The 57,671-nt window shown below is 32.2% G+C and carries 58 protein-coding genes and 2 tRNA genes (1 of these 60 running past the window's edge); 44 read left to right on the plus strand and 16 right to left on the minus strand.

Annotation, left to right across the window (positions count from 1 at the left end):
* On the plus strand, positions 1–403 hold a 403-nt coding region (locus tag ACUUYC_RS21610; RefSeq protein ID WP_474269315.1), incomplete at its 5' end, for a T9SS type B sorting domain-containing protein.
* Positions 404–742: 339 nt separating this feature from the next.
* On the opposite strand, the gene ACUUYC_RS21615 is transcribed toward ACUUYC_RS21610, so the two are convergent.
* Both ACUUYC_RS21615 and ACUUYC_RS21620 read right to left on the minus strand, forming a co-directional pair.
* Positions 743–2,263: an OmpP1/FadL family transporter gene (locus ACUUYC_RS21615; RefSeq protein WP_474269317.1), complete on the minus strand. Its 1,521-nt coding sequence runs from the start codon at positions 2,261–2,263 to the stop codon at positions 743–745.
* 50 nt (positions 2,264–2,313) lie between these two features.
* Positions 2,314–3,321 (minus strand): hypothetical protein, encoded by a 1,008-nt coding sequence (locus ACUUYC_RS21620; RefSeq protein ID WP_474269319.1) that lies wholly within the window; start codon positions 3,319–3,321, stop codon positions 2,314–2,316.
* 100 nt (positions 3,322–3,421) lie between these two features.
* Between ACUUYC_RS21620 and proS the strand changes: the two genes are divergently transcribed.
* The 4 genes from proS (at position 3,422) to rpsT (ending at position 5,485) form a co-directional block, all read left to right on the plus strand.
* Positions 3,422–4,900: a proline--tRNA ligase gene (proS, locus tag ACUUYC_RS21625; protein WP_474269321.1), complete on the plus strand. Its 1,479-nt coding sequence runs from the start codon at positions 3,422–3,424 to the stop codon at positions 4,898–4,900.
* Between the two features lie 77 nt (positions 4,901–4,977).
* Positions 4,978–5,049: transfer RNA gene (locus ACUUYC_RS21630), tRNA-Glu, on the plus strand.
* Between the two features lie 73 nt (positions 5,050–5,122).
* Positions 5,123–5,194, plus strand: a tRNA-Glu gene (locus tag ACUUYC_RS21635).
* Positions 5,195–5,233: 39 nt separating this feature from the next.
* Positions 5,234–5,485, plus strand: coding sequence for a 30S ribosomal protein S20 (gene rpsT, locus ACUUYC_RS21640; protein ID WP_474269322.1), 252 nt, complete (start codon positions 5,234–5,236; stop codon positions 5,483–5,485).
* Between the two features lie 143 nt (positions 5,486–5,628).
* Here the strand turns inward: rpsT and rho are convergent, their stop codons facing one another.
* The gene (rho, locus tag ACUUYC_RS21645; RefSeq protein ID WP_474269324.1) at positions 5,629–7,380 is read right to left on the minus strand and encodes a transcription termination factor Rho; all 1,752 of its coding nucleotides are present in this window, start codon (positions 7,378–7,380) and stop codon (positions 5,629–5,631) included.
* Positions 7,381–7,561: 181 nt separating this feature from the next.
* On the opposite strand from rho, the gene ACUUYC_RS21650 reads away from it, so the two are divergent.
* The 5 genes from ACUUYC_RS21650 to ACUUYC_RS21670 all read left to right on the plus strand — a co-directional run bounded on the left by ACUUYC_RS21650 (position 7,562) and on the right by ACUUYC_RS21670 (position 11,559).
* Positions 7,562–7,972, plus strand: coding sequence for a DUF4293 domain-containing protein (locus ACUUYC_RS21650; protein ID WP_474269326.1), 411 nt, complete (start codon positions 7,562–7,564; stop codon positions 7,970–7,972).
* A gap of 273 nt (positions 7,973–8,245) precedes the next feature.
* Positions 8,246–9,100 carry a hypothetical protein gene (locus ACUUYC_RS21655; RefSeq protein ID WP_474269328.1) on the plus strand — a complete coding sequence of 285 codons (855 nt, stop codon included), beginning with the start codon at positions 8,246–8,248 and terminating at the stop codon, positions 9,098–9,100.
* A 236-nt stretch (positions 9,101–9,336) separates the two neighbouring features.
* Positions 9,337–10,197 (plus strand): DUF2589 domain-containing protein, encoded by an 861-nt coding sequence (locus tag ACUUYC_RS21660; protein ID WP_474269330.1) that lies wholly within the window; start codon positions 9,337–9,339, stop codon positions 10,195–10,197.
* A gap of 21 nt (positions 10,198–10,218) precedes the next feature.
* Positions 10,219–10,983: a hypothetical protein gene (locus ACUUYC_RS21665; RefSeq protein ID WP_474269332.1), complete on the plus strand. Its 765-nt coding sequence runs from the start codon at positions 10,219–10,221 to the stop codon at positions 10,981–10,983.
* Between the two features lie 30 nt (positions 10,984–11,013).
* On the plus strand, positions 11,014–11,559 hold the full coding sequence (locus ACUUYC_RS21670) for a hypothetical protein (protein ID WP_474269334.1): 546 nt from the start codon (positions 11,014–11,016) through the stop codon (positions 11,557–11,559).
* Positions 11,560–11,570: 11 nt separating this feature from the next.
* Here the strand turns inward: ACUUYC_RS21670 and ACUUYC_RS21675 are convergent, their stop codons facing one another.
* Both ACUUYC_RS21675 and ACUUYC_RS21680 read right to left on the minus strand, forming a co-directional pair.
* Positions 11,571–12,767: an ankyrin repeat domain-containing protein gene (locus tag ACUUYC_RS21675; RefSeq protein WP_474269336.1), complete on the minus strand. Its 1,197-nt coding sequence runs from the start codon at positions 12,765–12,767 to the stop codon at positions 11,571–11,573.
* A gap of 38 nt (positions 12,768–12,805) precedes the next feature.
* On the minus strand, positions 12,806–13,303 hold the full coding sequence (locus ACUUYC_RS21680) for a metallophosphoesterase family protein (RefSeq protein ID WP_474269338.1): 498 nt from the start codon (positions 13,301–13,303) through the stop codon (positions 12,806–12,808).
* A 184-nt stretch (positions 13,304–13,487) separates the two neighbouring features.
* Between ACUUYC_RS21680 and truA the strand changes: the two genes are divergently transcribed.
* Positions 13,488–14,240 (plus strand): tRNA pseudouridine(38-40) synthase TruA, encoded by a 753-nt coding sequence (gene truA / locus ACUUYC_RS21685; RefSeq protein ID WP_474269340.1) that lies wholly within the window; start codon positions 13,488–13,490, stop codon positions 14,238–14,240.
* Positions 14,233–16,002 (plus strand): ABC transporter ATP-binding protein, encoded by a 1,770-nt coding sequence (locus tag ACUUYC_RS21690; RefSeq protein ID WP_474269342.1) that lies wholly within the window; start codon positions 14,233–14,235, stop codon positions 16,000–16,002. The genes truA and ACUUYC_RS21690 overlap by 8 nt, the downstream gene beginning before the upstream one ends.
* Here ACUUYC_RS21690 and ACUUYC_RS21695 read toward each other — a convergent pair whose 3' ends face one another.
* Together ACUUYC_RS21695 and cdaA are read right to left on the minus strand one after the other, a co-directional pair.
* A complete protein-coding gene (locus ACUUYC_RS21695) occupies positions 16,003–16,827 on the minus strand; it encodes a DUF3667 domain-containing protein (RefSeq protein ID WP_474269344.1) in 825 nt (274 codons plus the stop codon). It abuts the gene before it with no gap.
* A 93-nt stretch (positions 16,828–16,920) separates the two neighbouring features.
* The gene (gene cdaA / locus ACUUYC_RS21700) at positions 16,921–17,703 is read right to left on the minus strand and encodes a diadenylate cyclase CdaA (protein ID WP_474269346.1); all 783 of its coding nucleotides are present in this window, start codon (positions 17,701–17,703) and stop codon (positions 16,921–16,923) included.
* Between the two features lie 170 nt (positions 17,704–17,873).
* On the opposite strand from cdaA, the gene ACUUYC_RS21705 reads away from it, so the two are divergent.
* A complete protein-coding gene (locus ACUUYC_RS21705; protein WP_474269348.1) occupies positions 17,874–18,032 on the plus strand; it encodes a hypothetical protein in 159 nt (52 codons plus the stop codon).
* A gap of 100 nt (positions 18,033–18,132) precedes the next feature.
* Here the strand turns inward: ACUUYC_RS21705 and folP are convergent, their stop codons facing one another.
* Positions 18,133–18,960, minus strand: coding sequence for a dihydropteroate synthase (folP, locus tag ACUUYC_RS21710; protein WP_474269350.1), 828 nt, complete (start codon positions 18,958–18,960; stop codon positions 18,133–18,135).
* 150 nt (positions 18,961–19,110) lie between these two features.
* On the opposite strand from folP, the gene ACUUYC_RS21715 reads away from it, so the two are divergent.
* The 12 genes from ACUUYC_RS21715 to ACUUYC_RS21770 all read left to right on the plus strand — a co-directional run bounded on the left by ACUUYC_RS21715 (position 19,111) and on the right by ACUUYC_RS21770 (position 31,237).
* Positions 19,111–20,313, plus strand: coding sequence for a BT_3928 family protein (locus tag ACUUYC_RS21715; RefSeq protein ID WP_474269352.1), 1,203 nt, complete (start codon positions 19,111–19,113; stop codon positions 20,311–20,313).
* Between the two features lie 10 nt (positions 20,314–20,323).
* The gene (locus ACUUYC_RS21720) at positions 20,324–21,400 is read left to right on the plus strand and encodes an ABC transporter permease (protein ID WP_474269353.1); all 1,077 of its coding nucleotides are present in this window, start codon (positions 20,324–20,326) and stop codon (positions 21,398–21,400) included.
* Between the two features lie 17 nt (positions 21,401–21,417).
* Complete coding sequence (locus tag ACUUYC_RS21725) at positions 21,418–25,149, plus strand: DUF7619 domain-containing protein (protein WP_474269355.1); 3,732 nt, start codon at positions 21,418–21,420, stop codon at positions 25,147–25,149.
* A gap of 4 nt (positions 25,150–25,153) precedes the next feature.
* A complete protein-coding gene (locus ACUUYC_RS21730) occupies positions 25,154–25,864 on the plus strand; it encodes a hypothetical protein (RefSeq protein WP_474269356.1) in 711 nt (236 codons plus the stop codon).
* A gap of 21 nt (positions 25,865–25,885) precedes the next feature.
* The gene (locus tag ACUUYC_RS21735; protein ID WP_474269358.1) at positions 25,886–26,449 is read left to right on the plus strand and encodes a L,D-transpeptidase family protein; all 564 of its coding nucleotides are present in this window, start codon (positions 25,886–25,888) and stop codon (positions 26,447–26,449) included.
* Positions 26,449–26,940 carry a TlpA family protein disulfide reductase gene (locus tag ACUUYC_RS21740; protein ID WP_474269359.1) on the plus strand — a complete coding sequence of 164 codons (492 nt, stop codon included), beginning with the start codon at positions 26,449–26,451 and terminating at the stop codon, positions 26,938–26,940. Before ACUUYC_RS21735 ends, ACUUYC_RS21740 begins: the two co-directional genes overlap by 1 nt.
* Positions 26,941–26,951: 11 nt before the next feature.
* Positions 26,952–27,701 carry a triose-phosphate isomerase gene (tpiA, locus tag ACUUYC_RS21745; protein ID WP_474269361.1) on the plus strand — a complete coding sequence of 250 codons (750 nt, stop codon included), beginning with the start codon at positions 26,952–26,954 and terminating at the stop codon, positions 27,699–27,701.
* The gene (gene prmA, locus ACUUYC_RS21750) at positions 27,701–28,540 is read left to right on the plus strand and encodes a 50S ribosomal protein L11 methyltransferase (protein ID WP_474269362.1); all 840 of its coding nucleotides are present in this window, start codon (positions 27,701–27,703) and stop codon (positions 28,538–28,540) included. Before tpiA ends, prmA begins: the two co-directional genes overlap by 1 nt.
* Positions 28,541–28,550: 10 nt before the next feature.
* Positions 28,551–28,826 carry an ATP-dependent Clp protease adaptor ClpS gene (locus ACUUYC_RS21755; RefSeq protein ID WP_474269364.1) on the plus strand — a complete coding sequence of 92 codons (276 nt, stop codon included), beginning with the start codon at positions 28,551–28,553 and terminating at the stop codon, positions 28,824–28,826.
* A 223-nt stretch (positions 28,827–29,049) separates the two neighbouring features.
* Entirely contained in the window at positions 29,050–29,886 is an 837-nt protein-coding gene (locus ACUUYC_RS21760; RefSeq protein ID WP_474269366.1) for a M57 family metalloprotease, read from the plus strand.
* Between the two features lie 194 nt (positions 29,887–30,080).
* Positions 30,081–30,923 carry a helix-turn-helix domain-containing protein gene (locus ACUUYC_RS21765; RefSeq protein ID WP_474269368.1) on the plus strand — a complete coding sequence of 281 codons (843 nt, stop codon included), beginning with the start codon at positions 30,081–30,083 and terminating at the stop codon, positions 30,921–30,923.
* Between the two features lie 80 nt (positions 30,924–31,003).
* On the plus strand, positions 31,004–31,237 hold the full coding sequence (locus tag ACUUYC_RS21770; RefSeq protein ID WP_474269370.1) for a hexameric tyrosine-coordinated heme protein: 234 nt from the start codon (positions 31,004–31,006) through the stop codon (positions 31,235–31,237).
* 59 nt (positions 31,238–31,296) lie between these two features.
* Here ACUUYC_RS21770 and ACUUYC_RS21775 read toward each other — a convergent pair whose 3' ends face one another.
* The 5 genes from ACUUYC_RS21775 to ACUUYC_RS21795 form a co-directional block, all read right to left on the minus strand.
* Positions 31,297–32,175 (minus strand): helix-turn-helix domain-containing protein, encoded by an 879-nt coding sequence (locus tag ACUUYC_RS21775; RefSeq protein WP_474269372.1) that lies wholly within the window; start codon positions 32,173–32,175, stop codon positions 31,297–31,299.
* 52 nt (positions 32,176–32,227) lie between these two features.
* Positions 32,228–33,271, minus strand: coding sequence for a flavin monoamine oxidase family protein (locus tag ACUUYC_RS21780; RefSeq protein WP_474269373.1), 1,044 nt, complete (start codon positions 33,269–33,271; stop codon positions 32,228–32,230).
* Positions 33,271–33,567 carry a carboxymuconolactone decarboxylase family protein gene (locus ACUUYC_RS21785; RefSeq protein WP_474269375.1) on the minus strand — a complete coding sequence of 99 codons (297 nt, stop codon included), beginning with the start codon at positions 33,565–33,567 and terminating at the stop codon, positions 33,271–33,273. Before ACUUYC_RS21785 ends, ACUUYC_RS21780 begins: the two co-directional genes overlap by 1 nt.
* Before the next feature lie 80 nt (positions 33,568–33,647).
* Complete coding sequence (locus ACUUYC_RS21790) at positions 33,648–34,397, minus strand: SDR family NAD(P)-dependent oxidoreductase (protein ID WP_474269376.1); 750 nt, start codon at positions 34,395–34,397, stop codon at positions 33,648–33,650.
* A gap of 180 nt (positions 34,398–34,577) precedes the next feature.
* A complete protein-coding gene (locus tag ACUUYC_RS21795) occupies positions 34,578–35,987 on the minus strand; it encodes an MBL fold metallo-hydrolase (protein ID WP_474269378.1) in 1,410 nt (469 codons plus the stop codon).
* 218 nt (positions 35,988–36,205) lie between these two features.
* On the opposite strand from ACUUYC_RS21795, the gene ACUUYC_RS21800 reads away from it, so the two are divergent.
* A complete protein-coding gene (locus tag ACUUYC_RS21800) occupies positions 36,206–36,871 on the plus strand; it encodes a TerB family tellurite resistance protein (RefSeq protein ID WP_474269380.1) in 666 nt (221 codons plus the stop codon).
* A 1,108-nt stretch (positions 36,872–37,979) separates the two neighbouring features.
* Here ACUUYC_RS21800 and ACUUYC_RS21805 read toward each other — a convergent pair.
* Complete coding sequence (locus ACUUYC_RS21805; protein WP_474269382.1) at positions 37,980–38,486, minus strand: endonuclease V; 507 nt, start codon at positions 38,484–38,486, stop codon at positions 37,980–37,982.
* Between the two features lie 78 nt (positions 38,487–38,564).
* Positions 38,565–39,893, minus strand: a complete 1,329-nt coding sequence (locus tag ACUUYC_RS21810) for an alkaline phosphatase D family protein (RefSeq protein ID WP_474269383.1) — start codon at positions 39,891–39,893, stop codon at positions 38,565–38,567.
* A 285-nt stretch (positions 39,894–40,178) separates the two neighbouring features.
* Here ACUUYC_RS21810 and ACUUYC_RS21815 point away from each other — a divergent pair, with 285 nt between their 5' ends.
* The 9 genes from ACUUYC_RS21815 (at position 40,179) to argH (ending at position 49,204) form a co-directional block, all read left to right on the plus strand.
* Entirely contained in the window at positions 40,179–40,538 is a 360-nt protein-coding gene (locus ACUUYC_RS21815; RefSeq protein WP_474269385.1) for a lipocalin-like domain-containing protein, read from the plus strand.
* 553 nt (positions 40,539–41,091) lie between these two features.
* On the plus strand, positions 41,092–41,709 hold the full coding sequence (locus ACUUYC_RS21820) for a GNAT family N-acetyltransferase (RefSeq protein WP_474269386.1): 618 nt from the start codon (positions 41,092–41,094) through the stop codon (positions 41,707–41,709).
* The gene (locus tag ACUUYC_RS21825) at positions 41,706–42,902 is read left to right on the plus strand and encodes an argininosuccinate synthase (RefSeq protein WP_474269388.1); all 1,197 of its coding nucleotides are present in this window, start codon (positions 41,706–41,708) and stop codon (positions 42,900–42,902) included. Before ACUUYC_RS21820 ends, ACUUYC_RS21825 begins: the two co-directional genes overlap by 4 nt.
* Entirely contained in the window at positions 42,899–43,876 is a 978-nt protein-coding gene (gene argC / locus ACUUYC_RS21830) for an N-acetyl-gamma-glutamyl-phosphate reductase (RefSeq protein WP_474269390.1), read from the plus strand. The genes ACUUYC_RS21825 and argC overlap by 4 nt, the downstream gene beginning before the upstream one ends.
* A 12-nt stretch (positions 43,877–43,888) precedes the next feature.
* On the plus strand, positions 43,889–45,016 hold the full coding sequence (locus tag ACUUYC_RS21835; RefSeq protein ID WP_474269391.1) for an aspartate aminotransferase family protein: 1,128 nt from the start codon (positions 43,889–43,891) through the stop codon (positions 45,014–45,016).
* A 46-nt stretch (positions 45,017–45,062) separates the two neighbouring features.
* A complete protein-coding gene (locus tag ACUUYC_RS21840) occupies positions 45,063–45,998 on the plus strand; it encodes a Rossmann-fold NAD(P)-binding domain-containing protein (protein WP_474269393.1) in 936 nt (311 codons plus the stop codon).
* A 2-nt stretch (positions 45,999–46,000) separates the two neighbouring features.
* Positions 46,001–46,777 (plus strand): acetylglutamate kinase, encoded by a 777-nt coding sequence (gene argB / locus ACUUYC_RS21845; protein ID WP_474269394.1) that lies wholly within the window; start codon positions 46,001–46,003, stop codon positions 46,775–46,777.
* A complete protein-coding gene (locus ACUUYC_RS21850; RefSeq protein WP_474269396.1) occupies positions 46,774–47,841 on the plus strand; it encodes a M20 family metallo-hydrolase in 1,068 nt (355 codons plus the stop codon). Before argB ends, ACUUYC_RS21850 begins: the two co-directional genes overlap by 4 nt.
* 88 nt (positions 47,842–47,929) lie before the next feature.
* A complete protein-coding gene (argH, locus tag ACUUYC_RS21855; protein WP_474269397.1) occupies positions 47,930–49,204 on the plus strand; it encodes an argininosuccinate lyase in 1,275 nt (424 codons plus the stop codon).
* A 107-nt stretch (positions 49,205–49,311) separates the two neighbouring features.
* Here the strand turns inward: argH and ACUUYC_RS21860 are convergent, their stop codons facing one another.
* Positions 49,312–50,013, minus strand: a complete 702-nt coding sequence (locus tag ACUUYC_RS21860; protein WP_474269399.1) for a hypothetical protein — start codon at positions 50,011–50,013, stop codon at positions 49,312–49,314.
* 344 nt (positions 50,014–50,357) lie between these two features.
* On the opposite strand from ACUUYC_RS21860, the gene ACUUYC_RS21865 reads away from it, so the two are divergent.
* The 9 genes from ACUUYC_RS21865 to ACUUYC_RS21905 form a co-directional block, all read left to right on the plus strand.
* Positions 50,358–50,771 carry a hypothetical protein gene (locus tag ACUUYC_RS21865; protein WP_474269401.1) on the plus strand — a complete coding sequence of 138 codons (414 nt, stop codon included), beginning with the start codon at positions 50,358–50,360 and terminating at the stop codon, positions 50,769–50,771.
* A gap of 60 nt (positions 50,772–50,831) precedes the next feature.
* A complete protein-coding gene (locus ACUUYC_RS21870; protein WP_474269402.1) occupies positions 50,832–52,505 on the plus strand; it encodes a tetratricopeptide repeat-containing sensor histidine kinase in 1,674 nt (557 codons plus the stop codon).
* A 5-nt stretch (positions 52,506–52,510) separates the two neighbouring features.
* A complete protein-coding gene (locus ACUUYC_RS21875) occupies positions 52,511–53,251 on the plus strand; it encodes a LytR/AlgR family response regulator transcription factor (protein WP_474269403.1) in 741 nt (246 codons plus the stop codon).
* 225 nt (positions 53,252–53,476) lie between these two features.
* Complete coding sequence (locus ACUUYC_RS21880) at positions 53,477–54,061, plus strand: toxin-antitoxin system YwqK family antitoxin (RefSeq protein ID WP_474269405.1); 585 nt, start codon at positions 53,477–53,479, stop codon at positions 54,059–54,061.
* Positions 54,045–55,274, plus strand: coding sequence for a hypothetical protein (locus tag ACUUYC_RS21885; RefSeq protein ID WP_474269407.1), 1,230 nt, complete (start codon positions 54,045–54,047; stop codon positions 55,272–55,274). The genes ACUUYC_RS21880 and ACUUYC_RS21885 overlap by 17 nt, the downstream gene beginning before the upstream one ends.
* A complete protein-coding gene (locus tag ACUUYC_RS21890) occupies positions 55,252–55,617 on the plus strand; it encodes a type II secretion system protein (RefSeq protein ID WP_474269408.1) in 366 nt (121 codons plus the stop codon). The genes ACUUYC_RS21885 and ACUUYC_RS21890 overlap by 23 nt, the downstream gene beginning before the upstream one ends.
* Positions 55,610–56,086 (plus strand): hypothetical protein, encoded by a 477-nt coding sequence (locus ACUUYC_RS21895; RefSeq protein WP_474269409.1) that lies wholly within the window; start codon positions 55,610–55,612, stop codon positions 56,084–56,086. The genes ACUUYC_RS21890 and ACUUYC_RS21895 overlap by 8 nt, the downstream gene beginning before the upstream one ends.
* Positions 56,070–57,194, plus strand: a complete 1,125-nt coding sequence (locus tag ACUUYC_RS21900; protein ID WP_474269411.1) for a type II secretion system F family protein — start codon at positions 56,070–56,072, stop codon at positions 57,192–57,194. Before ACUUYC_RS21895 ends, ACUUYC_RS21900 begins: the two co-directional genes overlap by 17 nt.
* A 143-nt stretch (positions 57,195–57,337) precedes the next feature.
* On the plus strand, positions 57,338–57,671 hold the 5' portion of the coding sequence (locus tag ACUUYC_RS21905; protein WP_474269413.1) for a type IV pilin protein. 95 nt of this gene lie beyond the right edge of the window; the window shows 334 of its 429 coding nt (coding positions 1–334); the start codon lies at positions 57,338–57,340; its stop codon lies off the right edge, out of view.

Genomic DNA, 57,671 nt, shown 5'->3' on the forward strand with positions numbered 1-57,671 from the left:
TTATGAGTATCAATTAGATGATGGAGCTTGGCAAACTGATGGAATATTCACGGATCTGCAATCAGGACAGCATACTATTACGGTAAGAGATACCAATGGATGTGGAGAGATTGTTAAGACCTTTGGATTGATAGACTTTATGCAGTTCTTTACACCAAATGGAGATGAGTATAACCCAACATGGAATATCATTGGACTGCAGAATCAACCAGCGGCGAAGATTTACATCTTTGACAGGTATGGAAAGCTCTTAAAACAGATTAGTCCTGCAGGACCAGGATGGGATGGAACTTTCAATGGAAACATTATGCCATCAGCTGATTATTGGTTTAGAGTCGAATATGTAGATCCATTTGATGGAACTCCAAAAGAGTTTATCAATCATTTTACACTTAAGAGATAATTTACACTGAAATAAAAAAAAGAAAAAACCGAAGGAATACTACCTTCGGTTTTTTTAGATATTTATAAGATTTTTAATATCAATCAAGTAATGATATAGTCGTTGATTTAAATTTAAAATAATTCAAGGGTGTGTAATGACTTTTAAATTATAATAAAAAAGAAATTGTATAGTGTTTGACCAAATGTAAAGCTAGGAAAATAACTTATTAAAGAAAGAACTTTCTGAATTAATTAAAATATAAAATCAAAAGGAAGAGTATAATATAAAAAAAAGCCTCATTAACAAATGAGGCCTTTTTTTATATGTATTTCCAAATCAATTAAGATTATATGTTCTTTATAATTTAAAAGAAAGTGATAACGTAAGATTTGTGTTGATGTTATTGATGGCAACAGCGTCAACTAAACCAGCTTGAAAAAGTTGTGAGTTGTTTGTTTGCTCACTTCTATCATAAGCCAAATCTAATGATATACTTCCAAAGTTGTACCCTAATCCTAAAGAATAGCCATCTAAATCACCAACAGTAGTGCCGTTTTTGTATGGACTTTCTTGGAATCTGTATCCGCCACGTAAGCTGATTTTTTTTATTCTATATTCCCCACCAATTCTATAAGTAGCTGCAGCTTGTAAGTTATCTCTAATACTATTATTAGCTACAAAGAAATCATTATCAGGACGTAATTTTGCATTCGCAAAATCTTGTACAGAATAATCAAAACTAATTAATCCTTTCTTTCCAAATATGTATGCTAAACTTCCTGTAACGATTGCTGGAGTTGTAATTTGATGTTCTCTATATGCATTTACTACATTTGGAAAAATATCTCTTCTTAAAATATCATCTGTATTACTTGGGTCTCTAAAATCTGTACTTAACCCTTGGATTAATTCGTCGTTTAAAGTGTACCAAGTAGGGGACTGATAAGAAGCTCCAATACGAAGATTTTTTGCTTTGTAAATAGCTCCAACTTGAAAAGAAATACCAGAACCGTATGTGTATAGTTCATTAGAAAATTCTGCGTATTGTAATCCAGAATCAACATCTACAGGCGTTTCAATCAAAACTCTACGTTCTCTATAGTCAACATCATGTGAGTTTACATTCAAACCAAAATACCAGTTATTTCTATATTGCGTACCAATATTAAATGTATATTTTCTATTAAACCCTGAAGTTTGTATAGTGTATTCATGATCTGCTCCAGCTGCATAATTTGCATTTGGACTATATGATGTATTTGCATTACTTGTATCATCAGGGTTAATCGCAAAACCTTCATACCCTAAGAAAGCTTGCTGTGCTGCAAAACCAAAATCTTCTCCTAAAATTAAATAGGTATCTGTATCGGTTTCTCCGGGTAATTGCGCAATATTTCCTAATTGTTGCCCATTTGCATAAAAATTGAAGTAATCTCCAATTCCTCTTGATGTGTTTCGTCCAGATGCGAAATAATTATTGTAATAATTGTCATTGTTCTGTACATTGACACCTAATGTGATTTTATTCCAACTACTATCTCCTAAATCTTTGAAGACAAAAACAATTCCAGCTTGATTTAAATCGAATTCAGATTCATTTCTACTTGCAGAAGTTCCGAAATAAGAAGTTTTATTATTATTATCGTAATTGCTTAATGTTACAGCTGTTTCGCTATTTGTGAAAACGGCAGATCCTGCGGCATTGATTGTAAATGCAGAGAAATCTCCTCCTAAAGCTCCGAAAGCTCCACTCATAGCTCTAAAACGGGCTGTTCCATTGACATTTTCCGTTGAAAAACGAACTACGTCATTTATATTTTGGGCGCTACCTATGTGCATAGATAATACACCTATGAATAGCATGAATACTTTTTTCATATTTTTTTTTTTGATTCTTATTTCTTAAAAGATATACGAGAATGTTTGGTTTAACCTCTTCCTCCGCGGCCTCTACTAGATCTTCCGCTACTACTAGATCTTCCTCCTCTAGATGATGATGATCTGACAGAATTACTTCTTGTTGAACGGTTATTACTTCTAACAGAATTACTTCTTGTTGTACCTCTTGTTGTAGATCTCGTATTAGACCTTACTTGTCTGGTGTTTCTAGTAACTCTAGTATTATTTCTTGTTCTAGTATTTTGAGTAGATCTGATTGTTCGTGTGTTAGATCGAGTTGCACGAACATTATTAGCTCTCCTTGAAGAACGTGAAGCATTATATCTTCTAGTATTACTATTTCCTCTTCTTGAATATGCAGTATTAGAACTTCTACCTGCTAAATCAGGGTTTCCGTAGTAATTTCCTCTTCTTCCTCTATTGTAAGCTACGTATGGGCTTCCATATCTATATCTATTAAAGTATGGATGTCCATATCCGTAAAATCCTCCATAACCAAAGTATGGGTTGTAGAATCCAGGACTCCAAAAACCAGGATATGGTGGGTAAGGAGACCAAAATGCTCCTCCAAAACCAAGTCCCCAATTGTTGCCCCAACGGTTATAACCCCATCCGTTATTAAAGCCCCATCCTCCGAAGCCCCAACCTCCATAACCAACAGAGCTTGAGTATATGTTAACAACGATATTATCAGCTACGTCTCCCCATGGAGAATAACTTTCTGAATAACCGATAGCTTCTGTGTCTGTGTCTGAATCAAGATTTTCTTGACTAGAGTAGGAGTCAACATCAGTGAAGATATCTCCATAGCGATCATCTGCTTCTAAAGATTTTTGTTCAAAATAATTTTGATATGCGCCATTCTTGTTTACAGTGGCAACTTCTGTAGTTTGTTTACGTTCTTTATTAGACCCGTAAATACCATCATCATCATACGATGCTTGCTGATAAGTACCACATGATGTTAATGTTAAAAATGTTATGGCTAGTATATGTATAGCTCTTATGTTGTTTTTTAAATAGTAAATAACTCGCATATCTCCTAAAATTAATTGTTGAACAATGCAAAAATAGTTAGTTTTGTCGAAACTATTTTTTATTTAACATATTCACAATATTTGTGCCAAACTACACAGAATGAGCAAGAAATTAACGAAGCGAAGTGACGATTACTCAAAATGGTATAACGAATTGGTTGTAAAGGCTGATTTAGCTGAGAATTCAGCAGTAAGAGGTTGCATGGTAATAAAGCCATATGGCTATGCAATTTGGGAAAAAATGCAAGCTCAATTAGATAAAATGTTCAAAGAAACTGGACATGAAAATGCTTATTTTCCATTATTTGTGCCGAAAAGCCTCTTTGAAGCAGAAGAAAAGAACGCCGAAGGCTTTGCAAAAGAGTGCGCAGTAGTGACACATTATAGACTTAAAAGTGATCCGGATAATGAAGGGAAACTAATTATTGATCCAAATGCAAAACTGGAGGAGGAGCTTATTGTTCGTCCTACGAGTGAGGCAATTATTTGGAACACTTATAAAAACTGGATTCAATCTTACAGAGATTTACCAATCTTAATCAATCAATGGGCAAATGTTGTTCGTTGGGAAATGCGTACACGTTTATTTTTAAGAACAGCCGAATTTTTATGGCAAGAAGGTCATACAGCACACGCAACTAAAGGTGAAGCTGTCACAGAATCATTATTAATGCAAAAAGTATATGCTGAATTTGCTGAAGATTTTATGGCAATGCCAGTTATAAAAGGCGCAAAAACCGAAAGTGAACGTTTTGCTGGTGCACTTGAAACATATACAATAGAAGCGCTAATGCAAGATGGAAAAGCATTACAAGCTGGAACATCTCACTTTTTAGGGCAAAACTTCGCTGAAGCTTTTGATGTAAAATATGTAAACAAAGAAGGGAAACAAGAATTAGTTTGGGCAACTTCTTGGGGAGTTTCTACACGATTAATGGGTGGTTTAATTATGACACACAGTGATGATGCAGGATTAGTATTACCTCCAAAACTAGCGCCAATACAAGTTGTTTTTGTTCCTATCTATAGAAATGAAGAACAATTTGAAGCTATTGCCGAAAAAGTGAATGAAATAGCTGATCAATTAAAAGAAAAAGGAGTTTCGGTAAAATTTGATAAAAGAGATACGTTAAGACCTGGTGCTAAATTTGCTGAATGGGAATTAAAAGGGGTTCCATTACGAATTGCTTTGGGTGCAAGAGATTTAGAAAACGGAACCTTAGAAATAGCTAGAAGAGATACTTTTGAAAAGCAATCTGTTGCTCAAAAAGATGCTGTAGAAACAGTTTTAAGCCTTTTAGAGACTATTCAAGTAGAATTATTTAACAAGGCAAAAAACTATCGATCTGAGTTTACTACGAGCGTAGATACCTTTGAAGAATTTAAGCAAGTCATTGATACTAAGGGTGGTTTCGTATCTGCACATTGGGATGGGACAGCTGAAACAGAAAACAAAATAAAAGAGCTTACAAAAGCAACAATAAGATGTATTCCATTAGATGCTTTGGAAGAAGAAGGAAAATGTGTATATTCGGGTCAGAATTCGACTAAAAGAGTTTTATTTGCTAAAGCATATTAAAAAAAAGAAAAAAACTTTTAAAAATAGTTGGAGCATATAAAAATAGTTGTATTTTTGCATCCGCTAACAGAAATAATGGCCCGTTCGTCTAGGGGTTAGGACGCCAGGTTTTCATCCTGGTAACAGGGGTTCGAATCCCCTACGGGCTACTAATTTTTTCTGTAAGTTTTATTTGCAAATGTTAATAATTAAATTAAATTTGCATCCTCATTGAGAAATGAAGGCCCGTTCGTCTAGGGGTTAGGACGCCAGGTTTTCATCCTGGTAACAGGGGTTCGAATCCCCTACGGGCTACTAAACATTAAGTTTAAAAAAGATTAATTAAGAAGAGAGATGGCAAATCACAAGTCAGCATTAAAAAGAATCAGAAGTAACGAGACTAAGCGTCTAAGAAATAGATATCAGCATAAAACTACTCGTAATGCAATTAAGAAATTAAAAGGTATTACAGATAAGAAAGAAGCTGAAACTTTATATACTAATGTAGCTTCTATGATTGATAAATTAGCAAAGCGTAATATTATTCATAATAATAAAGCAGCTAATTTAAAATCGAAACTTGCAAAGCACGTAAGCGCATTATAGTATAATACGTTTATTAGATATACAATAACTCCAACTAAGTTGGAGTTTTTTTTATGCCTTCGTTTTACCTAAAAGCTAAAAATAAAAAAGCTGCTTACAAATTGTAAGCAGCTTTTTTATTTTTATAATCTTCTTAATTTCTTCTATGCATTCATAGAAATTAAGAATTCTTCGTTATTTCTAGTTTGCTTAATACGTTGATTAATGAATTCCATTGCTTCTACAGGATTCATATCTGCAAGATACTTACGCAATACCCACATACGTTGTATAGTAGTTTCGTCAAGTAATAAATCATCTCTACGTGTACTTGAAGAAGTAAGGTCGATAGCAGGGAAAATTCTTCTATTAGAAATCTTACGATCCAATTGAAGTTCCATATTACCAGTTCCTTTAAACTCTTCAAAAATTACTTCATCCATCTTAGATCCAGTTTCAGTCAATGCAGTTGCAATAATTGATAAAGATCCGCCGCCTTCAATATTTCTGGCAGCTCCAAAGAAACGTTTTGGTTTGTGAAGTGCATTTGCATCAACACCACCACTTAATATTTTACCAGATGCAGGTTGTACAGTATTATATGCTCTGGCAAGTCTTGTAATAGAATCTAATAAAATTACTACATCATGACCGCATTCTACTAAGCGTTTTGCTTTTTCCAATACGATATTCGCAACTTTTACGTGATCTGTAGCTTCTTTATCAAAAGTTGAAGCAATTACTTCTCCTTTTACATTACGTTGCATGTCGGTAACTTCTTCCGGACGTTCATCAATTAATAAAACAATTTGATACACTTCAGGATGATTTGCAGCAATTGCATTCGCAACATCTTTTAATAACATGGTTTTACCAGTCTTTGGTTGCGAAACAATCATACCTCTTTGTCCTTTCCCGATAGGAGAGAATAAATCCATAATTCGTGTAGAAATTGTACTTTGACGCTCTGCCAAATTAAATTTCTCATCTGGAAATAATGGTGTTAAGTGTTCAAAAGCAACACGATCTCTCACAACTTGAGGATCCTGTCCATTAATTTTACTTACTTTAATTAATGGGAAATATTTTTCTCCTTCTTTTGGAGGTCTTACAATTCCTAAAACAGTATCTCCAGTTTTTAATCCGAATAAACGAATTTGAGATTGTGATACATAAATATCATCAGGAGACGATAAGTAGTTATAATCAGATGATCTTAAAAAACCATAGCCATCTTGCATGATATCTAAAACACCTTCACTTTCAATAATTCCATCGAATTCAAAATCAGGCTCACGGTAACGATTACGCTGATCTTTATTTCCGTTATTCTTGTTAGAAGAATGATCTTTCTTATTATTATGTTTAGAATGATCTTTCTTATTAGTATGTTTTTGATTGTTGTTATGTTGCTGCTTGTTATTATTGTTGTTATCTGATTTAGTATCATTTCCAGACTTCTTCGAATCATCTTTCTTATTATGAGTGTGAGAAGGTGTATTTTTTTGATTCTTATCAGATTGTTTACGAGCAGGCTTATTTTGTTTTGGAGCCTGTTGTGATTGTGTGTTAGACTTTTCAGGAGTCTTTAATTCTGGTTTGTTTTGCTGAGGAGGAGATTGTTTAGGAGAAGCCTGTTGTGGAGGAGTAGAAGTAGAAGGTTGTTGTTTCTTTTCTGTTCGCTGATTAGGTTCTCTTTTTATTCGCTTTCGTTGTTTCGGTGCAGCGTCTTCAGCAGTTTTTGATTCAGATTTTGTGATTGGTGCTACCGATTCAGGATTGCTTGCTTGAAGATCTAATATCTTGTAAATTAAATCTAATTTCTTTAAAGTTCTATATTTAGGAACAGATAAAGTTTTGGCGATTTCCTGTAATTCGGGGAGCTTTTTGCTCTTTAATTCTGAAATTTCTAACATTTATATGGCTGTAATGAATTATTGTTTGAAAAAATTGAGTGATAAAGTACTCGTATGAAGTGTGTAAATCTATTAGTAACAATAGATTATGAATTGTCTATGCAATAATACAAATTTATTTTAATAAACAAAATAGTATTTTATGAAAAGAACTATTATTTTTGTGAACCAATTATAAGATATGATCCAAAGAATACAAAGCATTTACATGTTATTAGTTGCCGCAATAAGTGGCGGACTAACATTTGTGTTTAGTTTGTATACAATGGCAAATAAAACTATTGTGTTTGCAAAAGACGATCCTATATTCATAGGTTTGTTTATAGCTTCGGCTGTATTAGCATTGATCACTATCTTTTTATTTAAAAATAGAAAATTACAATTTGTGTTGAATCGTTTCAACAACATATTTAATCTTATTTTATTAGGAGTATTTGTATATCGAATGCTAAATTTATCTGGAGAGATGGAAATCTCTGAGAAAGGTATTGGGATCATTCTTCCTATTATTTCTATCGTTTTATTAGTGCTCGCAAACCGAGCAATAAAGAAGGACGAAGATCTCGTAAAATCTGTAGATCGATTGCGATAAACCTAACATCTTAGTAATATTAGTGCGTTAAAAACTCCAAAGTCAAAAGCTTTGGAGTTTTTTTATTAGTATAATTCAATTTTGAAAAGTCTGAAAAGTGTTTTTTATATTTAAGTTGAATCAATTCTGCAAAAAAAACAAACCCTCAGTCTTTTCAATCTAAAATTAGTAAACAAGTAAAAATACGGGATTCTTAAAATCAAGAAAATTACGTTAAAAAACACGATGATTCAATTGTAAGTTTACGGAATAACAAACTAAAAAACTTTAATTATGGAACTTACAGCATCAATTTATGGAGGTGGACCTTTTTACCCAGGAGAAAACTCAGCATTACCAAGACTTAAAGAAACAGGATTTACAACAGTGGTCTGTTGGGCACTTCATGTACGTCCAAATGGAGATATAGCATATAATGATACACTTATTGTTACTAACGGACAGTACGTTGGAGATGAATCATGGGGCGGAATGTTAGAAGAAGTAAAAGAAGGCGGAAGCGTTAATAGAATATTATTTTCAATTGGTGGATGGCAAACGAATGACTTTTATCATATTATGAGTTTACTAAATACATATGGTGACGGTCCTTCAAGCATTTTATATAAAAACTTTGAAGCATTACTTCGTGAGATTCCTGCAATTGATGGAATTGATTATGATGATGAAGGAAACTATAATATCAATACCATTGTAAGACTTAGTCGTATGTTAGCAGGTATTGGATATAAAGAAATTACATTTTGTCCATATTCTAATTCATCATTTTGGATCAATTGTTTGGTATCAATAGAACAAATGAATCCAGGGTTAGTTACAGCATTCAACTTACAATGTTATGCTGGTGGAGCATCCAATATAGGAAATGTGAAAAAGGATTGGATCAATCCTTTACAAATAGCTATGGGACCAAATTTTGATGCGGCTGGTTTTGTTGATCCAGGTTTATGGTGTAAGCATGGTGATGAATGTTCACAGGGAATGACTCCAAAACAAATTCAAAGTCAATTCGCAAAATGGAAAAAGGATAAAATTCAAGGTGGATTTATCTGGTTATATGATGATATTGAAAAATGTGGGAACGATCCAGAAGCATATTCAGATGCTATATTGAGTGGATTAAGCTAAAAGAAATAAAAAATACTACATATTGAATGATTCAAACCTCAGTTTTAAACTGAGGTTTGTTGTTTTTAGAGATTTCCACTAAAAATTAAATAGTGTTTTCCCTGTGTTATTCTAGTTTTCTTCCTTGTATTCTTCTCTTACAATAATAGCAATTTTGCCCTGTACAATTTCGAAACTGAACAGGCGAATACCGAAAAGCCTTTAGAATAGAGTAGGTGAAACAGAAACACAATATTATGAGTTTATCAAAATATAACCCAGGACAAGAACTGGCAAGTATTGATTTTGAATCTATGATTGGTGGACCGTTAATCTCGGTAGTAAATGCGCAAGCACAAGCTTCAATGAGTTCGGTAGATTTTATCCAAAAAGTAGGTTTTACAGAAGACAAAGATCCGATTTATGTATCTTTTAAATATCCAAAACAAGTTGCACCGTATCAAGATGGAAACACAGATCAGGTATTATCTATTACAGTTACAGCTGGAGGAGAAGATTATGCAACAGCACCAACAGTAACACTTAGTGGTGGAGGAGGAAGTGGAGCAACAGCAACAGCTTACTTAAATGCTTCAGGAGAAGTTGATCGTATTGAGATTGATAGCCCAGGAAGTGGTTATACTTCAGCACCATCTGTAGCATTTGCAGGAGGAACAGCAGTAGCAAGTGGAACAATAGTACAGCCAACAGCTACAGCAGCTCTAGGAACACAAGTTGCAAGAGCAGCACAATTTCAAGATATGAAAATTGAAGTGCCAATCTTAACAATGTTACCTATTCCTTTTATTCGTATTGACGAAACTACAGTAGATTTTAATGCTAAAATCAACTCGGTAGAATCTAGAAATGTAGAAACTGAATTCGGAATCAAAGGAGATTTAACAGTGAAACAACGTTGGCCAGGTGGATCAGCAAAACTGAATGTTTCTGCTTCGTACAAACGTAAGTCACAACAAGGATTTAACATTGAAAAAACATATTCAATGGCAGTACATGTAAAAGCAGTACAAGATGAAATGCCAGCAGGAATGGAAAAACTGTTAGGAATTTTAGAAAATGCAATTGTTTCAACTCCAAGTGCTATTCCAGCAGCTTAATTTTAATAAGTAAAAAAAACAATGGCAAATTTACAAGATTATTTAGGGACATTGGTCGCTAGTGTAAATCAAGCAAGAGTATTGGCGGATATTGAATCCGCCAACATTGCTGAACAATATGCGCAGCACCGTTTGTTAAAGCACTTTTCTATTCCAAGAATGAAAATGCAAAATGTAGAGTTTACAATTCCTATTGCGATAGAAGATGTACAAACTACGGAACCAAGAGATTATCAACCAATTGATAATAAATCGTTTGTGTCACAAGCGTATGATGAATTAACGAATGTGTATCAAGTAAGGAGTTTTGATAGAACTTCGTCTTTACAACTACGAAAAGTATTGTACAAACATGCAGATGAACTAGAAAAACGTTTAAAATCTGGCGAAAGCGTTGATATTGCTTTAAAAGAATTTTCATATAAAATTGCAACTGAAGCATTAAGTATAAAAGCACCAGATCAATCTACATCAGCAAATATTGCAACTGGCGCAACATCTATCAAATCAAAAGGAGAAAAAGCTGAGAGAGCCGAAAAAGTAGTGTCGCTTACGAAAGATGTAATAAGTGAAAAAATGATCACACGATTGCAATCGGAAGTACGACCAAAAGAAATGCAACGCAACATAGAAAACGCTAATGTTATTGTGGAAGCGAGCAGGCTTAGAGAGCAAAAAACAGAAAACATGGTTTTCATCAAAATGACTGTTCTTGAAGAAGGAATGGAATGGCATACGATTGAAAATGAAGATGGAACAAGCAATTCAAAACTTTTACCAGAATAGTAGCAAGAGAAAAAATGTAAAACAATACCGATGAACAAATCTTTAGTAGATATCGTAGAGAAATGTAAAGCCTTTTTATTTCAAGTTCCCAATTTAGCAGACAAGTTAGGAGAAAAAGATGTACACTTTATAGCGGAACTGACAACATGGTTACAAGAATCGGAAGAATTCTTAAAAACATACAACTACGCACAATGTTCAGAGATAGCAGGATTAAGGAGTCAACTCATGACTCCTTTGTTATCCTCTGAGAAAAATTCGTCCAAACGAAAAGAACAACTATATGTTGCTTCTACCATATTATATCCAGCACAAGGCGTATTGCAAGCGGTTTTAGAGCCAATTGAATTTAAAGTACAACAAGCAAGAGAAATTATTGCGCAATTATTACAATTGGCAAAACAAGCAGGAATGATTCGTTATGAAGCGCATATTGATTTCAATACCTACATCATGGGAATATTTGAAATCTTTAAAAGTCACGAACAACTTAGAGCAAGTATGACCAAAGTGTTAACGATGGTAAACCGATCAGATGTATTGCGAATTATGGCAGAAGAAATTGATTTTTCTTAAGACATGATTTTTTAACTTAAAAGTTTAGCCATTTCATCATCATCCCAATATTTTGCAACCTCAGAAGCTTTTGTTCCTTTATTAAAACTTGCAAACGCTTCTGTACTACCTATGTTTATGTCTAAACCTTTTTCAATAAGGAATTTCGCCATTTCTGGATGTCCACCTTGATCTGCTAAATAATGTGCAGGTGTCCAACCATTCTGATCAAGTACATTTGGATCTGCATCTTCATGAATTTCAAAATAAGTCTTTAGTCCATCCAAACGTTTACTTCTTGCCAAATAGTGTAAACAATGAATACCTTGCTCATTTTTAATATCGAATGGAAATTTATTTGAAAATAAACCTTCAATTATTTCTGGTTCTCCTACAGAGCACGCATGAATTGTGGCAGAACTTCCAGCATTATCTACATGGTTTTTATTTAAGTTACTTCTATTAAGATACAGGCTAATACAACTTATGGCATTTAAATATTTCTCCAAACCATCAGGTGTCCATGAATATTCGCTGATTTCTTCTTGTTCCCAAATTTCTAAATCTGTGCTTGAATCATTTACATCACCTGTATACGGTTTAATATACTGCATCCAACCGTTTGTAATTTTGTATTTAACACGTACACCATCATTTTCACCAATACTTTCCCAATCTTTAATTTTTGTATTATCCAAATGCATAATACTATTTAATAAAGGAGAAGCGCCGTAATTATCAGTAGTGTTTATATCAGCTTTCATCCTTAGTAAATCTCCAATCATGAGATAACTTCCTGATGAAGCAGCAACATTTAAAGGCGTTTGCCCGTAAATATCTTTAGCTTCTAAATCAATTTCTTTAATTTCTTCTAATTTAAAAATATAAGTCAAATCTATCGCTGCGGCTAAATGTAGTAAAGTTCCTCCTTTATCGGTTTTCACCAAAACATCAGCTCCATGCTTGATAAGAATTTTACAAATATTAATATGTTCTTTTGAAACGGCTAATTGCAATGGATAGAATTCTTGATTGTCAGTGATATTCAAATCAGCTCCATTGTCAAGTAAAATTTGTACAATATCATCATGACCATTAAATGCAGCACAATGCAATGCTCTTGAATTTGGTCCCATAAAATTTACGTCTGCTCCGTTTGCAATACAATTTTCTACAGTTTCGAGCACGCCATTTTCTGAAGCAATGATTAATTCTTTATTGAAATCCATGATTAGCTATATTATATTTTGAATTGTTATTGATGTGTTTAATGTCTATTGGCGAGTTCTATAATCTCTAAATCTTTAATTTTATCTCCATCAATCACAAAACGAAGCATAGTTCGTACTTTATGAAAACCATGTTTTCCACATGCACCTGGATTCATGTGTAATAAATCGAGTTTCTTATCAAACATGACTTTCAAAATATGCGAATGTCCACAGATAAATAGCTTTGGCGGATTTTTCTGAATTTCTTCGCGTATACGCACATTATATTTATTAGGATATCCGCCAATATGTGTGATCCAAACATCAACGCCTTCACACATAAAACGATTGTTTTCAGGAAACTCCATTCGTGCTTTATCATTGTCAATATTTCCATACACGCCGCGCAAAGGTTTCAGTTTCTGAATAGTATCTGTCACAGACAAATCGCCAATATCGCCTGCATGCCATACTTCATCAGCATTTTTGACATGCTTTAAAATTTGATCGTCAATATGACTGTGCGTATCTGATAATAATAAAATTTTCTTCATAAAATTGCTTTGCTAAACCTGTGCGTTATTTATAAGAAATTCACCTTTAAAATATCGAATCTAACTTCTATATATTTAAATCTCGATTATCGAGTAAAACTTTGCTAAATAATTGTGAATTCAAGTAAAATAATGAATTAAAACTTATCTTTGTGAGTCTGAAACAAAAGTAGCAAATATTACCTTGAGATACTTCATTGAACTTTCTTATAATGGCGAAAAATATCACGGTTGGCAAAATCAACCAAACGCTATCTCTGTACAAGAAGTTATCGAAAAAGCAATCTCAACCTTATTGCGAACAAAACTTTCAATTTTAGGTGCAGGAAGAACAGATGCAGGCGTACATGCCAAGCAAATGTTTGCACATTTTGATACGAATCTCGAAATAAATTGCTCAGAATTAACGTTAAAACTCAATTCATTTTTACCGAAAGATGTTGCAATTCAAGATATTCATGCAGTAAAAGATGATGCGCATGCACGATTTGATGCCACAGGAAGAACGTACGAATATTTAATTGTTACCGAGAAAAACCCGTTTCAAAATCATTCAGCACACTTAGTTTACAAAAACTTGAATGTCGATTTAATGAATGAAGCCGCAAACGAATTATTTAACTATGACGATTTTAAATGTTTTTCAAAAACACATACAGATGTAAAAACATATATCTGTAAAATTGAAAAAGCATTTTGGGAGCAACGAAATGAATTTTTAGTATTTACAATCAGAGCTGATCGCTTTTTAAGAAACATGGTAAGAGCAATTGTTGGAACACTGTTAGAAGTTGGGTTGGGTAAAATATCAATAGCAGAATTTAAACAAATTATAGAATCGAGAAATCGAAACAACGCAGGAACTTCCGTACCTGGAAAAGCATTATATTTAACCGCGGTAACATATCCTGCAGAAACATTTAAAACACATGGCTAAAGTAACAGGAAAAGTATTCGACGTAGGTCTTTTTAGAAGATTGTTGGTCTATACCAATCCGTACAAAATCACTTTATATTTTGTAGCAATAGCAGCAGTATTACTATCTGTTTTTGCAGTCACACGCCCTATTTTATTAAAAACTACAATAAACGATTATATCTTAACTAAAGATGAGTATGGATTATTAATCTTTATATTATTGATGCTTGGCGTATTGGTATTTGAGGTTTTATTTCAATTTTTATTTGTCTTTTATGCAAACTGGCTTGGACAGAGTATCATTAAAGATATTCGTCAAAAACTATTCAACCATATGCTAAATTTTAAAATGGCATATTATGATAAATCATCTGTCGGACGTTTAGTCACGAGAGCTGTAAGCGATATTGAAACCATTGCAAGTATTTTTAGCCAAGGATTATTTGTCATCATTGCTGATTTATTGAAAATGTTAGTAGTAATGGGCGTAATGTTGTGGATGAGTTGGAAACTGTCGATAATTGTATTTGTGATACTACCAATGATTATTTACGCGACACGAGTATTTCAGAAAGCAATGAAACATGCTTTTGAAGAAGTGCGTGCTGAGATCTCCAATTTGAATTCTTTTGTGCAAGAACGCGTTACAGGAATGAAAATTGTACAACTATTTTCAAGAGAAAAAACGGAGTACAACAGCTTTAAGAAAATCAACGAAAAGCATAAAAAAGGTTGGTTAAAAACGGTTTGGTATAACTCTATATTTTTCCCAATTCCAGAATTAGCAAACGCTATTGCAGTTGGTTTGGTAGTTTGGTATGGAGGATTAATGTCTGCCCAAAGTGGTTCGATAGATTCAGTAGGTGAAATAGTAGCATTCATTATGATGATAGGAATGTTATTTAGACCATTACGACAAATTGCAGACAAGTTCAATACATTACAAATGGGAATGGTAGCTGCAGGTCGTGTTTTTTCAATTTTAGATACTGAAAGTAGTATTTCGGATGAAGGAACAATTACAGCATTAGACATCAAAGGAGATATCAGTTTCAAAGATGTGCATTTTTCATATATCGAAGGAGAAGAAGTATTACATGGAATTTCGTTTGATGTAAAACAAGGACAAACAGTTGCAATTGTTGGTGCTACTGGAGCAGGAAAATCAACAATTATAAACTTGCTAAATCGTTTTTATGAAATAGATTCTGGTACAATATGCATTGATGAAACAAATGTAAAAGATGTAAAACTAGATGCTTTGCGTACTAAAATTGCAGTGGTTTTACAAGATGTATTTTTATTTGCAGACACTATTTTAAATAATATCACACTACAAAATCCTTCAATCACACGGGAAACAGTTGAAAAAGCAGCCAAACAAATTGGTGTACACGATTTCATCATGAGTTTGCCTAATAATTATGATTACAACGTAAAAGAACGTGGTGGAATGCTTTCTTCTGGACAGCGACAATTGATATCATTTTTACGTGCATATGTCACAAATCCTGGAATCTTAATCTTAGATGAAGCAACATCTTCGGTAGATTCGTATTCGGAACAACTCATTCAAAATGCTACGGATACCATTACACAAGGAAGAACTTCTATTGTTATTGCACACAGACTGGCAACCATTAAAAAAGCAGATACAATTATTGTAATGGATGCTGGGAAAATTGTTGAGCAAGGTTCTCACAATGAGTTGCTTCAACTTGAAAACGGATATTATAAAAATCTGTATGAAGTGCAATTCATTCAACAAGAAAACAATTAACTATTTCCCTCTCAATTTGCGTTGTTCTTCTATCATTTCAAGCATAGTGCCATCTAAAAACATATTGGTAACCATGATCACACCTACAATTAAGGTAATAATAATATAGAAGCCAAGCCCGACAACTAAAAACAAAAGTGTCTTTAAAAATATTTTTTTAAAACTTAGTCCATACAATCGTTTCAATACATATGCTACATACAAAGTACTAAATGGTATTGACAGTGCAGTTAAGTAATTTAGTATTGGGGAATAAATGATAATAGAAATTAAATACAATACATTAAGAAGTACGAGCGTATGTGAATATGCATATAGATAAATAACAGCATGTTCGGTGTAGTTATATTTCTTATAATTATAAAATACAATTTTAGAAATTAATGCTAAAAGCGGAATCATTAGGAAGTACATTAATGATTGATAATCAAAAATTGTAGTCATCATGTCCGAAAACATTTCCTGTTGTACTTTAGATTGCTGAGATGCTTGTAAAACATCCATGGCTCCTTTAAAGATTTCAGGGAAAAATTTCAAGAAAATAAAGGTAAAAAAACCAGTAATGGTAAGTGATATAGCAAAGTAGTTAAAAACGTTTAAATACTTTTTTCGTGTACCATTTATGAAACTATCAATAACGACTTCAGGTTGTGTAAACATATGACGTACCGTTTTAAAAAAGGTATTATCATAATTTAGAAATCGTTGTGAAAATTCACCCCATAAACTTTTTAGCGTTAAACGATTTTGAATCACTTTTGCGCCACAATTTGGACAAAATTTTTGTTCAGCTTTTAGTTGATGTGTACAGTTTTTACAATTCATAAGCTTAGGTTTTAGCTTAAATTTTTAAGGGAAATATAATTACTAGTTTTTGGTCAATAGTTGTGATATGGGCAAAATGTTACCCAAAAATGATTAGCTCAAATCATTTTGAACCATTTCTTGCAACATCGGAACATCTTCATACAACACAAATTCACCATTTTTGATATATGAAATTTGTCCGGTTTCTTCTGAAACAACGATTACTAATGCATCTGTTTTTTCGGTAATTCCGACGGCAGCTCTGTGTCGCAAACCAAATCGTTGTGGAATAGTTGTTTCCTTTGAAATTGGCAAAATAACACGTGTAGCAGTCACACGATTACCTTCAATAATAATAGCGCCATCATGCAGCGGGCTATTTTTAAAAAAGATACTTTCCAAGGTAGGAACGTTTACATCCATGCCCATTTTATCACCTGAATCCTTTACAAAATCCAATGAATTATTGCGTTCAATTACAATAATAGCACCAGTTTTAGTAGTAGCCATTCGCGCGCAAGCGGTCATAATAGCTTCTACATTGGTTTCAGTATTGATATCTTGTTTCAAAAACTTAAAGTGCTTCACAAAACTTCGTCTTGTAGCAAAATTAGTAGAACCAATCATCAATAAAAACTTTCTAATTTCTTGCTGAAAAACAATAAACAAAGCAATAATTCCAACATTAATAAATCCACCAAAAATATTGCTCAACACTTTCATTTCAAGTGCTTCTGTAACTTTCCAAATAATGAAAATAATTACAATTCCGATAAAAATATTAATTGCAGCGGTTCCTTTCACAAGCTTATATACATAATATAAAAGCACTGCTACCAAAATGATTTCAATGAAATCTAACCAGCCAAAATTTAAAAAGCTTAAAAAATCCAAAATGAGTTGGGTAAACGATTGGAGTAAAAATAGCAAATATTATAGAATGTAAAGCTAAAACCTGCTTTTTTTCAAATTTGAGAGGTGATCATTTCTATTTAAGGTAAAACCTTACTTGTTAAATAAGTTATTACAGTATATTTAGTATTATTAATCAAAAAATTTACACTATGTTACACAAAATTTTAAACCTAAAAGGAGTAGAAGAAATTGCAAAACAACAACAGCACAAAATCAATGGAGGTCGTGCTAAGTGCTTTAACGGAGGCGTTTGTACAGAATGTGGACACCATTGTGCAGAAGTACAATGTTGCTTCTGTTTAGATTAAATCTCGAGGAAATATTAAAAAAGTTGTCTAGAAAATAGTTTAGGCAACTTTTGCTTTTTTAGAATGTGTAGTTTTCTTCTTTTAGTTAGGTGTGAAAAAATTAATCAGTTATCATTTCTACTAACTTTATACATTCCATAGCTTCTTTTACATCATGAGCCCGCAAAATAGAAGCACCATTTTGCAATGCAATTGTATGCAAAACAGAAGTTCCGTTTAAAGCTTCTTGCGGAGAATTTTTTAATACTTTATAAATCATAGACTTTCTGGAAACACCTGCTAATACGGGGAAATCTAACAATTCAAATAATTGCAATTGTTTTAAGATTTCATAATTATGAGCAACAGTTTTTCCAAATCCAAATCCAGGATCAATGATGAGGTCGTTAATATTATAAGATTTCGCTTCCGCGATTTTACTCGAAAAATAATGAAGTAACTCTTTTACAATATGATCATAACTAGGGTTTTCTTGCATTGTTTTTGGAGTTCCTTGCATGTGCATCATAATATATGGAACGCCAAGTGTACCGACAGTTTTCATCATTTCATCATCTAAATTTCCTGCGGAAATATCGTTAATCAAAGAAGCGCCAGCTTCAATAGCTTCTTTGGCAACAGAAGCTCTAAAAGTATCAATAGAAATAATTGTTTCAGGAAATTGTTTCAAAATCAATTTAACAATAGGAAGTAAACGTTGTTTTTCTTCTATTTCAGTAACATGCGGCGCATTTGGTCGCGAACTATACGCACCAATATCAATAAAAGTTGCGCCATCCGTGAGCATTTTTTCTACTTGCGACAAAATAGACGTTTCGTCTTTATATTTTCCACCATCAAAAAAAGAATCAGGTGTTACGTTTAAAATCCCCATTACTTTTGGGGAATTCAGGGAAACTAATTGACCTTTACAATTGATACTTTTCATACATATATACCTTTAAAACAAACTTATGTCCGTTTCTTTTTATAAATTGAAAACTTTAGGCGAAATTTACATAAAATCTCACGCATAGCACAACAAAACGCTAATAATGAAGTATTTTGCTTGCGCGAAAATGATAATAAAAAAATACGCATGGAAAAAATCGGAGAAGAACAGCATATTGATGTGAAAAAAAAATCAATTTGGAACATCATTATAGAATGTAAAGACATCTTTTTTAATAGTATTTTTGGTAAAATACTAGTCATACTTTCACAACTTTTTGTTGGAGGATTATTTATATTTTCAGGATTTATCAAACTAAATGATCCTGTTGGTTTTTCATTTAAGCTCACTGATTACTTTGCAGAAGATGTGTTAAATATGGAGTTTTTATCACCTTATGCCTTATGGATTGCAGTATTTGTTGTGATTCTTGAAGTCATTCTCGGTGTTATGATTCTACTAAGTTTATACAAAAAAACTGTTTTGTGGAGTTTATTAGGATTGATTGTTTTCTTTACATTCCTTACGTTTTATTCTGCATACTTCAATAAAGTTACAGATTGTGGTTGTTTTGGTGATTTTTGGAAACTCACACCTTGGGAAAGCTTTGCAAAAGATATAATTCTATTGATATTCATTCTATTTCTGTTTGCAGGCGTGAAAAGTATCAAATCAATATTTCCGAAAAAAGTGAACATTGCAATTACAGCGTTAAGCTTACTTGCTTGCATACTTTTTGGACGGCATGTACTAAATCATTTACCAACATTTGATTTCAGACCTTATAAAATTAATGATAACATCATGGAAGGAATGTCGGTTCCGCCAGATGCACCATTGCCAGTATTTCAATACAAGTGGATATTTAATGTAAATGGTGAAGAAGAAGAAATTATTACAAATTCGGCAAACTATCCTGAAGTTGAAGGCGGAACTTATGTAAGTGTTACAAGTGAAGTTCTAAAAGAAGGTTACGAGCCTCCAATTCATGATTTCTCTATAGAAAGTATGGAAGATGGAGATGTAACAGAAGCAATGATGGCAGAAGAAAAATTAGTAATCATTGTAATTTACAGTTTGGATAAAACAGAAGAAGATGGTTTATTAAAAGTAAAAGCCATTACAGATAGAGCTATTAATGCAGGTTACAAAGTAATTGGTGTATCATCTTCTGATCCGGAAGACTTACAAGATTTGGCATCCGTAGCACAGTATAATTTTGATTTTTATCTAACGGATGAAACTGCATTAAAAACAATCATTCGTTCAAATCCTGGTGTGTTAAAACTTGAAAAAGGAACCATTGTAGACAAAGCGCATTACAACGATTTTGAAAGCATAAAATTTTAGAAAACACCTTTTGGGAAAATACATCATACATAAAATTGGGTATGCATTCTTAACACTTTTTGGAGTTGTTACGGTGATATTTTTCTTGTTTAATATATTGCCAGGCGATCCTGCAAAAATGATGCTTGGACAAAATCAGACTGAAGAACAAGTAGCTATTGTAAAAAAGAAATATGGGTTTGATAAACCTTTATTAACGCAATACGGATATTATATAAATGATTTATTGCCGTTATCTTTTCATTCCACAGAAGAAAACGATTATACATATTTAGCGACCAATAAATATAGTGCAGCAAAGCTATTTACAATTGGAAATACAACAACAGTTTTAAAACTACCATACTTACGTGAATCATTTCAAAAATCTGGAAAAAGTGTTTCAAAAGTAATCAGTGAAACCTTGCCAAATACTATTGTATTAGCTATTGCAGCTATTAGTGTTGCAATGTTATTAGGAATCATTTTTGGAATTATTTCAGCCTTATACAAAGACACATTTATAGACAAATGTATTCAAATCATAAGTACATTAGGAATGAGTGTTCCTTCGTTTTTTAGTGCAATACTATTTGCATGGATTTTTGGTTTTCTATTGCATGAATTCACAAACTTAAACATGACAGGAAGCTTATACGAAGTTGATGATTTTGGTGAGTCCATTAGCATTCGCTGGAAAAATCTCATCTTACCAGCAATTGTACTAGGAATTCGCCCGTTAGCAGTTGTCATACAATTGATGCGAAATTCATTACTAGAAGTCTTCAATCAAGATTACATCAGAACAGCAAGAGCCAAAGGATTAAGCGAGTTTCAAATCATAAAAAAGCATGCAGTAAAAAACGCATTAAATCCTGTAATTACTGCAATATCAGGTTGGTTTGCTTCCATGTTAGCAGGAGCAGTTTTTGTAGAATATATATTTGGTTGGAATGGACTCGGAAAAGAAATCGTTGATGCTCTAAACAGTCAAGATTTACCAATCATTATGGGTTCTGTATTAATTATTGCTAGTATGTTCATTATAATTAATATATTAGTAGATATCATATACGGTTGGCTCGATCCCAAAATACGTTTACAATAAAATTAAAAATGTCTCCTATGAAAAAAATTGTATTGTTTGTGGTGTTGCTGTGCACTTTTATTTCAGCAAAAGCACAATGTCCAACAACAGATGTTGTATTAACAACACAAACTGAGCTTGACACTTTTGTAGCAACTTACGCATCAACCTGTACTGATATTCCTGTAAGTATTACAATAACATATAGCAGCACATCAGGTGGCATATCCATATCAGATATAAGTGGACTAAACTTTATTACTTCAATAAATGGTTCACTTGAGATTAGACAAACTAGCATCACAAATGTAGATTTTAATAATCTAACAACAGTAACGGGAGATATCATCTTCTATCAAAACGGTGGATTTGATGTTATTTCTGGATTTGATAACTTGACAGATGTTGGTGGATCTATAGATTTCAGACAGAATGTCGGCTTGGATGAAATTTCAGGTTTTAATAACTTGGTAACCGTAGGGTCATCAATAATTTTTGACCATTTTACTAGTTATTTTACGTTTCAAACTCCTTCGAGTTTAGATCTTATAACTGGATTTAATAGTGTACAAAATATTGGTGGTAATTTAGCGATTTTTGCAAATAAAGATATTACTTTTAATGCGTTTGCTAATCTTGAAAATATTGGTGGAGCTTTATCTTTTAGTAAAACAGACTTCATTAGCTTTACGGGGCTTACGCAATTAGAACGAATTGATGGCGGTATTGGTTTTTTCTGTATCAATTGGACTGATGCCGAAGTTGACGCAATTAATAATTTCACCAGTTTAACTTCTATTGGAGGCAGTATTAGCTTTACAGGTGATCCCGGACTGGGAATTTGGGAACCTGCTTGTAGTACTTCTGTTGGTTTAGATTTTTTAACAAATCTCATCACTGTAGAAGGAAATATATACTTAGATAGAGCTAACTTGCGTTCTGGATTGCAAGCTTTAGAAGCAATTGGAGGGAATATTGAAATTAAAAAGTCAGACGAATTTTGTGAACTGCCAAGTCTTATTAGTATAGCAGGTGATATATTACTTTTAGGTAGCGATACTTCAACCTCAACCTCTTTAATTTTTCCAAGTCTTCAAACTTTAGGAGGAGATTTAAAATCAACCGCAGTATTCTCGCTGACCATTAATGCCATTCAAATGGATAATCTAAGCTATCTCGGTGGCGATATTCTACTTGAAGAAGTTAGCGTTGGTGATGTTTCCATTAATTCGCTAACACACATGGACGGCTCTATAAGAATTTATTTACCACTTTCGTTCACAATGAATTCTTTACAAACCATGGGAGGCGATTTAGTTATTCGATATCAATATTCTGGCATTAATCTAGCTTCCTTTGATAATCTTTATGCAATAAATGGAAATTTAGAATTGCAATGGTGTGAAGAAATAGACTTTTTTAACCTGTTATTCGCTGTCGGTGGTAATGTTAAAGTTGTATGGAATTATGACCTACAGAGTTTAAATGGTTTAGAAACCATACAAAACATTGGTGGTAGTTTAATTGTTAAGAACAATTCTAATTTAACTGACTGTTCTGCAATCTGTGAATATGTTGCTAACAACACAAATTACAACATTGCGAATAATACGCTTTCTTGTATTACAACACAGACATGTACAAGCAATACAATTGAAGGAACAATTCAAAATGATATTGACTTTAATGGTTGTACTGTGACAGACTTGCCACTTGAAAATCTTCAAGTTACTGCCTCCGATGGAGTAAATAACTTTACAACATACACAAATGCAAATGGTGAATATTCCATTATAGTTCCTACAGGTTCATATGTAGTAAGTACAGAAACTATACCGGGAACGATGAGTATTGCGCCAGCTTCTCAAAATGTTACATTTACTGGAAGTAATGCTACTCAAGTAATTGACTTTTGTGTAACATACAACCCAATTGATGATATATCACTCACAATAGCACCAATATATATTGCTGTGCCAGGTTTTGAAGCTCGCTATAGTATTGTACTCGAAAATCAAGGAACAACAATACAAAATGGTACCATCAATTTTACGTATAGTGGCGCAAACTTGAATTTTACATCGGCTACAACGCCACCTACAACACAAACTACCAACCTATTAACTTGGGATTACACAAATTTAATTCCTGGAGAAACAAGAAGCATCATAGCCTATTTTGATGTATTACCACCACCAATTAATAATATTGGAGACCTTCTTACCTTTTCAGGAAATGCTCCTTTGGCAAGTGATGCTAATCCTAATAATAATCAAGATAATATTTTTCAAGTAGTTTTATCATCTTTTGATCCAAATGATAAAACGGTAATTGAAGGCGAGCATCTACTGATTGACGATATAGACGAATATTTGCATTATGTTATCCGTTTTCAAAATGAAGGAACTTCACCAGCAGTTAATATTCGGATTGTAGATATTATGAGCGACTTGATTGATTGGGATACTTTTGAACCAGTCGATGCCAGTCATAACTATTCAGTAGGATTAGTTACTGGAGATGATCAAAAATTAGAATTTTTCTTTACTAATATTTTTCTACCAGATAGTACTACAGACGAACCAAACAGTCACGGATATATAGCATTTCGAGTAAAACCAAAAAATACTGTGCAAATTGGTGATATTATTAATAATCAAGCGGCAATTTATTTTGATTTTAATGCACCAATTATCACTAATAAAACAGAAACTCGTATTGTGGAGGATACCGATAGTGATACGATATACAATTACTTAGACAACTGCCCAAATGAGCCCAATACTGATCAATCTGATATTGATACAGATGGAATAGGCGACGTTTGCGATGATGACGATGACGATGATGGTATTTTAGATGCAGACGATATTTGTCCACTAATTGCAAACCCAAATCAAGAAGACTTTGATGAAGACGGAATAGGAGATTTATGTGATGATGATGATGATAATGATGGAATTTTAGATGTAGATGATGATTGCCCTTATTATGCAGGAACAGCTATAGATGGATGTCCATTCCATCTTCCAACGGATAACTTTGTTATAGTAACGACAAGTGAAACGTGTGTGAATCAAAACAATGCAAAAATAAATATAAAAACAGCTTCAGTTTATAATTATGAAATTAGCTTAACAATAGATGGAGTGATGGTTGCACTTCCAGTAAACACATTCACTCAAGAATTAGACATTGAAAACTTAAGTGCAGGAACGTACGAATTATGTATTAGTATACCATCAGAAAACTACGAACAGTGTTTCACTCTAGAAATAGAAGATCCAGCAACACTTAACGCAAATTCAGCATTATCAAGAAGTAACGAATACAGTTTAGACCTAATTGGAGCAATAAACTACAGTATTTTTATTAATGGAGAACAACATACAGTAATCGCTCCAAATGAAAATACGGTAATAACATTTACAAAACAACTAAGTGAACCAATAAACAATATTGAAGTAAAAACCGAAAAAGAATGTCAAGGAAAATATACCGAAGTTGTAAAAACAATATCAAATGCAAACTTTGTAATGCTACCAAATCCAAGTAGCGATTATATATATTTAAGTTTACTAAATATAAATAAAACAACAAAAGCAAACATAAGTATATACGACATATCAGGACGATTGATTATAACAAAAACAACCAACACTCCTGTAAATAATCAAAAAATAGAGATCAAAAACTTAGAGACAGGTATATATTTCGTAAAGTTAGCTACTACCAAATATACATACACTCAAAAACTAATAAAAAAGTAAAGTTATGAGAAAAACTTTAGGATTATTCGCAGCATTAATATTTGTTAATTGTAGTGGTTCAGATGATTCAGTAGGTGAAGAGCCAGTAGTTGAGGTAAATGCTCCAGTAGCAAGTAGCTATATACTTCCAATAAACAATGCTGTATGTACTGGTGAAGAAATTTCAGAGACAGAAATTAGTGTTGACTTTCAGTGGAATACATTCTCTGATGTAGAAGATACAAGTTTAGAGTACACGTTTATACTCCGTAACTTATCTACAAATTCAATAATAACTTCTGAAACATTATCTGGAACAAGTACAAATGTTACGCTAGAAAAAGGAGTTTCATATGCATGGAATATTAAAGGAATTGACAGTGATAATAACGCTACCTTAGGAGAAACATGGCAATTTCAAACACCATTTACTGCAATATCCAATCATGTACCTTTTCCTGCAACAATGGTTAGCCCAGATAATGGTCAAGTCATTAACGATACAAATATTACCTTAGTTTGGGAAGGAAATGACCCTGATGCTGGTGAAACGGTAGAATTGTTATATACAGTATACTTAGGAACAACAAATCCTCCAATAGAAGTAGCAAACATGCTCACGACAGAAACATATTCAGAAACACTCTCTACGGGAATCTATTATTGGAAAATTGATTCAACGGATCCGAGTGGAAACATATCCAATTCTCAAATTAGGCAATTTGTTATTCAGTAGATTTTACTAAAAATCACTTGCATGAAAGTTAAAACACTTTATTTCGTCTGTATGATTATGTTTTTCATGATGCAATCATGTAAAAATGAACAATCGAAAGCTGTAAAAGAAGAAGCAGCTTCAAAGCTAGTATTGCCAATGAATACATCTGTAAATGTAGTTATTGATAAAAGTGAATACACACTTTCGATATTTACAGCAGATACATTAGTAAAGCAATATGATGTTGTTTTTGGCGGAAATCCAATAGATGACAAACATAAAGAAGGTGACAAATGTACACCAGAAGGTGTTTTTGGAATGCGAGATAAATATCCACATCGTAGTTGGTCGAAATTTATTTGGATAGATTATCCAAATGAAGCATCTTGGAAAAAATTCAACAAACGCAAAGCTGATGGAATTATCAAAGAAGGCGAAACTATTGGCGGCGAAGTCGGAATTCATGGAGTTCCAGAAGGAATGGATCATATGATTGATGACAAAAGCAATTGGACATTAGGTTGTATTTCAATGAAAAACAAGGATCTAAACGAACTATATCCGTATATGACAAAACAGACAAAAATTACAATTCAAAAATAATGAGAAACCTCATATACATATGTATTATCGGATTGCTATTTACAAGTTGTAAAAAAGAAATCCTTACTGAATTCCCACCAGAAGCATTGCAAGAAAGTATGCGAACTGTTGATGGAAAAAATATCACTTTTGAAGAAATCCTAACTAAATACAAAGGAAAAACAGTATTTGTAGACATTTGGGCTTCTTGGTGTGGCGATTGTTTAAAAGGAATTCCAGGTGTAAAAGAAATTCAAAAAAATAATCCGCAATTAACATACCTATTTCTATCTTTGGATCGTAAAGAAACAAACTGGAAAGCTGGAATACAAAAACATGGTCTTGTTGGAGAACATTACTATGTGAAAACAGGTTTCAAAGGAGCTTTTGGAAAAGCTATTGGACTCGATTGGATTCCAAGATATATGATTATCAATCCTGATGGAAGTATTAAACTTTTTGAAGCTATAAAAACTAACGATAAAGCATTGCTAGCAGCAATCAAATTATAACAATAAAGAACATGAGACGAAAAATAGTTGCAGGAAACTGGAAAATGAACAATGATCTTTCACAAACGGAAGCATTATTAAATGACTTAATAGCACAAGTACCAAATACAGATGCAAGTGTAATGATTGCACCAACGTTTGTAAACCTTTTTCAAGCGTTCAATGTATTAAAAGGACACAATATTGAAGTTATTGCACAAAACATGCATCAAGCAGAAAAAGGTGCTTATACAGGAGAAATCTCAGCACAAATGTTGAAAAGTGTAGGCGTGAATACCGTAATTCTTGGACATAGTGAACGTAGAGCTTATTTTGGTGAAATAGACGAATTATTAGCCGCAAAAGTTGACGCAGCTTTAGCAAATAATATGGAAATCATTTTCTGTTTCGGTGAAGAATTAGAAGACCGTAAAGCTGAAAATCACTTTGCAATTGTAGAAGCACAATTAAAAAATGCAATATTCCACTTAAAACAAGAAGACTGGAAAAGTATTGTATTAGCATACGAACCAGTTTGGGCAATAGGAACAGGCGAAACTGCTTCTCCTGAACAAGCACAAGAAATGCACGCATTTATCAGAAAAATAGTTTCTGAAGCTTTTGGAGATGAAGTAGGAAATGGAGTTTCTATATTATATGGAGGAAGTGTAAAACCAGCTAATGCTGCCGAAATCTTCTCAAAAGAAGATGTTGATGGTGGATTAATTGGTGGTGCAGCTTTAAAAGCAGCAGATTTCGCAGCGATCATAAAAGCAATATAATGTCAACAACATACATAGGATATACATTTAAAGTACAACCATTACAACCTGGTGTAGAAATACTTATAGCAGAACTTGGTTTTGCTGGATTTGAAAGTTTTGTAGAAAATGAAGAAGGCGTAAAAGCGTATATTCAAAAAGATGACTGGAATGCGTCAATTCTTGAAGACATTCAAATACTACAAAATAAGGAATTCCAAATTAGTTATCAGCACGAAGAAATTGCACAAGTCAATTGGAATGAAGAATGGGAAAAAAACTTTGACGCTATTGAAGTAGACGGAAAATGTTTAGTTCGTGCGCCATTTCATGAAAAGCGTGATGTGGAATATGATATCATAATAGAACCAAAAATGAGTTTTGGTACTGGACATCATGAAACTACACACATGATGTTGCAACATATCTTAAAAACAGATGTGAAAGATAAAAAAGTGCTTGATATGGGTTGCGGAACAGGAGTTTTGGCAATACTTGCCGAAATGAGAGGCGCGCAACCATTAGATGCAATTGATATTGATAATTGGTGTTATTTAAATACATCAGAAAATGTAGAACGAAACAATTGCAAACACATTTCTGTATATGAAGGCGATGTATCTCTATTAAAAGATAAAAAGTACGATATCATTATAGCAAACATCAATCGGAATATCTTACTAAATGATATTCATCAATATGCTACATGTTTACATTCGGATGGAGTTTTATTCCTAAGTGGATTTTATACAGAAGACATTCCAATCATTACTGCTGAATGTGCTAAAAACAAGTTAAAATTAGAGGATAAGCTTGAAAAAAATAATTGGGTTGCCTTAAAATTTGTAATTTTGCCTTAAAATATTGAATATGAGTACGCAAGAGAAAGTTGAAGAAGAAGTACTAACCTTAGAAGATATACAAAAGAATAACGAAATTGTTTTGTATAATGATGATGTAAATACCTTTGATCATGTCATTAACACATTAATTTATGCATGTGATCATACTGCTGAGCAAGCCGAACAATGTTCAATAATTGTTCATTACAAAGGAAAATGTACAGTGAAAACTGGACAGTACGAAGAATTGAAACCAAGATGTAGTAAATTACTTGAAGCAGGGCTTTCTGCAGAAATTGTGTAGTATAACTATATTGTTTAAAATAAATTAACGAAATAAGCGCTTTCTTCAAGCGCTTATTTTTTTTGATGAATATTTAACAAAGCATGTGTAATCTGTTAATTTTTTAAGAATTATCAGTTTTTTTAACATTTTATTAGCAATTTATCAATCTTATTCTTACTTTTGGTCTGTGTTAAAAATCGCTCCAAACTTTAATTAACATTAACAAGAAAAACTTTTAAAAATGAAAAATTTTAAAAACTTAACCTTAGCATTATTATTGGGAGCAGGAATCACTATGGTATCGTGTAGTAAAGACACTGCTGTAGTAGATGAAGAACAAGACACTGCAATTGGAATTCCACAAGACGTTCTCGAAAAAGCAAGATCTCTTCACTTTAACACATTTGACATGCAGGAAACTACATTCGAAAAGCCAAATGGTAAAATTGTAGAAGCTTATCAAATGGAAGGAGATATCATCATGACGCGTGATCAAATAATGAACATGGAACTTGGTGGAGATATTACAAGCAAACATTACCGCACAAATAACTTAGTATCAGACGGCGTAATTACGATCATTGGATACACAGGAAATAATTCAAACGGATTAACATCAACAATGCAAACTGGACTTAGTTGGGCAGTTGCAAACTATAATAGATTAAACTTAGATATTAGCTTCAACCTAACATTCGGTACTGACTATCAAAATAAAGATATGGTAGTATACCAAGTGGCTGGAGGAGCAGGAGGATCTGCTGGTTTCCCTTCTGGAGGAAATCCAAACAAATGGGTTCGTATTAACTCAGGATTAGCTGGTTACAGTACAAACGTACACGAGCATGTAATTTGTCACGAAATTGGTCACTCAGTAGGATTCCGTCATTCAGATTACTTTAGCAGACAAAGTTGTGGTCAAAACACAAATGAAGGTAGTGCAGGAGTTGGAGCAATCCATATTCCAGGGACACCAACAGGATGGGATCCATCATCTTTAATGAATGCATGTTTCAGCAGCAGTGAAGATGGAGAATTTAATGGAAATGACATTACTGCTTTAAATTACTTATACTAAGAATAGTATTAATATAGTATTTAAAAAATAACACCACGAGTGATTTTTAACATAGAAAAGACGCCTAACCAGCGTCTTTTTGCTATTTAAATACTTTTGTTTTTTTGAACGTTCTATGTTTGTATAAATGAAAACAATTAGAAAATAATAAACGTATCTTTAAATAAAATAAATTTGTGCATCAATCGCAATGCATGGCACACGTACTTTATAATAAGAAGAATGAAAAGATATTAACGGTGATGTCTATCACTAGTAATACGTTTCCTTTATTGTTTGAAAACCCAAATTTTTATGGTGTATTCTTCTTCAACCAAGCAAATGGTATGCTTACTATTGATGCACAAGAAATGACAATATCTGATCATTATATCTTGTTTTATTATCCGTATCAAAAATTAAAACTACAAGGAGATTTTGAAGGTATACTTGTTCAATTTCATCCTGATTTTTTCTGCATTGATATTCACGCAAAAGATATTGGTTGTCAAGGATTATTATTTAACAATTTTATGAATGATACTTTATTGCGTTGTTCTCAAATTGAATATAATGATTTGTCTACCTTTTATTTCAATGTACAATCAGAACTGTCTAAAAAAGAAATTGGGCAACTAGACATGGTGTCAAGTCAATTAAAAATGTTTTTAATAAATGCTGTACGTTGTAAAAAAGGAAAACAAGAAATTGAATCAGTAAAAAAAGAAAATATACATTATCAAATTGAAAAACTGATTGACAAATACTATATACAAGAATCTTCCGCAGAATTTTATGCAAAAAAAATTGAAGTATCTATTTCTACGTTCAACAGATTGTGTAAAAAATATTTCCAAAATAGTTTTGTAACATTACTAAATTTAAAACGAGTTGCAAGCGCAAAAAACAAACTATTTCTTACCAATATTTCTATTAAAGACATTGCATATGAAGTAGGTTATAATGATCCTTTATACTTTAGTCGAGTCTTTAAAAAACACACCAATATCTCTCCAAAAGATTTCCGGAAACAACTGAAAAACAATCGATTGATTTAATTGTCCATGTTTTAGTTCAATCGTCCTTAATTGTAAGGTAGTCGTTATGTTAATTTTGTTTCAAACTTGAAACTCAAAACATGGAACAAAAAGAAATTTGGCTTCACAGTCTACAAACAGCAACGCCACAAGAAGGATATGAATTGGCAATAAAACTTTCTAGAATGGGCGTAAAATCTACACAACCCGATATGGAAGTTTTAAAAAAATTAAGACCAGAATATTCAAATAATGCAACAGACCTTACGATGGCTTCACATGTAATAGCTGTTAACTTTCAAACAGTTTCTGCAGCAAACAATTATTGGAAATAAAACAAACTTACATTTAAACGAAAGCTTCGCGGAAATGTGGAGCTTTTTATAAATTATAGTTACGTAATTTCATTTCGGTAGTTGTTAGGGGAATTTCCAACATGCCGTTTAAAATACTTTACAAAGTATGATGGATCTTCAAAACCAACTCTAAAAGTTATTTCTCCTATTTGTAAAGAAGTAAATTTTAATAAGCGTTTAGCTTGCAAAATAACTCGATCTGTAATGACCTGTGAAGCAGATTTTTCAACTATTTTCTTGGTAATTGTATTCAAGGTTTTAGAGGAAATGTGAAGCAAATCTGCATATGCTTGTACCGTAAGTCCTTTTTGATAATTTTCTTCAATCAATTCTTTGTACTGTGCAAATTGTAATTCGTAGTGATTGTTGAATGACAATTGTTTTTGTTGATTCTTCTGATGTACACGTTCCAAGTTGATAAGCAAAGATTTCAATGAAAACCGAATACTATCTTCATAGCCAAATTGATGTCTTTTCAATAATTCCTTCTGCATCAATTTCATATACAAACTAGCAGTTTCGGCAGTTTCTTCGTCAATACTATAACAAGGGTTTTCTTGTGAATTGAAAATATTATATTTCAAAAAAATATCTACATCTGTATGCATAAAAAAGCTTTCATTAAAATGAATCAGCCAACCATGGATATCTAAATTATCATCAAACGCATGTATGCGATCTTTGGAAATAAAAAATATGCTATTCTTTTCAATTCCATACGACTCAAAATCAACATGATGCATTCCACTATTATCAAAAAACCAAATAATTTGATAATAACTATGTGAATGTGCTACGGCAGCTTTTTCGCCACTTCGCTTGCGATATTCATGTAAATCATAAATCTCAAATTGAAGCTTCTCAGGATGCGCTTTGTGTAGATGATATGTTGCGATATTGGTTTTAGAATCTTTCAAATAATACGTTTCAAATTCATTTTAAAAATACAATAACTTTTCATTTCTATTCTTACGATAAAAGTTTATTTGCAGCATTCAAACCGCTATAGACAGCGCCATCCATATATCCACCGTGAATTGGAGAAGTTTCTGCACCTGAAAAAAGTATTTTTCCATTGCCATAGAAATCTTGAAATACAGGATTTCCATAACGCGGACTCATGTAAATAGATTTTACAGTATCACTATTTGTGAATATATCTTGAGACCAATCTTTTTCTTCATACGTGAGATATTCCAAAACTTCATTCCCTAAATACTTTTGCAAATGATCTAAAATTCGCGATTTGCGTTCTTTAGCAGAAACATCGCGCAAAGCTTCATTTACAAAGCCCATTAAGGCAAAAGTTTCTTCCTTTGCGCAGCAATGATCGTACAATTCAGTAACACAACCAATCTGACCAATTAATGTACCCGACATTTGTTTGGCTTTCCAAAAAGGTGTTTTAAACGTCAACCCAACTTTCATGGCATTGCTCATCCACGTATGTGTGTCTTGCATACTTTCCATAAGTGAAATTGGTAATTCTGGAGTGAAAATAAGTTGAGAAGCAATTCTTGGAGGAATAGTAATAATGACTTTAGCAGCTTTAAATTCTCCTTGATTTGTAGTTAAAACAATTTGATTTTCTACTTCTTCAATATGTGAAACGTTGGTATTTGTGTAAATTTTCTCTTCATGTATTTTTGCCAATGTATGAACCAACTCAGACGTTCCACCTGAAATTCTATATGCAGGAGGATAACTCGGATCATTCTCAAAATAATGTGCAGGCGCCATAGAATTATAAACTAAAACGCTCTTTCCTTCACTATATTGATGAAACTTTTTAATATTTAAATGATCTAAAATAGAGGAAACATTTTCATGATGATCTTGAAACCAAGTAGCGCCTAAGTCAATACCATTTTTCGTTAAAATTCGTCCACCAATACGATCTCTAGCTTCTAAAATAATCACATCAGTCTCACCTTGCTTATAAAGTGCATAAGCTGTAGTGAGACCAGATAAACCTGCGCCAACAATAATATATGTTGCGGTTGTTTTTTTCATTAGTGTTCCATTAAATGTGTACCATGCACTACGGCAGCACCAGCACGTAAAGCTGCTGCAATAAACGTAACTTCGGCAAGTTCTTCTTGCGTTGCGCCAGCTTCAATAGCATGTTTTTTGTGAATTTCAAGACAATATGGACATTGTGTTGTCAATGCTACTGCAATTGCCATTAATTCTTTATACTTTTTTGGAATAATTCCATCACCAAGCGCAGCTTCGTCTAATTGTTGAAATGCCTTCATAGCAGGCGCTGCATTTTTCCCTAAAGCTCCTAATTGTTTTAGGTTTTTCATATCATACATAAGTAATTCTTTTTTTAGATTTAAAAAAGCAAAGTCTACTAAACTTTGCTTTTCGTATATGTTTTGCTTGCTTAGTTTCTTCCAGACATAACACCACCATCAGTATCCCAAATTGCTCCGGTAACCCAACTAGCTTTTTCAGATAATAGATATGAAATTGTGTCAGCTACATCTTGTGCTTTTCCGTTACGTCCAATTGGATGAAAACCATGAAAGTTTTGTAAAGCGTCATGTGCTTCTTGCTTTCCACCAAAAACACTTTCGTATACAGGTGTTTCTACAACAGCGGGCGAAACTGCGTTCACTCGGATTTTATGATCAGCCAATTCCATTGCTAAATGTTGTGTCAGCGAATGTAAACCTGCTTTTTGCATAGAATATGCAGAAGAAGGCGTAGCTTTTACAGCTTGTTTTGCCCACATAGATCCTACATTTACAATTGCTCCACCTTCAGTAGTACTCATTTTTTTAGCGGCTGCTTGTGTGATGAAAAAGAAACCTCTATTTAAATCTTGATACGAATCATAATCAGCAACAGTATGGTCTAAAAACGACTTTGGCCCAAAAATACCAGATGCATTTACCAAATAATCTAGATTGTCAAGTCCGTTAATTTTTTCGTTTAACGCGTCTACTTGCGCTGCATTTGTAATGTCTACTTGATGTGTATGTAAATTTCCTGAAGCTTCATTTTTGAATGCTTCTAATTTTGAAGTGTTTGTTCCAACTACGTGTACTTCAACACCTTCGTTAAGTAAATTTTGTGCAGTTGCTCTTCCAATTCCACTACTTCCTCCTATAATTAATGCTCTTTTGCTCATGTTTATATGTTTTATGTTTGTTATACTTTTTTTGAACACAACAAAAGTAATAGCTGCGCAGAAGCATAAATAGTGCATACGGGAGAATAAATGGTAATTTTGGGAAAGTTGATTTCAGAGAAAAAAAAAGTCCTTTTCATTTTTATCTGAAAAGGACTTTAATATATGTTTAGTTTACTTTTATGAAAGTGTAGATGGACAAACAAATTCAGTAAATGGTAAATCAGTTTTTTTAATAGCACCAAATCCGCCAGCGACATCTGTTACTTTATGAAAACCACGTGCTTTCAAAATAGAAGCAGCAATGACAGAACGATATCCACCAGCACAATGAATGTGATATGCTTTGTTTGCGTCGATCTCGTTCATATTTTTATCAATGTAGTCTAATGCAAAATGTTGTACACCTTCAATATGTTTCGCTTGGTATTCACCAACTTTTCGAACATCTAATACATTTATAGTATTATTTTTAAAACGATTTGCAAATTCTTCTGCTGAGATTGAAGTAATACTAGCTGTTTCTTTTCCAGCAGTCTTCCAAGCGTTAATTCCGCCTTCTAAATAACCAAGTGTATTATCATATCCAACACGCGAAAGTCGTGTGACAGCTTCTGCTGATTTTCCTTCAGGAACAATTAATAAGATTGGTTGCTGTAAATCAGTGATCAATGCGCCAACCCATGGAGCAAAACTTCCGTTAAGTCCAATAAAAATACTGTTTGGAATATGTGATGCTAAGAAATCTTTTTGAGGACGAACATCCAAAATTAAAGCATTTTCTTCATTTGCTAGAGCTTCAAATGCTGTTGGATTTAACGTAACATTTCCTTTTTCTAAAACAGTTTCAAAAGCTGCATACCCAGATTTATTCATCAGTGCATTCTTTGAAAAGTATTGCGGTGGTGGCGCAATTCCATCTAAGACTTCTTTTACAAATTCATTCCTTGTCATATCGGCACGCAATGCATAGTTAGTTTTCTTTTGCTCACCAAGTATTCCGACAGTTTCTTTACTTAAATTTTTTCCACATGCTGAACCAGCTCCATGTGCAGGATATACAATAATATCGTCTGCCAGTGGCATAATCTTCGTGCGAAGTGAATCGAATAGCATACCAGCTAAATCTTCTTTTGTTAAGTCAGATTTGATAGCTAAATCTGGTCTTCCGACATCACCTAAAAACAAAGTATCTCCTGAGAAAATAGCATGCTCTTTTCCAGTTTCATCAATTAATAAATATGTAGTAGATTCAAGTGTATGTCCAGGTGTGTGTAATACTTTTATTTTGATATCTCCAATAGTGAAAACTTCATTATCTTTTGCACTATATATATCATAATCTGTAGTAGCATTTGGACCAAAAACAATAGTTGCACCAGTTGCTTTAGCCAAATCAAGGTGACCAGAAACGAAATCTGCATGAAAATGCGTTTCAAAAACATACTTTACAGTAACATTATTAGCTTTTGCTTTGTCAATATATGTTTTTGTTTCTCGTAGCGGATCAATAATGGCAGCTTCCCCTTTAGATTCTATATAATAAGCACCTTGTGCAAGGCAACCTGTGTAAATTTGTTCAATCTTCATAATACTATAATTTGCGCTACAAATATAACAAAGATTACGCTTATAGGTATTGTGCATGCATTGTATTTATTTGTTAAAAAAAGAAGTTACTTATTGTGAATGCAGTAATTATGAGGATCTTAAATTGGAATAACATATTTAAATATAAAAGGAGTGAAGACAAATAACAGTTATGGTTTACACATAAAATATATTATATTTACAAAAAAGCAATTCATATGTTTATAATTTTTGGAACAAGAGGAATCAAGCATACAGTAAGCGAGAGTCCTGTGTTAAATAATAGTTGTCCTAATTGCGACAATGGAAACTTAGTAAATAAGTTATACAGACGTTGGTTTACGTTATTTTTTATTCCTGTAATTCCGTTAGACGTTGTTGATCGTTTTTATGAGTGTACTAATTGTAAAAGTGCTTATAATGAAAAAATCAAAGATATTTTAGGACAGTCACAATCAATACAAGAGAATGCACAACACCAATCACGCTATATTTATGCAAAAGCATTGATTGCAACCATGACACATATGTCAGTAATTGATAATGATTTTGCTGCTGAAGAAGAACGAGAAATTAAAGATGCTATTGAGCAATTTGATGATATTAAAGCAGAGTTAGTTGAAATCATGGAACGTGTAAAACGTGATCAGAATAAAGACAATTTTGTGTTTAATTTATTAAATGAAGCACGAACCGAATTATCAGCAGAAGCAATTATGAATATTTTGGCGCAAGCTGGAGTTGTATTATTAGCAGATGGTGTTATTGATAAAGCAGAAGAAGCATTGATGAAAGAATACTTAATTGCATGTGGACTTCCAAAAGATATGTACAAAACATTAATTGATAAATTACAAGTAAAAGAGATTCAAGAAGTGAATTAAGTATATAAAATATTGAATATAAAGCGAGCTAATGCTCGCTTTTTTTATGCTCTATTTATAAATAATAACATTATTTAGCTAAAATAACACAAATCAAATTTTTATAGGTCAACTCTTAAAAAATAGCATATTAATTATTGATTTTCAGCATGTTAGAAGTTGTTTTATTAGTACGTAATTTATAAATTACGTATTGTATTTCTTTTATATTCTATCTACAATAGCTAAGTTTACCACAGGTTTTTTAGGTTATTTATTCTTCAGTAAAATTTCAAACTGGGTATTCTATTCCATGAAAAGAAGAATATATTTCTTATGAAAAAGGAGTGTTGGGGGACACTCCTTTTTGTTTTTTATATATTTTCACAACGCTTATTAACTTTCTACTACGCTTATACAAAATGTAAGTGTTACGTCAACTGCATTTACTACTTTCGAACTAAGTTTCAATGAGTATTTATTGAGGTTTATTATTCTACAATTAGAAAGGAGTGTTGGGGAACACTCCTTTTGTTTTTTTAGCCGGATAGCGATTACAATTATAAAATATGTTCTTTTTATATTCTATTAGTAAAAACGATGCTATTGTTATGAGTGTAGAGGATTTTATCTTCTTTAAATGCTTGATTTACTGAAAGAAAGGCTTTCTTTCAAATGCTAATCGTCTTAATAACGTCATTCGTCTATACTATAGGCTAGGTTGATCGACTTTTATCGGTACGCTACATTGATAAACTTATATTTGGTACAGAATATTTAGTATTACGATAAAATTACAATCTGGTAAATTGTATAAAATTTAGAACTTTTGTGCCCCCAAAAGTTCTTTTTTTGTTTATAGCTATTAGTTAATTTTTAAAAAAAATAGAAAAGCTTTGTAAGCTTATCGATATAAAACGACCACTTATCTATATGTAGTTACAATTTCATCGACTTTGTAATGATAAAGAAGTTAAACTACATTATTTTTATGCTATTAATATTTAGTATTAATAGTGTTAACAATCTGATAAATTGTATTAAAAATAAAAAGAGAATCCTTTGCCCTAAGGATTCTCTTTTTATTTATAGATGTTTCTGTAAGATGATCGATTATTAGGCAAAAGATCTATTGTTTCTCTGTTTTTGTTACCGCATCTAAAAGTTTCAGAACTGTTGGCATACGATGTTCGCCATGTAATAAATTTATTTTTTCAAGAACTATTTCTTTAGCAATACCAATACAAGAAACATACAAAGGGTTTTCACTTGATCCACGCAAAATAGGAGTTGAAACTTCTTCGGTATCAATAAATGATTTTTTTGCAACGCCAATGACAGGCACTTTTTCATCGAGCGCTTGCCATAAATAAGCTCCTAAGCCATATTTTTTATTATTATGCACAAACACATGTCCGTCTACAATAATCGCTTCTGTGTTTTCTAAATCAACTTGTTCTAATACTTTTAAAATACACGGTAATTCTCTTTTGTAAAATTCGCCAGGAACATAGGGTTCAACTTCATCAATGGTTGCTGTATAAACCTTTTCAGGAACAGCATCTTCCCAATCAAAAGCTACACAAACAGCTTTTGCATAGGTTTCTTTATAATGAATATCAGTGGCTATAATCATATATTAAAACTAGTAAATAAAAATAAAACCGCCAATAGTAACTATTGACGGTTTTGATATATAATTTGTATCTAAAAACTATTTTCTTGGATAGCGTAAATCTTGTGCGTTGATTGTATAATCAAATGCTTTTTTTCCGTCAGAATCATAAATGGTTAGCAATAAAACACGTTCACGACGCTTTCCAGAAATATCAATAATACCAAAATTACGGTTATAGAATGTTTTATCTTTTACCTGTAACGTATTGCCTTCGTCTCTTGGTTTGTGAGTTCCGGCAGTTAAAGGAGAACATGTAATATCAATTAATGGATATGCATCTTTACGTTCCAAACGCGAAATTTCAGTATGATGTCTGTCTCCACTTAAAAATAAAACACCTTCAATTTTAGCTTCATGCAAACGTTTAAATAATTCTGCACGTTCTGTTGGATACGTTATGTAATTTTCAAACTTAGCTACATCACTCACTACTTGTCCACCATTAATAACAATTTTAAAGGTAGCTCTACTAGTTGTTAATGCATCAATTAACCAATTGAGTTGTTGTTTTCCTAAATAATCTTTGTCTTTATTTGGATCTCTATTGGAAGCACGATGATAGCGGTCATCTAGCATAAAAAATTCTACATCATTCCAAGCAAAATGTTGTGTAACTCCACCGTTTCCAGCAGCATTTGTATTTAAATTTCCCCAATAATCATTAAATGTTTTCTCTGTTAGTTGTTTATTCACATAACTACGGTCTGCATCATTTGGACCAAAATCATGATCGTCCCAAGTTGCGTAATGATGCACACTTCCTAATAACGGTTGTAATTCGGGCAATGCACGTGTATGTCTGTAACGATGACGAATTCCACGATTTGTCATAAAATCAGGTGTTCGTAAATACATATTGTCACCAATCCACAACATTAAATCTGGATTTTTAGCTACTATTGAATTGAATATTTGATACTTTCCTCCGTATGGTTTTGGACGATCGTCTTTTGTTTCATTAATAAAACTACACGAACCTAATGCAATTTTAAAATTTGGCGGATCTGTTCTGAATTGCCATAAAGTCTGAGTTTGAAACGTTAATTTATAATCTCTAGGAATATATACATCGTTGATATAAAGTTTGTATGTGTATGTTGTTCCATATTCAACATTGCTTGGAGTTAATTTTGCAATCAAATCACTTTCAAGTGTAGTTTGTACAGTTTTTGTGAATTTTTCAGTTTTATCAGTAGTGAAATAACCAATTTTTACGGAAGCTGGCTCCGTAGTTTGTACCCAAATTAAAGCTTCTCTAAAATCAGAATACCCAACCATTGGACCAGATTGTAACAAAGATTCTTGTGCAAAACTTAAAAAAGAACACAACACAAAAAGACACGACAATACTATATTTTTCATCATAGAAATTAAATTAAAATGCAAATTTCAACATAAAAAAGTACTTTCAGATTAAATCTAGGTTATAAATTATGAACAATTACATATATTAAAATGATTTCTTATTGTAAAACCCTTTACAAATATTGTTGGAGCTTTTATTTTTTATGTGTAATTCTAATGAGTTACAAATTAGTATGAGTGAACTAAATTTTTTGATCATCTTTGTAACGTATGCAATTGTCATGATACCAATAGAAAAGTCTTTGACAATAAAAGAAATGTCACTTTTTTAAAATATAAAATAGTATGAGAAAAATAATTGTAGTAGTTGTTGGATTGTTATTAATTTCATGCGGAAACGCTGAAAAATATGATAAAATTGCTGGAGAATGGAATTGTGCAGAATGGATCATAGCATCTACAGGAGAAGATAGATGCAATAATAATGTATACTTTAATTTCAAAAAAGATAAAACATATTCGTCTAAAATAGGAAGTTTAGAAGAATCAGGTGTTTATAAAATAGCAAACGGATTACTATATTCAACTCCAGAAGGAAAACTAGAAATAGGAGTTGAGATTAATACATTGAATAAGGATACATTACAATTTGTGATGAGCAGATCTGGAGAAAAAGAAACATTGACATTACTGCGAAAAAAATAGTAACTGTTCGAAAAAATATAAAAACCTAAAAAGACCTAGCTATTAGTAGTTAGGTTTTTTATTGTCTTTGAAAATTTAAAATCACTTAGTTTTCTTGTAAAAAAGTAAGCTAAATTATCAATTACTTCTTAAAAGGATCAATGATTTTCATTATACGTTATAAACAACGCTTTTTTTAAGATATTCGTAAAACTCAAGAAAAAATTATTTTTTAATGTCTAGCGTAAAATTATAATTTGTACGTTTGTATCAATGATTACTCAAAATAAAATATACAATAGAAAACCCAGTTTGCGTTTACGCAACCGCCGCCGCTAATTCTACAATCTAGCAGTACACTCTATTTAGTAATTTTATTTTTTATTTCTTGTATCATTTAATATTCATATCATCTTTTCAAAATGTAGTTATTTCTCAAAATAACAGCATTCCCACACGCCGCTTTTTTCCACGCCGCCCGTAAGGGTACGTTTTATATTAGGAACTTCGGTGCGTCCAGTTCTTCATTTCCAAAATACTACAAATACAATTTTAATCATTTTAAATCAGCACAATGGATATTGTTATTGCTAACAATTCGCATCGTATATATGCAGATACTATTTGCGAAACAATCTTAGAAGCCGCTCAAGTAAGAGGTACAGGAATTGCCAAACGAAAACCTGCATACATTATTTCAAAAATGGAAAAAGGCAATGCTGTCATTGCTTTAGATGGCGAAAAATTTGTCGGTTTTTGCTACATCGAAGCTTGGAGTCATGGAAAATTTGTAGCCAATTCAGGACTCATCGTTCATCCTGACTACAGAGGTAAAGGAATTGCTAAGAAAATCAAGAAAAAGGTTTTTGAACATTCCAGAACAAAATTCCCAAATGCAAAAGTATTTAGTATTACTACTGGATTAGCTGTGATGAAACTCAATAGTGAATTGGGTTATAAACCCGTAACATTTTCTGAACTCACAGAAGATCAATCCTTTTGGAATGGTTGTCAAACCTGCAAAAACTTTGATGTATTAAAACGAACACAACAAAAAATGTGTTTGTGTACAGGCATGTTATACGATCCGACTACAAATGATTCAAAAAAAGATATAAAAATAAAAGAAAAGGTTTTTGACAGATTGAAAAGCATCAAACAAGCCTTGTTATTAAAAAAAGATAAAAAATGAATACTTCAAAAAAATTAGTGCTTGCCTATAGTGGTGGATTAGACACTTCTTATTGCGCTGTGCATTTAACCAAAGACAAGAAATTTGATGTGCATGCAGTTAGTGTAAACACAGGAGGTTTCACGCAAAATGAGATCAACACGATTAAAGAAAATGCTTATAAAATGGGCGTTTCAACGTATAAAAATATTGATGCGGTTACTACTTTCTATGAAAAAGTAGTGAAGTATTTGATTTTTGGAAATGTCTTAAAAAACAATACGTATCCATTATCTGTAAGTGCTGAACGTATTGTACAAGCCATTGAAATTATTGAATATGCAAAAAGTATCAACGCTACATACATTGCTCACGGAAGTACTGGCGCAGGAAATGATCAAGTGCGTTTTGACATGATTTTTCAAACTTTGGCGCCAGAAATTGAAATTATTACACCAATAAGAGATCAAAAGCTAACACGTCAAGAAGAAATTAAATATCTAAAAGATAATGGAGTTGACTTGTCTTGGGAGAAAGCAAAATATTCCATCAATAAAGGACTTTGGGGAACAAGTGTTGGCGGAGAGGAAACTCTAACTTCTAAAAACTCGTTGCCTGAAGAAGCGTATCCATCGCAATTAGAAAAACAAGAAGAAGAAAAAGTTCAGCTTACTTTTTTACAAGGAGAATTAGTTGCTGTAAACAATCAAAAAAATGCTTCTGAAGTCAATATCGAAATCTTAAATACAATTGCTTCTGCTTTTGCAATAGGAAGAGATATTCATGTAGGTGATACAATTGTTGGTATAAAAGGTAGAGTAGGATTTGAAGCTGCTGCGGCAATAATTTGTATAAAAGCACATCATTTATTAGAAAAACATACACTTACCAAATGGCAATTACAACACAAAGAATATCTATCTAATTTTTATGGAATGCATTTGCATGAAGGACAATACTTAGATCCTGTCATGCGAGATATGGAAGCTTTTCTACAAAGTAGTCAAGCAAAGGTTTCGGGTAATGTTTTTATTACGTTGAAACCATATCATTTTACGTTAGATGGAATTGAATCTGAGCATGATTTAATGAATGCGAAATTTGGCAGTTATGGCGAAGTAAACTCAGGTTGGACAGCTGATGAAGCAAAAGGATTCATCAAAATCTTTGGAAATCAAAACAAAATTTATCAACAAATAAACGCTGAATTATGATACAAGCAGGAATTATTGGAGGTGCAGGATACACAGCTGGAGAATTAATTAGACTATTGTTACATCATTCAAAAGTAGAGATCAATTTTGTATATAGTACGTCAAATGCTGGTAACAAAATAAATAGTATTCATCAAGATTTAGTTGGAAGCACGGAAATGTCATTCACCAATTCGATCGATACAACTATTGATGTATTGTTTTTGTGTTTAGGTCATGGAAATTCGAAAGTATTTTTAGCGAAACATACGTTTTCAGAAAATACTAAAATCATCGATCTCAGCAATGACTTCAGATTACAAAAAGATGAAGAGTTTGAAGAAAAAACCTTTGTGTACGGATTGCCTGAATTGCAAAAAGAAACTATCAAAAAAGCGAAATATATAGCTAATCCAGGTTGTTTTGCTACCGCGATTCAACTCGCACTATTGCCTTTAGCACATCATAAATTGTTAGCAAATGATGTGCACATCAATGCGGTTACTGGAGCTACAGGCGCAGGAACTTCCTTATCTAAAACCACACATTTTACATGGAGAGACAATAACTTTTCGTACTACAAACCTTTTACACATCAGCATTTAGGAGAAATTCATCAAACCGTACAGCAATTGCAAACTGACTTTACTTGGGAAATCAACTTTATGCCAAATAGAGGGAATTTCAGCAGAGGAATTTTTGCAACAGCATATACAAAGTTTGAAGGAAATTTAGAAGAAGCTAAAAAACTATACACTTCCTTTTATAAAGATGCTAAATTCACTTTTGTTAGTGATGAAAACGTTCATTTGAAACAAGTAGTCAACACCAATAAATGTTTGCTTCATCTACACAAGCACGACGGAAAATTATTAATCACAAGTATCATTGACAATCTTTTAAAAGGCGCTTCTGGTCAAGCAGTTCAGAATATGAATTTACTGTTTGATTTTGAAGAAACTGAAGGATTACAATTAAAAGCTAACTTTTTCTAACATCTAACAATCATGAGTTTATTTAACGTATATCCATTATTCGATATCACTCCAACAAGTGCAAAAAACGTGCATGTATATGATGAGAATCATAACAAGTATTTAGATTTTTATGGTGGTCATGCTGTAATATCTATCGGACATTCGCATCCAAGATATGTAAAAGCGATAACCGATCAAGTTGAGAAATTAGGGTTTTATAGCAATGCTGTTCAAAATCCATTACAAACAAAATTAGCAACTAAACTAACCACTTTATCAAACTGTAAAGGTTACCAATTATTTTTGTGTAATTCTGGCGCAGAAGCCAATGAAAATGCCTTGAAACTTGCATCATTTCATACGAATAAAACAAAAATTCTTGCGTTTAAAAATTCTTTCCACGGACGAACTTCTGCTGCTGTTGCTGCGACAGATAATGCTAAAATTGTGGCACCAATTAATGCACAGCAACAAGTTGATTTTGTAGAACTAGGCGATTTAGAAACGGTAGAAACCATTCTAAAAGAAAATAAAACTTGTGCCGTAATTATAGAGTGTATTCAAGGTATTGGCGGATTGGAAGAAAGTACAACTGCTTTTTATCAAGGTTTGGAAATACTATGTAAAACTTACAATACCATTTTAATTGCTGATGAAATACAAGCTGGTTTTGGGAGAACTGGAGATTTTTTCTCGTTTCAAAAACATCATATTACACCAGATATCATTTCAATGGCAAAAGGCATGGGCAATGGATTCCCGATAGGAGGAATTTTAATTCACCCAAAAATCAAAGCTTCTTTTGGATTGCTCGGAACTACATTTGGTGGAAATCATTTGGCGTGTAGCGCATCTTTAGCAGTATTGAATGTTATAGAAGAAGAAAGAGTGATGCAAAATGTTGCTGAAATTTCTAGCTATTTCATTGCCAAAGCAAATACATTTTCTAAAATTAAAACGATCAAAGGAAGAGGTTTGATGCTTGGATTGGAATTTGATTTTCCTATTGCTGAATTACGAAAAAAACTCATTCACAAACATCACATTTTCACGGGAAGTGCCAAAAATCCAAATTTATTGCGGATTCTTCCACCGTTAACAATCACCAAAAAACATGTTGATCATTTTTTTGAGGCATTGAAAATAGTGTTAAAATGAAAATAAAGTCTAATTAAAAAAGGTTCCACTTTCGTGGAGAATGCATATGAAGAAATACACAAACATATACGACATCGACAACATTCCCGAAATCATACAAGAAGCAATTGAGCTAAAAGAAAATCCTTTTGCTCATGAATATTTAGGAAAACATAAAACCATAGTCATGCTATTTTTCAATGCGAGTTTGCGTACGCGTTTAAGTACTGAAAAAGCTGCAAAAAACTTAGGAATGAAAGTCATGATCTTAAATGTAAATGACGCTTGGAATTTAGAATTTGAAGATGGTGCTGTAATGAATTTCAATACTTCTGAACATGTAAAAGAAGCTACGGAAGTCATTTCACAATATGCAGATATTATTGCGATTCGTGCATTTCCGAGTTTGACAGATAAAGAAAAAGATGCTTCCGAATGGATTCTGAATAGTTTTGTGAAATATGCTTCTGTTCCAATTATAAATATGGAAAGCGCAACGATGCATCCATTACAAGCATTGGCTGATGCAATGACGATTGAAGAATTAAAAACGAAGCAGAAACCAAAAGTGGTTTTGTCTTGGACGCCGCATCCTAAAGCATTGCCGCAAGCTGTTGCAAATTCGTTTGTGGAAATGATGGAGAATATAGAAGTTGATTTTTCCATTACACATCCAAAAGGGTATGAATTAAACCCAGATATTACGTTAGAAACACCAATTAATTACAATCAAGCAGAAGCGTTGAAAGATGCCGATTTTGTATATGCAAAAAATTGGAGTAGTTATATAAATTATGGTGAAATTCTAAACGAAGATGCTAATTGGATGATTACTAAAGATAAATTGAAAACTGCAAAATTCATGCATTGTTTACCAGTAAGACGAAATGTAGTTGTTGAAGATGCTGTATTAGATTCTGACAATTCTATTGTCATCGAACAAGCAAACAATAGAACCTACGCAGCACAAATTGTTTTAAAGAAAATCTTAGAAAATATATAATTATGCAAACATTAAAAGTTATAAAAATAGGAGGGAACATCATTAATGATGAGGTTGCATTAGCTGTTTTTTTAAGAGGTTTTGCACAACTTGAATCTCCAAAGATATTGGTGCATGGCGGTGGAAAATCAGCAACTAAATTAGCAGAAGAAATGAGCGTTGAAGTTCAAATGAATCAAGGAAGACGTATTACAGATGCTAAGACTTTAGACATTATAACGATGGTATACGCTGGAAAAGTAAACAAAACGATTGTAGCTAAGTTACAAGCAAATAACTGTAATGCTGTTGGTTTTTCGGGTGCTGATGGAAATAGTATCGTTTCAAAAAAACGTCCTATACAAGAAGTGAATTATGGTTTTGTAGGCGATGTGGAAAAAGTAAATACTTCTACAATACAAATTTTACTAAATAACGATGTAACACCTGTTTTTTCAGCTATTACACATGATGAAAACGGACAATTATTAAACACAAATGCTGATACAATTGCTTCCGAACTAGCGATTGCTTTTACAACTGATTATACTGTTGAATTGTATTATTGTTTTGAAAAAAATGGCGTTTTAGAAGATATCAAAAATGAAGATTCAGTGATTGAGCATATCAACACAGAAACGTATCAAACCTTATTAGAAAACGGCATTATAGCCGATGGAATGTTGCCCAAACTCAACAATTGTTTTTATGCACTAACAAATCAAGTACATAAAGTATGCATTGGAAAACCAACAATGCTTTTTAATGAAAATGTAACACACACAACTATTCAAAAATGAACATTCAAGAATTAACAAATAATGCAATTGCATTGCTGCGACATCTGATAGAAACACCATCTTTTTCTTCGGAAGAAGATCATACCGCAAAGTTGATAGAAAATTGGTTTCAGAATTATAATATTCCTTATACACGAACTAAAAACAACGTTTGGGCAACTAATTTACACTTTGATGAAAGCAAACCAACATTGCTATTAAATTCACATCACGATACTGTAAAGCCAAATAATGGTTATACAAAAGATCCGTTTAAAGCGATTGAAGAAAACGGAAAACTGTATGGGTTGGGAAGTAATGATGCTGGCGGTTGTTTGGTTTCACTGATGGCAACATTTACACATTTTTATAATAAAAAAGATTTAAAATACAATCTTGTGATTGTTGCTTCCGCAGAAGAAGAAAGCAGTGGCGAAAACGGTTTGAATAGTATGCTGTCTATCATTCCAAAAATTGATGTAGCCATTGTAGGCGAACCGACATTGATGCACTTGGCTGTTGCCGAAAAAGGGCTTTTAGTTTTTGATGCAATTGTAAAAGGAACACCGAGTCATGCAGCACATCCAAATACAGACAATGCAATATATAATACAATTGATGTATTGAAATGGTTTCAGGAATTTACGTTTAAAAAAACATCTTCTGTTTTGGGCGATGTAAAAATGACAGTTACACAAATAAATGCTGGAAAACAACACAATGCAGTTCCTGCGAATGTAGAATTGGTGGTTGATGTTCGTGTGAATGATGCGTATACAAATACTAATATTGTTGGAATTCTTCAAAAAGAAGCACCATGTGAATCTATAATTCCAAGAAGCTTAAAATTGAATTCATCGTCAATTCCTAAAGAACATCCATTGGTACAAGCAGGAATCGCTTTGGGCAGAAAAACCTATGGTTCACCAACGCTTTCAGATCAAGCAGTATTGTCATGTCCGTCTCTAAAATTTGGCCCTGGCGATAGTACGCGTTCACATACTGCCGATGAGTTTATTTACATTCATGAAATAGAAGAAGGTATTCAAATTTATATTGAATTATTAGATAAGGTTATTATATAATATAGTTGTCATTCCTGCGTAGGCAGGAATCCACAACAAAAAAGAAAATAGATTCCTGCCTTCGCAGGAATGACAAAAAAGGAAACTTATGAAACTCTGGGATAAAGGAATTAATATAGATAAAAAAATAGAAAATTTTACTGTCGGGAATGATAGAGAAATTGATTTACATATTGCAAAGTATGATATACAAGCTTCGTTAGCACATGCAAAAATGTTGGAAAAGATTCAAATTATTTCCTCTGAAGAATTGCAACAACTTTCAGAAGGATTACATGAATTACAATTGCAAGTAACCAATGGAACTTTTGTGATAGAAGCTCAATTTGAAGATGTACATTCAAAAATAGAATTCGAGCTTACTCAAAAATATGGCGATATTGGAAAAAAGATTCATACGGCACGTTCTCGAAACGATCAGGTTTTGGTTGCCTTGCAGTTATTCTACAAAGACAATTTAAACCAAATTACTGCTAATACTAAAACGTTTTTTGAGACACTTATGCAACTCGCTGAAACACATAAAGAAGCTTTGTTGCCAGGGTATACACATTTACAAGTTGCGATGCCTTCTTCTTTCGGGTTGTGGTTTTCTGCGTATGCAGAATTACTAATTGATGATGTACATTTATTAAATGCAACATTAAAAACGGTAGATCAAAATCCATTAGGTTCAGCAGCAGGATATGGAAGTTCATTTCCTATTGATAGAAATTTTACAACAGACGAGTTAGGCTTTGAAACCTTAAAATATAATGTCGTTGCCGCACAAATGAGCAGAGGGAAAAGCGAACGAACCATTTCAATAGCCTTGGGAAGTTTGTGCAATACATTAGCACGGTTTGCGATGGATATTTGCCTGTATATGAGTCAGAATTTTGACTTTATTTCCTTTCCAGATGCATTAACTACTGGAAGTAGCATTATGCCACACAAAAAGAATCCCGATGTTTTTGAATTGATTCGAGGTAAATGCAATAAGATTCAAGCGTTGTATACAGAAATGCTCTTAATTACGAACAATTTGCCAAGTGGTTATCATAGAGATTTTCAACTTCTAAAAGAACATATGATAACAGCATTTTCAGATGTAAAAGATATTTTGGAAATATTCAATCATTCTATTCAACAAATTTCTGTAAAAGACATTGATTTAAACGATGAAAAATATACATACTTATTTACCGTAGATAGTATTAATAATTTGGTGATTGATGGTGTTTCTTTTAGAGAAGCATATCAACAAATTGGGAAACAAGTAGCAAATGGAACATATTCACCAGCACAATCTAAATTGCATACACATATTGGTAGTATTCATAATTTATGTTTGGATGCTATTAGCGATAAATTTCCTGTGTAATTTGGTAATGACTAGAGAAGGACTATTAAATAGAAATAAAAAAATATCGAGGAATAATCCTCGATATTTTAGTTTTGAGATGATTAAATCAATATTTATAAATTGTTTTATTCTGCTAACTGTTTGATATCTGCCGAAACTGGTAATACTACTTCATTTAATACAGTATTGACGAGTGGGAATAAATTATCTAACGCTACACTTGTCAAATTTGCAACACCATTGGCAAATGCACTGGTTACTAAATTAGCAACAGGATTAAAAAGTCCTAAACCATGAACATCAATGTGAATTTCACCAATACTTGTGTTCGATTGTTCAATAATTAAACCTTCTATTGTAACGACACCGTTTTTTATTTCTCCAGAAACTGAAACTTTACCTCTAAGGTTATATCCGTTAATAGTTGCAGTTGCGCCTAAACTAACTGATTCTGATATATCTTTGAACCAATTTTTAAACGTTCCAGTTTCTCTTCCTGAACCTTTTGCACTAAGATGTTTTTTAGTTCCAAATTTATAGAAACCAGCTCCAGAAAATCTTTTTCCATCAGGAGAAATATGCGCACTATCTATAATTAGTTCATCAAATGAAGAAGTAGACAAACCTGTCAAACCTTTAACGGTATATTCCAAAGAGCATTCAAGACTTACACCAGCATATCCGATTTCTCCTGTATCTGCACTACCGCTACTTGATCCACCAGCTGGGTCAAAGCCATTTTTTTTAATTTTTTTTGATATTACCTTATTGATCTCATTCATGTTTTGTTGAATAACATAGTTTAGTATTCCTACGAAATTTTCCATAATTAAAGTGTTTTTTAGATTTCCTTACTCTATTTAATACAGGCTTTTCAGGTTCCACCAGATATTTGTTTTTTTAGAAAGTTTGGTAACACAAAAGCATTTATTTCTAATGTTCTTTGGCTAGGCAATTACTTCTAAAGAGTTTTATATAAATAGCTATTTATTTGATTCAAAAGTAGTTGCTTAAGTAGTGTGAAATTTATGTTATGTTATAAGTGCAGAAAAAAATGAAACGAGTGCAGTGAATATATGAATGAGTGATATTTTGATTGTATATTCTTTTTCTATTGTAAGAATATTATTAAATTGACAGCAAAGAAATGAACTAACCTAATTTAGATTTTATGCAAAAAATAGATGTTATTAAAAATAAGTCTAGTATAACGAATCTTTCTCTTCTAGATGAATTTAAACTCTTCTTTACAGAACAACTTCAAGAACCTCCATTTGTTAAGATATATGAAAACAATATATATATAATTGTACTTTTAGATAACGCAATTACAAGTGATGAAATAAAAATTGAACAAATCACCAAAGATGAAAGCAAGCAATTATATTGCTCAATAAAAATTATAGAAAAAGATATACGAAAGACAGGTCAATTAAGCATTCGACAAATCATATTAACATTGGATGAAAATGATCCATTTAATGATGTCAGTCAAGTTTTTGTTGAAATTGAATATAATTGTAGTACAGATTTAAGTAATGTAGGAGAGCCCAAAAGAGGTACCATTGTAGTTCCACCAAAGTAAACTTTTTCAATGCTTTTAAAAAAAAGAAAGTTATTCTTTTGTTGTTTTTTAGGAATAATAATGTGTTGTTTTTCACAGAATACATATGTTGATAATTTATTTGCCAAATATTGTATGCAATGCGATGTGTTGTCTGCTAACTATGAAAAAATAGAATTAGACATTCCTGTAAATACTTGGCATAACGCACATGTTAGTTTTAAACATGAAGATTATGAAAAAGCGCAATATTACTTATTAAAAGACATCAAGACTGCCAACACCTTAAAACAACTTTTTCAAGGACACTTACTATTAAAATTAGGAATATACGATGAAGCTAAAATAAACCTCATGAATGTCCTAAAATTAGGAAGTAAGAGCCAACAACAAATGGCTTACAAAAGTTTAGGTGATGTGTTTTATAAAAAGAAAGAATATGATTCTACAGTTGTATATTATCAAAAAGCATTTGAAGTTGATACATTTCAAAGTGCTTTTTTTAAAAATGAAATATATGAAAACTTAGCATACATTGCTTTAGCGAAAGAGGAATATACTACAGCAGAAACCTACTATAGAAAAATTTTAGGAGCATATATAAAACAAAAAGATTCGTTGCCAATTGCTAGAGCCTATTCTCATATGGGAAACCTATATTTTGAACAATATAAAGATCAAATTGCAAGAAAATATTTTGATTCTGCTTATGTATATTTAAAAAATTTAAAAGACTTAGAATTAAAAATTGCTGTAACACACAATCTATATTTTATTTCAGAATTATTAAAAGAACCAAAAACAGCAATACGTTATTTTAAAGAATATACAATTCATAAAGATTCGTTGCAACGGCAAAATATGGTTTGGGAAGTTGCGCAGGAAAGAGAAACGTTCAATATTGGTATAAAACAAGTAGAGTTAAAAGCAAAAACGGCACAGCGTAATACATTTTTTGCAATAGCAATAGGAGCATTTTTATTAGCTTTAATTGCATTCTATGCATATAGAAATAGTAAACAAAAAAACCGACAAATAATAAAGCTAAATACAGCATTAACAACATCCAACGCAACTAAAAACCAATTGTTCTCTATTGTTGCTCACGATTTGCGTGCTCCAATTTCGCATTTAAAGCAACGATTTGAAAGTAAAATATCTCAGAAAAATTATCAAACGGATGAATCTTTTTTAAATACAAATTATAAAGCTGTTCAATCTGTCAATCAATTGGTTGATAATTTATTAAATTGGTCGTTGAGTCAATCCAATTTAATAGCTGTACATCCTGAATGGTTTCCGTTAAAACCTATTATTGATCAAGTTCTGTTTCCATTTCTATCATTAATAGAAGAAAAACAAATTGAATTAGAAGTAGAAATTTCGAAATCAATCTTAATTTTTGCTGATATCAATACAATTAAAATTGCTTTGAGAAACTGCATTGACAATGCTATAAAATTTACGCCAAATAATGGAAGTATTGCAATTTTTGAAAACTCAAAGACGAAAAAACTATTTACATTGTCAATTGAAGATTCAGGAATAGGAATTTCAAAGGAAATAATACATACTATTTTTGAGGTTGATACTAAGAAAATAAAAGAAGATACTTCAGGACATAAAAGCACAGGATTAGGCATAGTCCTCACTAAAGCGATGATTGAAAAAAATGATGGAACATTAGCCATCACAGCAAATACAGAAATTGGAACAACAGTAAATGTTACATTACCTTTTAAACTTATAAGCTAAGAATTATGAAAAAAATAAAAATATTACTTTTAGAAGATAATGAGTATGATGCAGAAATGTTAGAATCAGTGTTATTCGAAGACTATGAAGTAATCGTTTCTAATACTTATAATGAAGCAAAAGAAAAATACAATCTGCATGCACCAGATTTATTAATTTTAGATATTTATATCGATAAAGAACGAGATGGTATTCGCTTTGCAGAATATCTTACTGCAGAATATAATGACGTACCGCCAATAATGTTCTTAACAAGCGCCAATGATAGTATAACTTTCAAACAGGCAAAAAGTATAAAACCCGATAGTTATTTATTAAAACCATTCAATCCATTAGAATTACAATTCTCTATTGAACTCGCTTTTGAAAAATATGCAAAAGAAGCTGGCGGATTCACTGCAAGAAAAAATTCTGTCTTAAAAATAAAAAACACCTTTTTCATTAAAAAAAATGGAATATTATGCAAAGTCACTACCGATGAAATCTCTTCTTTAGAGGCAGATGGTAGATATTGTATTATTTACACTGATACAACTCAATTTTTGGTACAACAAAGTCTTAAAGAATTGGCTAGTAAAATGCCAGATACTTTTGTGATGACACATAGGAAATTTGTAGTTAATTTAGAGAAAATTTCAAGTGTTAATGCTGCGGAATATTATCTAACAATGAAAAATGGAAAAACTGTGCCTGTAAGTCAACGTCATAGAAAATTCCTTTTAGATCATTTCAATATCATAAAATAAAATTTCCCACCTATTTTTTTCAATTGAATTATTGGTTTTCTATATCCTAAGAATTCCAATCTTATAAAAGGAAATTTCAAAAAAAGACCTCTTTTTTTGAATATTTACTTCAAAATTCAACGCTTATACAATAATTACTACGCTTACGAAAAACTATTGGCATTTCTGAAACTTCTATCGTAATATGCACGAAAATCACGTTACGAATCCCCATAAATAGAAGTAATGAAATTTATATTCACAGTATTTATCGTTCTTATAATAACGCCTCAAAAACGAATTATCAATCATCAAGATTATGATTATGAATTCTACATTACGCAAGAAGTCGTTAAAAAGCCAAAAGAAAATAGAGTTTATTATTGGTATCGCTCTGGCGAAATTCACCAATCAAACTCAGGAATTGGTGGTCCAATCTTAGTAGATAATTATCAAAAGTTTTACAAGTCAAAACAACTTGCCGAAAAAGGAAACTTTAAGAATGGTTTAAAGCATGGAGTTTGGCGCAATTGGCAGGAAAACGGAAAACTTCAAAAAGTAGTACACTGGAAAAAAGGGCTGCTTCATGGAGAATTTATAGTGTATAATACTGAAGGTGAAAAAGAACAAGAAGGAAACTATAGAAACGGACATAAACAAGGAACTTGGATTGATTATATCAAAAAAGACACCTTATCATATAAGTCTGGGAAAATCATTCCTGAGAAAGTAAAAGATACCGTAAAACGTGAACCATTTCTGAAGCGAATCTTCAAGAGAAAAAAGAAAAAAACGTCTAAAAAAGATAAAAAAGATGCTAAAATGGTATAAAGCATCTTCACTAGTACACGCAGTATTTGTGTGTTTGTTAATTGCGCTAACCTGTTTTGGAATGTTACTATTAGCAAGTTATAACTCGTTATTTCAACAACAAACTTTAGCGAAAACACAATTACAATTAACCAATGATGCGGCTATTGAATGGCAACTTTCAAAGGACAATCTTGATCAAGTAGAAACGATACAGACTTCAATTTTTGATGACAATATTCAGACAAATATCAAAACGATAAATTGGGGATTTTACAAAGTAATTACAGCAAACTCTACGAATAAAAAGGATACAATTCGAAAATCTGTTTTAGTTGGAAAAATTAAATCAGATAAAACTGCATTATATGTTACAGATTATGATAAGGTACAAAGTATTGCTGGTACTATAAAAATTGTTGGTGCTATAAATGTTCCAAAAGCGCGATTGGATGAAAAGAATATGCAAGGTGAAAAAAACACAATTCTTATCAATGGAGCAACTAGAGCTTCGCAGGATAAATTACCTGTAATTAGCTCAAAAATATATCAACTTCCAAGCACGTACGATCGTGAATTTACACTGGAAAATCTAGAAGAAAATCCAGTATACATACATTCGTTTGATACAGAAACATTGTTATTAAAAAATGTAAATGATCGTTTATTAATAGGTAAAAAACTAAAAGGTAATATCATCATTGAAAAATCGGGAACGTTTACCATTACAAAACAGATGAGGTTAGAAGATGTAATTGTAAAAGCAGATGAAGTAAATATTGAAGCTGGATTTATTGGAAACATTCAAATTATTGCTAAAAAAGCAGTTTTTATTGAAGAAGATGTACAGTTGAACTATCCTTCTAGTATTATAATTGAAAAACCTAACAAGTTTGGGTCTATAACTATTGGTGAAAATAGTGTATTAATAGGAGGAATTATTTTGAAAAATTCAACTAAAAAAAATGCATTGGAATCATTCATAACAATTAAAAAAGACGCTTTGATTGTTGGAGATATCTATTGTAATGGAAATTTAGAATTATATGGAAAAATATATGGAAGTGTGTACACAGATTATTTGATGACACGTATAGAAGGCGCTTCTCATAAAAATATGTTGATGAACATTGAAATTGATCGTTCTAAACTCCCAGAAACATTTGCTGGTATTTCAATATTTGAAACTGCATCAATAAAAAATACAACATATGAAGTCATTAAAGAATTTTAAAAAAATACAGGCTTCTTCATTACTAGAATCAGTGATGGCAACTGCAATAATTGCAATTTGTGTTATTATGGCAACGATTGTATTTGTAAATGTATTTAAAACGTCACATTCAACTGCCTTTTTTGAAGGTTCGCAAGAAATTCACACCATTATAAATAATCTAAAAGAAACGCAAAAGGCAATTGACGAAACGTATAAGCATTCAAACTTTACGATTGAGCAAACGGTAACTAAGTATGAAAACGAAACCAATGTAAAACACATACAACTTGAATTAATTACAAATCAAGAGCGAAAAAAATTTCATTATATACTTAATATGAAAGCTGATGAATTTGAATAGAAAATTTAAAGCATTTACATTGACAGAAACCATTTTTGGACTGATTATTACAAGTGTTTTAATTGGCGTGATTTATACAGTATTTACGACATTCAACAAACAATTTGTATTATTTCAACAACAACAAATACAAAGCAATGCATATGTTTTATTTGATGCTACCTTCAAAAAAGACTTATACAAAGCTACTGCTGTTACCTATGAAAATGAACAGCTTATACTTAGAAACTACAAAGAAGAAACAAAGAAATATATACTTCAAAAAGATAGCCTTATACGCACATTCAATGAACAATCTGAGATCATTCTTACAGATATAATTTCATTTACATATACTAAACAAAAAACCTATCATACCATGCATATGCAAGTACGATTGTATGATGAAATTATCAATTTGACATACCAAAAAAAGGAGAATCCTGTGAATGTAATCAACGAAACTTTTACGAATGAGATTAGACATTAAAAAACATAAAGTTACGGCAACAGTTGCATCAAAAAGCACAAAGAAATCAAAAGGATTGAACTTTGATTTCTTTGCGAAATTCTCCAATAAAGACAAAGAAGCATTCTATAGAGAATTTGCCGTATTGATAAAATCGGGCGTTGATTTTAATCAATCATTACAACTATTAGCAGCACAACAAAAATCTGAAAAAATAAAAAGTATTCTCACTACAATTAACAAGGATGTGGTTTTAGGAAGTACACTTTTTGATGCGTTACAAAAACACAAAGCATTTTCTCCATATGAATATTACAGTATCAAAATTGGTGAAGAAACTCGAAAACTAGCAGAAGTACTCACACAATTGCAGCGCTTTTTTGCACGTAAAATAAAAATGAAACGTCAAATTGTTTCTGTAATTACGTATCCTGTATTTGTGTTGGGAATTACGTTTATCGTACTCTATTTTATGCTCAATTATATTGTGCCAATGTTTACATCCGTTTTTAAACAGTTTGGAAGTGAATTACCTGGTATCACAAAATTTGTAATTCGATTGTCTGAAAACTTCAATACAATCATGTTTGTCATTGCTGGAATTATCACAACAATAACTGTCATTCATAAATTGAACAAAAAGAACAATCGATATCGTGATATTTTAGGGAAAATTATATTGAAAATTCCGTTTGCTGGTGCTTTTCTAAAAAAGATATACGTAACACAATTTTGCCAATCGCTAAGTTTATTACTAAGTGCAAAAACACCTTTAATAACATCTTTAGATTTAACGAAAGAAATGATCACGTTTTATCCAATGCAAAAAGCAATTCAACAATTGAAGTTTGACATTTTGAAAGGAAATACGCTTTCAAATAGTTTAGAAAGACACTCCATTTTTCCTAAAAAACTAGTTTCATTAGTTGGCATTGGTGAACAAACCAACGAACTCGACAGCATGTTTAGTAAACTTAATGATCAGTACAATGATGAAATAGAACACACTACAAAAATGGTTGGAACTGTGCTTGAACCATTACTCATAATTGTGATTGGTGCTTTGGTCGGATTCATCTTAATTTCTATGTACACACCAATGTTTGACTTGAGCAAAGTGATTGGTTAAAATGTAGTTTTTTTCTTCAAATCCCTCACTTTTATTCAAAAAACGCAACGCTTATTAACTATTTGCTACGCTTGTTAATTAGAGCCGTCTCAAACCACATATTTAGTATACTTTAGTTTCAGAATAATAAAAATCAAATACAAATGAAGGAGAAAAAACCCATCCCGAAAAAGCAGTCTTTGTGGCTGAAAGGATACTCTTTAACTGAAATTCTTATTGTGTTGTGCATCATCGGAATATTGATTTATTTAGTATTGCCAAATCAGACACAAGCCGTTGTGCAAGCACGTGCTATTGAAGCAAAAACGACGCTCAACTCGTTATATTCATATCAACGAAATTACTTTTTTACACACGCTAAATATTCTTCTAGTTTTGACGATATCGGATTCGAAAGAGAAGTCACAATTGATAATGGTGGACAAGCTGTATATCGTATAGAAATCATTGAAGCTAGTATCAATAGTTTCAAAGCGC

It is taken from the genome of Kordia sp. E (assembly GCF_056033805.1).

Bases quoted from the DNA above. Each gene is read 5' to 3' on its own strand.
- ACUUYC_RS21615 (WP_474269317.1), bottom strand. From the start codon at position 2,263: ATGAAAAAAGTATTCATGCTATTCATAGGTGTATTATCTATGCACATA.
- ACUUYC_RS21620 (WP_474269319.1), bottom strand. From the start codon at position 3,321: ATGCGAGTTATTTACTATTTAAAAAACAACATAAGAGCTATACATATA.
- proS (WP_474269321.1), top strand. From the start codon at position 3,422: ATGAGCAAGAAATTAACGAAGCGAAGTGACGATTACTCAAAATGGTAT.
- rpsT (WP_474269322.1), top strand. From the start codon at position 5,234: ATGGCAAATCACAAGTCAGCATTAAAAAGAATCAGAAGTAACGAGACT.
- rho (WP_474269324.1), bottom strand. From the start codon at position 7,380: ATGTTAGAAATTTCAGAATTAAAGAGCAAAAAGCTCCCCGAATTACAG.
- ACUUYC_RS21650 (WP_474269326.1), top strand. From the start codon at position 7,562: ATGATCCAAAGAATACAAAGCATTTACATGTTATTAGTTGCCGCAATA.
- ACUUYC_RS21655 (WP_474269328.1), top strand. From the start codon at position 8,246: ATGGAACTTACAGCATCAATTTATGGAGGTGGACCTTTTTACCCAGGA.
- ACUUYC_RS21660 (WP_474269330.1), top strand. From the start codon at position 9,337: ATGAGTTTATCAAAATATAACCCAGGACAAGAACTGGCAAGTATTGAT.
- ACUUYC_RS21665 (WP_474269332.1), top strand. From the start codon at position 10,219: ATGGCAAATTTACAAGATTATTTAGGGACATTGGTCGCTAGTGTAAAT.
- ACUUYC_RS21670 (WP_474269334.1), top strand. From the start codon at position 11,014: ATGAACAAATCTTTAGTAGATATCGTAGAGAAATGTAAAGCCTTTTTA.
- ACUUYC_RS21675 (WP_474269336.1), bottom strand. From the start codon at position 12,767: ATGGATTTCAATAAAGAATTAATCATTGCTTCAGAAAATGGCGTGCTC.
- ACUUYC_RS21680 (WP_474269338.1), bottom strand. From the start codon at position 13,303: ATGAAGAAAATTTTATTATTATCAGATACGCACAGTCATATTGACGAT.
- ACUUYC_RS21690 (WP_474269342.1), top strand. From the start codon at position 14,233: ATGGCTAAAGTAACAGGAAAAGTATTCGACGTAGGTCTTTTTAGAAGA.
- ACUUYC_RS21695 (WP_474269344.1), bottom strand. From the start codon at position 16,827: ATGAATTGTAAAAACTGTACACATCAACTAAAAGCTGAACAAAAATTT.
- ACUUYC_RS21705 (WP_474269348.1), top strand. From the start codon at position 17,874: ATGTTACACAAAATTTTAAACCTAAAAGGAGTAGAAGAAATTGCAAAA.
- folP (WP_474269350.1), bottom strand. From the start codon at position 18,960: ATGAAAAGTATCAATTGTAAAGGTCAATTAGTTTCCCTGAATTCCCCA.
- ACUUYC_RS21715 (WP_474269352.1), top strand. From the start codon at position 19,111: ATGGAAAAAATCGGAGAAGAACAGCATATTGATGTGAAAAAAAAATCA.
- ACUUYC_RS21725 (WP_474269355.1), top strand. From the start codon at position 21,418: ATGAAAAAAATTGTATTGTTTGTGGTGTTGCTGTGCACTTTTATTTCA.
- ACUUYC_RS21730 (WP_474269356.1), top strand. From the start codon at position 25,154: ATGAGAAAAACTTTAGGATTATTCGCAGCATTAATATTTGTTAATTGT.
- ACUUYC_RS21735 (WP_474269358.1), top strand. From the start codon at position 25,886: ATGAAAGTTAAAACACTTTATTTCGTCTGTATGATTATGTTTTTCATG.
- ACUUYC_RS21740 (WP_474269359.1), top strand. From the start codon at position 26,449: ATGAGAAACCTCATATACATATGTATTATCGGATTGCTATTTACAAGT.
- tpiA (WP_474269361.1), top strand. From the start codon at position 26,952: ATGAGACGAAAAATAGTTGCAGGAAACTGGAAAATGAACAATGATCTT.
- prmA (WP_474269362.1), top strand. From the start codon at position 27,701: ATGTCAACAACATACATAGGATATACATTTAAAGTACAACCATTACAA.
- ACUUYC_RS21755 (WP_474269364.1), top strand. From the start codon at position 28,551: ATGAGTACGCAAGAGAAAGTTGAAGAAGAAGTACTAACCTTAGAAGAT.
- ACUUYC_RS21760 (WP_474269366.1), top strand. From the start codon at position 29,050: ATGAAAAATTTTAAAAACTTAACCTTAGCATTATTATTGGGAGCAGGA.
- ACUUYC_RS21765 (WP_474269368.1), top strand. From the start codon at position 30,081: ATGGCACACGTACTTTATAATAAGAAGAATGAAAAGATATTAACGGTG.
- ACUUYC_RS21770 (WP_474269370.1), top strand. From the start codon at position 31,004: ATGGAACAAAAAGAAATTTGGCTTCACAGTCTACAAACAGCAACGCCA.
- ACUUYC_RS21780 (WP_474269373.1), bottom strand. From the start codon at position 33,271: ATGAAAAAAACAACCGCAACATATATTATTGTTGGCGCAGGTTTATCT.
- ACUUYC_RS21785 (WP_474269375.1), bottom strand. From the start codon at position 33,567: ATGAAAAACCTAAAACAATTAGGAGCTTTAGGGAAAAATGCAGCGCCT.
- ACUUYC_RS21790 (WP_474269376.1), bottom strand. From the start codon at position 34,397: ATGAGCAAAAGAGCATTAATTATAGGAGGAAGTAGTGGAATTGGAAGA.
- ACUUYC_RS21795 (WP_474269378.1), bottom strand. From the start codon at position 35,987: ATGAAGATTGAACAAATTTACACAGGTTGCCTTGCACAAGGTGCTTAT.
- ACUUYC_RS21800 (WP_474269380.1), top strand. From the start codon at position 36,206: ATGTTTATAATTTTTGGAACAAGAGGAATCAAGCATACAGTAAGCGAG.
- ACUUYC_RS21805 (WP_474269382.1), bottom strand. From the start codon at position 38,486: ATGATTATAGCCACTGATATTCATTATAAAGAAACCTATGCAAAAGCT.
- ACUUYC_RS21810 (WP_474269383.1), bottom strand. From the start codon at position 39,893: ATGATGAAAAATATAGTATTGTCGTGTCTTTTTGTGTTGTGTTCTTTT.
- ACUUYC_RS21815 (WP_474269385.1), top strand. From the start codon at position 40,179: ATGAGAAAAATAATTGTAGTAGTTGTTGGATTGTTATTAATTTCATGC.
- ACUUYC_RS21820 (WP_474269386.1), top strand. From the start codon at position 41,092: ATGGATATTGTTATTGCTAACAATTCGCATCGTATATATGCAGATACT.
- ACUUYC_RS21825 (WP_474269388.1), top strand. From the start codon at position 41,706: ATGAATACTTCAAAAAAATTAGTGCTTGCCTATAGTGGTGGATTAGAC.
- argC (WP_474269390.1), top strand. From the start codon at position 42,899: ATGATACAAGCAGGAATTATTGGAGGTGCAGGATACACAGCTGGAGAA.
- ACUUYC_RS21835 (WP_474269391.1), top strand. From the start codon at position 43,889: ATGAGTTTATTTAACGTATATCCATTATTCGATATCACTCCAACAAGT.
- ACUUYC_RS21840 (WP_474269393.1), top strand. From the start codon at position 45,063: ATGAAGAAATACACAAACATATACGACATCGACAACATTCCCGAAATC.
- argB (WP_474269394.1), top strand. From the start codon at position 46,001: ATGCAAACATTAAAAGTTATAAAAATAGGAGGGAACATCATTAATGAT.
- ACUUYC_RS21850 (WP_474269396.1), top strand. From the start codon at position 46,774: ATGAACATTCAAGAATTAACAAATAATGCAATTGCATTGCTGCGACAT.
- argH (WP_474269397.1), top strand. From the start codon at position 47,930: ATGAAACTCTGGGATAAAGGAATTAATATAGATAAAAAAATAGAAAAT.
- ACUUYC_RS21860 (WP_474269399.1), bottom strand. From the start codon at position 50,013: ATGGAAAATTTCGTAGGAATACTAAACTATGTTATTCAACAAAACATG.
- ACUUYC_RS21865 (WP_474269401.1), top strand. From the start codon at position 50,358: ATGCAAAAAATAGATGTTATTAAAAATAAGTCTAGTATAACGAATCTT.
- ACUUYC_RS21870 (WP_474269402.1), top strand. From the start codon at position 50,832: ATGTGTTGTTTTTCACAGAATACATATGTTGATAATTTATTTGCCAAA.
- ACUUYC_RS21875 (WP_474269403.1), top strand. From the start codon at position 52,511: ATGAAAAAAATAAAAATATTACTTTTAGAAGATAATGAGTATGATGCA.
- ACUUYC_RS21880 (WP_474269405.1), top strand. From the start codon at position 53,477: ATGAAATTTATATTCACAGTATTTATCGTTCTTATAATAACGCCTCAA.
- ACUUYC_RS21885 (WP_474269407.1), top strand. From the start codon at position 54,045: ATGCTAAAATGGTATAAAGCATCTTCACTAGTACACGCAGTATTTGTG.
- ACUUYC_RS21890 (WP_474269408.1), top strand. From the start codon at position 55,252: ATGAAGTCATTAAAGAATTTTAAAAAAATACAGGCTTCTTCATTACTA.
- ACUUYC_RS21900 (WP_474269411.1), top strand. From the start codon at position 56,070: ATGAGATTAGACATTAAAAAACATAAAGTTACGGCAACAGTTGCATCA.